At 69.9% G+C, this 55,727-nt stretch carries 56 protein-coding genes, 1 tRNA gene and 1 pseudogene (1 of these 58 running past the window's edge); 38 read left to right on the top strand and 20 right to left on the bottom strand.

From position 1 onward, the window contains the following. Positions 1 to 214: the 5' end (the start) of a Holliday junction branch migration protein RuvA gene (gene ruvA / locus MKK52_RS08235; protein ID WP_243953318.1), read on the bottom strand. The gene continues 404 nt to the left of window position 1, outside the view; 214 of the gene's 618 nt are visible here — the first part of the coding sequence; it begins with the start codon at positions 212 to 214; its stop codon lies off the left edge, out of view. Positions 215 to 345: 131 nt separating this feature from the next. Here ruvA and MKK52_RS08230 point away from each other — a divergent pair, with 131 nt between their 5' ends. From MKK52_RS08230 to MKK52_RS08170, 13 genes are all read left to right on the top strand, one after another. Next, the gene (locus tag MKK52_RS08230) at positions 346 to 963 is read left to right on the top strand and encodes a YceI family protein (RefSeq protein WP_243953317.1); all 618 of its coding nucleotides are present in this window, start codon (positions 346 to 348) and stop codon (positions 961 to 963) included. Next, complete coding sequence (locus MKK52_RS08225) at positions 963 to 1,319, top strand: hypothetical protein (protein ID WP_243953316.1); 357 nt, start codon at positions 963 to 965, stop codon at positions 1,317 to 1,319. The genes MKK52_RS08230 and MKK52_RS08225 overlap by 1 nt, the downstream gene beginning before the upstream one ends. Positions 1,320 to 1,495: 176 nt before the next feature. Further along, positions 1,496 to 1,810 (top strand): 50S ribosomal protein L21, encoded by a 315-nt coding sequence (gene rplU, locus MKK52_RS08220; RefSeq protein ID WP_243953315.1) that lies wholly within the window; start codon positions 1,496 to 1,498, stop codon positions 1,808 to 1,810. Between the two features lie 66 nt (positions 1,811 to 1,876). Beyond that, positions 1,877 to 2,143, top strand: coding sequence for a 50S ribosomal protein L27 (gene rpmA / locus MKK52_RS08215; protein WP_243953314.1), 267 nt, complete (start codon positions 1,877 to 1,879; stop codon positions 2,141 to 2,143). A gap of 182 nt (positions 2,144 to 2,325) precedes the next feature. After that, the gene (locus MKK52_RS08210; protein ID WP_243953313.1) at positions 2,326 to 2,889 is read left to right on the top strand and encodes a GNAT family N-acetyltransferase; all 564 of its coding nucleotides are present in this window, start codon (positions 2,326 to 2,328) and stop codon (positions 2,887 to 2,889) included. Positions 2,890 to 2,943: 54 nt separating this feature from the next. Further along, positions 2,944 to 3,972, top strand: coding sequence for a GTPase ObgE (gene obgE / locus MKK52_RS08205; protein WP_243953312.1), 1,029 nt, complete (start codon positions 2,944 to 2,946; stop codon positions 3,970 to 3,972). Positions 3,973 to 4,121: 149 nt separating this feature from the next. Beyond that, positions 4,122 to 5,237 carry a glutamate 5-kinase gene (proB, locus tag MKK52_RS08200; protein WP_243953311.1) on the top strand — a complete coding sequence of 372 codons (1,116 nt, stop codon included), beginning with the start codon at positions 4,122 to 4,124 and terminating at the stop codon, positions 5,235 to 5,237. 82 nt (positions 5,238 to 5,319) lie between these two features. Beyond that, positions 5,320 to 6,618, top strand: a complete 1,299-nt coding sequence (locus MKK52_RS08195) for a glutamate-5-semialdehyde dehydrogenase (RefSeq protein ID WP_243953310.1) — start codon at positions 5,320 to 5,322, stop codon at positions 6,616 to 6,618. A gap of 58 nt (positions 6,619 to 6,676) precedes the next feature. Continuing rightward, positions 6,677 to 7,246, top strand: a complete 570-nt coding sequence (locus MKK52_RS08190) for a nicotinate-nucleotide adenylyltransferase (protein ID WP_243953403.1) — start codon at positions 6,677 to 6,679, stop codon at positions 7,244 to 7,246. Positions 7,247 to 7,441: 195 nt separating this feature from the next. Beyond that, positions 7,442 to 7,783 (top strand): ribosome silencing factor, encoded by a 342-nt coding sequence (gene rsfS, locus MKK52_RS08185; RefSeq protein ID WP_243953309.1) that lies wholly within the window; start codon positions 7,442 to 7,444, stop codon positions 7,781 to 7,783. Between the two features lie 12 nt (positions 7,784 to 7,795). After that, entirely contained in the window at positions 7,796 to 8,290 is a 495-nt protein-coding gene (gene rlmH, locus MKK52_RS08180; protein ID WP_243953308.1) for a 23S rRNA (pseudouridine(1915)-N(3))-methyltransferase RlmH, read from the top strand. Beyond that, entirely contained in the window at positions 8,287 to 9,615 is a 1,329-nt protein-coding gene (locus MKK52_RS08175; protein ID WP_243953307.1) for a murein hydrolase activator EnvC family protein, read from the top strand. The genes rlmH and MKK52_RS08175 overlap by 4 nt, the downstream gene beginning before the upstream one ends. Next, positions 9,615 to 10,952 (top strand): S41 family peptidase, encoded by a 1,338-nt coding sequence (locus MKK52_RS08170; protein ID WP_243953306.1) that lies wholly within the window; start codon positions 9,615 to 9,617, stop codon positions 10,950 to 10,952. Before MKK52_RS08175 ends, MKK52_RS08170 begins: the two co-directional genes overlap by 1 nt. Positions 10,953 to 11,002: 50 nt before the next feature. On the opposite strand, the gene MKK52_RS08165 is transcribed toward MKK52_RS08170, so the two are convergent. Further along, positions 11,003 to 11,512: a ferritin-like domain-containing protein gene (locus tag MKK52_RS08165; RefSeq protein ID WP_243953305.1), complete on the bottom strand. Its 510-nt coding sequence runs from the start codon at positions 11,510 to 11,512 to the stop codon at positions 11,003 to 11,005. A 329-nt stretch (positions 11,513 to 11,841) separates the two neighbouring features. Between MKK52_RS08165 and MKK52_RS08160 the strand changes: the two genes are divergently transcribed. The 3 genes from MKK52_RS08160 to MKK52_RS08150 all read left to right on the top strand — a co-directional run bounded on the left by MKK52_RS08160 (position 11,842) and on the right by MKK52_RS08150 (position 14,320). Beyond that, the gene (locus MKK52_RS08160) at positions 11,842 to 13,065 is read left to right on the top strand and encodes a divergent polysaccharide deacetylase family protein (protein ID WP_243953304.1); all 1,224 of its coding nucleotides are present in this window, start codon (positions 11,842 to 11,844) and stop codon (positions 13,063 to 13,065) included. Positions 13,066 to 13,127: 62 nt separating this feature from the next. After that, a complete protein-coding gene (locus tag MKK52_RS08155; protein WP_243953303.1) occupies positions 13,128 to 13,667 on the top strand; it encodes an RNA pyrophosphohydrolase in 540 nt (179 codons plus the stop codon). A gap of 23 nt (positions 13,668 to 13,690) precedes the next feature. Beyond that, a complete protein-coding gene (locus tag MKK52_RS08150) occupies positions 13,691 to 14,320 on the top strand; it encodes a DUF2939 domain-containing protein (RefSeq protein ID WP_243953302.1) in 630 nt (209 codons plus the stop codon). An 8-nt stretch (positions 14,321 to 14,328) separates the two neighbouring features. Here the strand turns inward: MKK52_RS08150 and MKK52_RS08145 are convergent, their stop codons facing one another. Next, positions 14,329 to 14,712: a photosystem reaction center subunit H gene (locus MKK52_RS08145; protein WP_243953301.1), complete on the bottom strand. Its 384-nt coding sequence runs from the start codon at positions 14,710 to 14,712 to the stop codon at positions 14,329 to 14,331. A 15-nt stretch (positions 14,713 to 14,727) separates the two neighbouring features. Further along, positions 14,728 to 15,153 (bottom strand): response regulator, encoded by a 426-nt coding sequence (locus MKK52_RS08140; RefSeq protein WP_243953300.1) that lies wholly within the window; start codon positions 15,151 to 15,153, stop codon positions 14,728 to 14,730. A gap of 207 nt (positions 15,154 to 15,360) precedes the next feature. Between MKK52_RS08140 and MKK52_RS08135 the strand changes: the two genes are divergently transcribed. Continuing rightward, positions 15,361 to 16,029, top strand: coding sequence for a YoaK family protein (locus MKK52_RS08135; protein WP_243953299.1), 669 nt, complete (start codon positions 15,361 to 15,363; stop codon positions 16,027 to 16,029). Then, entirely contained in the window at positions 16,026 to 17,039 is a 1,014-nt protein-coding gene (locus MKK52_RS08130) for a WD40 repeat domain-containing protein (protein ID WP_243953298.1), read from the top strand. The genes MKK52_RS08135 and MKK52_RS08130 overlap by 4 nt, the downstream gene beginning before the upstream one ends. A 4-nt stretch (positions 17,040 to 17,043) precedes the next feature. Here MKK52_RS08130 and MKK52_RS08125 read toward each other — a convergent pair whose 3' ends face one another. Then, complete coding sequence (locus MKK52_RS08125) at positions 17,044 to 18,027, bottom strand: GlxA family transcriptional regulator (protein WP_243953297.1); 984 nt, start codon at positions 18,025 to 18,027, stop codon at positions 17,044 to 17,046. 52 nt (positions 18,028 to 18,079) lie between these two features. Between MKK52_RS08125 and MKK52_RS08120 the strand changes: the two genes are divergently transcribed. Both MKK52_RS08120 and hspQ read left to right on the top strand, forming a co-directional pair. Beyond that, complete coding sequence (locus MKK52_RS08120; protein WP_243953296.1) at positions 18,080 to 18,790, top strand: DJ-1/PfpI family protein; 711 nt, start codon at positions 18,080 to 18,082, stop codon at positions 18,788 to 18,790. A gap of 67 nt (positions 18,791 to 18,857) precedes the next feature. Next, positions 18,858 to 19,196 (top strand): heat shock protein HspQ, encoded by a 339-nt coding sequence (gene hspQ / locus MKK52_RS08115; protein ID WP_243953295.1) that lies wholly within the window; start codon positions 18,858 to 18,860, stop codon positions 19,194 to 19,196. Between the two features lie 76 nt (positions 19,197 to 19,272). Here the strand turns inward: hspQ and MKK52_RS08110 are convergent, their stop codons facing one another. Beyond that, positions 19,273 to 20,037, bottom strand: a complete 765-nt coding sequence (locus tag MKK52_RS08110) for an invasion associated locus B family protein (protein ID WP_243953294.1) — start codon at positions 20,035 to 20,037, stop codon at positions 19,273 to 19,275. Positions 20,038 to 20,389: 352 nt separating this feature from the next. Between MKK52_RS08110 and MKK52_RS08105 the strand changes: the two genes are divergently transcribed. Together MKK52_RS08105 and MKK52_RS08100 are read left to right on the top strand one after the other, a co-directional pair. Next, a complete protein-coding gene (locus MKK52_RS08105; protein WP_243953293.1) occupies positions 20,390 to 21,607 on the top strand; it encodes an AMP-binding protein in 1,218 nt (405 codons plus the stop codon). Positions 21,608 to 21,767: 160 nt separating this feature from the next. Continuing rightward, a complete protein-coding gene (locus tag MKK52_RS08100; RefSeq protein ID WP_243953292.1) occupies positions 21,768 to 22,112 on the top strand; it encodes a hypothetical protein in 345 nt (114 codons plus the stop codon). Between the two features lie 21 nt (positions 22,113 to 22,133). Here the strand turns inward: MKK52_RS08100 and MKK52_RS08095 are convergent, their stop codons facing one another. After that, on the bottom strand, positions 22,134 to 23,375 hold the full coding sequence (locus tag MKK52_RS08095; RefSeq protein WP_243953291.1) for an FAD-dependent monooxygenase: 1,242 nt from the start codon (positions 23,373 to 23,375) through the stop codon (positions 22,134 to 22,136). Between the two features lie 142 nt (positions 23,376 to 23,517). On the opposite strand from MKK52_RS08095, the gene recG reads away from it, so the two are divergent. Next, complete coding sequence (recG, locus tag MKK52_RS08090; RefSeq protein WP_243953290.1) at positions 23,518 to 25,650, top strand: ATP-dependent DNA helicase RecG; 2,133 nt, start codon at positions 23,518 to 23,520, stop codon at positions 25,648 to 25,650. Between the two features lie 251 nt (positions 25,651 to 25,901). Beyond that, positions 25,902 to 26,222, top strand: coding sequence for a hypothetical protein (locus MKK52_RS08085; protein ID WP_243953289.1), 321 nt, complete (start codon positions 25,902 to 25,904; stop codon positions 26,220 to 26,222). A 70-nt stretch (positions 26,223 to 26,292) separates the two neighbouring features. Here the strand turns inward: MKK52_RS08085 and MKK52_RS08080 are convergent, their stop codons facing one another. Next, positions 26,293 to 27,084: a DUF502 domain-containing protein gene (locus MKK52_RS08080; protein ID WP_243953288.1), complete on the bottom strand. Its 792-nt coding sequence runs from the start codon at positions 27,082 to 27,084 to the stop codon at positions 26,293 to 26,295. Positions 27,085 to 27,429: 345 nt separating this feature from the next. Here MKK52_RS08080 and MKK52_RS08075 point away from each other — a divergent pair, with 345 nt between their 5' ends. Beyond that, complete coding sequence (locus tag MKK52_RS08075; RefSeq protein ID WP_243953287.1) at positions 27,430 to 29,583, top strand: TonB-dependent receptor; 2,154 nt, start codon at positions 27,430 to 27,432, stop codon at positions 29,581 to 29,583. A 7-nt stretch (positions 29,584 to 29,590) separates the two neighbouring features. Here MKK52_RS08075 and MKK52_RS08070 read toward each other — a convergent pair whose 3' ends face one another. Beyond that, positions 29,591 to 30,745 carry a PepSY-associated TM helix domain-containing protein gene (locus MKK52_RS08070; RefSeq protein WP_243953286.1) on the bottom strand — a complete coding sequence of 385 codons (1,155 nt, stop codon included), beginning with the start codon at positions 30,743 to 30,745 and terminating at the stop codon, positions 29,591 to 29,593. A gap of 376 nt (positions 30,746 to 31,121) precedes the next feature. Between MKK52_RS08070 and MKK52_RS08065 the strand changes: the two are divergent. The 6 genes and pseudogenes from MKK52_RS08065 to MKK52_RS08040 all read left to right on the top strand — a co-directional run bounded on the left by MKK52_RS08065 (position 31,122) and on the right by MKK52_RS08040 (position 35,796). After that, a pseudogene (locus MKK52_RS08065) lies at positions 31,122 to 31,390 on the top strand (GCG_CRPN prefix-to-repeats domain-containing protein). Positions 31,391 to 31,693: 303 nt separating this feature from the next. Beyond that, positions 31,694 to 33,424 carry a putative bifunctional diguanylate cyclase/phosphodiesterase gene (locus tag MKK52_RS08060; protein ID WP_243953285.1) on the top strand — a complete coding sequence of 577 codons (1,731 nt, stop codon included), beginning with the start codon at positions 31,694 to 31,696 and terminating at the stop codon, positions 33,422 to 33,424. Further along, entirely contained in the window at positions 33,421 to 34,245 is an 825-nt protein-coding gene (locus tag MKK52_RS08055; RefSeq protein WP_243953284.1) for a BLUF domain-containing protein, read from the top strand. Before MKK52_RS08060 ends, MKK52_RS08055 begins: the two co-directional genes overlap by 4 nt. 146 nt (positions 34,246 to 34,391) lie before the next feature. Beyond that, positions 34,392 to 34,877, top strand: coding sequence for a hypothetical protein (locus MKK52_RS08050; protein ID WP_243953283.1), 486 nt, complete (start codon positions 34,392 to 34,394; stop codon positions 34,875 to 34,877). Between the two features lie 80 nt (positions 34,878 to 34,957). Then, positions 34,958 to 35,146: a hypothetical protein gene (locus MKK52_RS08045; RefSeq protein WP_243953282.1), complete on the top strand. Its 189-nt coding sequence runs from the start codon at positions 34,958 to 34,960 to the stop codon at positions 35,144 to 35,146. Between the two features lie 574 nt (positions 35,147 to 35,720). Next, positions 35,721 to 35,796, top strand: a tRNA-Ile gene (locus MKK52_RS08040). Positions 35,797 to 35,848: 52 nt separating this feature from the next. Here MKK52_RS08040 and MKK52_RS08035 read toward each other — a convergent pair. From MKK52_RS08035 to MKK52_RS08025, 3 genes are all read right to left on the bottom strand, one after another. Then, the gene (locus MKK52_RS08035; protein WP_243953281.1) at positions 35,849 to 38,233 is read right to left on the bottom strand and encodes a hybrid sensor histidine kinase/response regulator; all 2,385 of its coding nucleotides are present in this window, start codon (positions 38,231 to 38,233) and stop codon (positions 35,849 to 35,851) included. A gap of 275 nt (positions 38,234 to 38,508) precedes the next feature. Further along, complete coding sequence (locus tag MKK52_RS08030; protein WP_243953280.1) at positions 38,509 to 38,688, bottom strand: hypothetical protein; 180 nt, start codon at positions 38,686 to 38,688, stop codon at positions 38,509 to 38,511. Positions 38,689 to 38,762: 74 nt separating this feature from the next. After that, positions 38,763 to 39,731 (bottom strand): TIGR03885 family FMN-dependent LLM class oxidoreductase, encoded by a 969-nt coding sequence (locus MKK52_RS08025; protein WP_243953279.1) that lies wholly within the window; start codon positions 39,729 to 39,731, stop codon positions 38,763 to 38,765. Between the two features lie 186 nt (positions 39,732 to 39,917). Here MKK52_RS08025 and MKK52_RS08020 point away from each other — a divergent pair, with 186 nt between their 5' ends. Then, the gene (locus tag MKK52_RS08020) at positions 39,918 to 42,215 is read left to right on the top strand and encodes an FdhF/YdeP family oxidoreductase (protein WP_243953278.1); all 2,298 of its coding nucleotides are present in this window, start codon (positions 39,918 to 39,920) and stop codon (positions 42,213 to 42,215) included. Beyond that, positions 42,212 to 42,490: a hypothetical protein gene (locus MKK52_RS08015; RefSeq protein WP_243953277.1), complete on the top strand. Its 279-nt coding sequence runs from the start codon at positions 42,212 to 42,214 to the stop codon at positions 42,488 to 42,490. The genes MKK52_RS08020 and MKK52_RS08015 overlap by 4 nt, the downstream gene beginning before the upstream one ends. Here MKK52_RS08015 and MKK52_RS08010 read toward each other — a convergent pair. From MKK52_RS08010 to MKK52_RS07990, 5 genes are all read right to left on the bottom strand, one after another. After that, entirely contained in the window at positions 42,483 to 42,941 is a 459-nt protein-coding gene (locus tag MKK52_RS08010) for a response regulator (RefSeq protein WP_243953276.1), read from the bottom strand. The two genes, MKK52_RS08015 and MKK52_RS08010, sit on opposite strands and share 8 nt — an antisense overlap. Continuing rightward, positions 42,938 to 44,053, bottom strand: coding sequence for a sensor histidine kinase (locus MKK52_RS08005; protein ID WP_243953275.1), 1,116 nt, complete (start codon positions 44,051 to 44,053; stop codon positions 42,938 to 42,940). The genes MKK52_RS08010 and MKK52_RS08005 overlap by 4 nt, the downstream gene beginning before the upstream one ends. 131 nt (positions 44,054 to 44,184) lie before the next feature. Further along, a complete protein-coding gene (gene nhaA, locus MKK52_RS08000; protein ID WP_243953274.1) occupies positions 44,185 to 45,372 on the bottom strand; it encodes a Na+/H+ antiporter NhaA in 1,188 nt (395 codons plus the stop codon). Between the two features lie 57 nt (positions 45,373 to 45,429). Continuing rightward, positions 45,430 to 46,593 carry an acyl-CoA dehydrogenase family protein gene (locus tag MKK52_RS07995; RefSeq protein WP_243953273.1) on the bottom strand — a complete coding sequence of 388 codons (1,164 nt, stop codon included), beginning with the start codon at positions 46,591 to 46,593 and terminating at the stop codon, positions 45,430 to 45,432. A gap of 73 nt (positions 46,594 to 46,666) precedes the next feature. Continuing rightward, positions 46,667 to 48,238, bottom strand: coding sequence for an ABC transporter substrate-binding protein (locus MKK52_RS07990; RefSeq protein WP_409564632.1), 1,572 nt, complete (start codon positions 48,236 to 48,238; stop codon positions 46,667 to 46,669). 146 nt (positions 48,239 to 48,384) lie between these two features. Here MKK52_RS07990 and MKK52_RS07985 point away from each other — a divergent pair, with 146 nt between their 5' ends. Genes MKK52_RS07985 through MKK52_RS27105 form a run of 4 tightly spaced genes read left to right on the top strand, consistent with a single transcriptional unit; the run spans position 48,385 to position 50,726 of the window. Then, a complete protein-coding gene (locus MKK52_RS07985; protein WP_243953272.1) occupies positions 48,385 to 48,837 on the top strand; it encodes a Tfp pilus assembly protein FimT/FimU in 453 nt (150 codons plus the stop codon). Beyond that, positions 48,834 to 49,220 carry a type II secretion system protein gene (locus MKK52_RS07980; RefSeq protein WP_243953271.1) on the top strand — a complete coding sequence of 129 codons (387 nt, stop codon included), beginning with the start codon at positions 48,834 to 48,836 and terminating at the stop codon, positions 49,218 to 49,220. Before MKK52_RS07985 ends, MKK52_RS07980 begins: the two co-directional genes overlap by 4 nt. Then, positions 49,213 to 49,824: a general secretion pathway protein GspJ gene (locus MKK52_RS07975; RefSeq protein WP_243953270.1), complete on the top strand. Its 612-nt coding sequence runs from the start codon at positions 49,213 to 49,215 to the stop codon at positions 49,822 to 49,824. Before MKK52_RS07980 ends, MKK52_RS07975 begins: the two co-directional genes overlap by 8 nt. Further along, positions 49,821 to 50,726 (top strand): general secretion pathway protein GspK, encoded by a 906-nt coding sequence (locus MKK52_RS27105; protein ID WP_243953269.1) that lies wholly within the window; start codon positions 49,821 to 49,823, stop codon positions 50,724 to 50,726. The genes MKK52_RS07975 and MKK52_RS27105 overlap by 4 nt, the downstream gene beginning before the upstream one ends. Here MKK52_RS27105 and MKK52_RS07965 read toward each other — a convergent pair. Beyond that, positions 50,706 to 53,381, bottom strand: coding sequence for an RICIN domain-containing protein (locus MKK52_RS07965; RefSeq protein ID WP_243953268.1), 2,676 nt, complete (start codon positions 53,379 to 53,381; stop codon positions 50,706 to 50,708). The two genes, MKK52_RS27105 and MKK52_RS07965, sit on opposite strands and share 21 nt — an antisense overlap. Positions 53,382 to 53,416: 35 nt before the next feature. Then, entirely contained in the window at positions 53,417 to 54,031 is a 615-nt protein-coding gene (locus tag MKK52_RS07960; RefSeq protein ID WP_243953267.1) for an SCO family protein, read from the bottom strand. Positions 54,032 to 54,329: 298 nt separating this feature from the next. On the opposite strand from MKK52_RS07960, the gene MKK52_RS07955 reads away from it, so the two are divergent. Continuing rightward, a complete protein-coding gene (locus MKK52_RS07955) occupies positions 54,330 to 55,307 on the top strand; it encodes a sensor histidine kinase (RefSeq protein ID WP_243953266.1) in 978 nt (325 codons plus the stop codon). 28 nt (positions 55,308 to 55,335) lie between these two features. Here MKK52_RS07955 and MKK52_RS07950 read toward each other — a convergent pair. Next, on the bottom strand, positions 55,336 to 55,727 hold a 392-nt coding region (locus MKK52_RS07950; protein WP_279597699.1), incomplete at its 5' end, for a molybdopterin dinucleotide binding domain-containing protein.

The following is a 55,727-nucleotide window of genomic DNA, read 5'->3' as shown; positions in this document are numbered from 1 at the left end:
ACCATTCCCGCTCCGCATCCGAGCGGAAGCCGTAGAGGCGGATCATGTCCTCGCGGACGAAGGTCTCGATCGACAGGGCGGTCGCCTCCCCCGCCGTCGGCAGGCGCTGGAGCGTGCGCGCCGAGCAATGCACCACGTAGCCCACCCCCTGCACGTCGAGGATCACGAAATCCTCGCCGTAGGAATCGACCACGCCCTTCAGCTTGCCGATCATGCCCTGCCCATCCGTCCGATCCCGGGGGGATAGAGCACGGCGGCCGAAAGGGGAACGGACGCACCGAACCTTGAGTGGCGCGCGGCTTCGTGGAAAGAGGCCGTCCAGGCCAGACCGACCGACGAGCCCAGATGCGCGCCACCGCCCTCGCCCTCGCGGCTCTCCTCCTCCACGCGACCGGAGCCCTCGCGCAGGAGCAGGCCGCCGACCCGACCCAGGATCCGAATCAGGTCCGGGCGGGCGCCTACGTGCTCGATCCAGACCACGGGAAGATCACGTGGTCGGTGAACCACCTCGGCTATTCGACCTATTACGGCCAGTTCACCGGGGTGAGCGCCCGGCTCGACCTCGATCCGAAGGCGCCGGCCAAGAGTCGCCTGACCGCCACGGTGCCCCTGAGCGGCGTGCTGACCGGCAGCCAGCACCTCGACCAGCACCTCGCCGGGCCGGACTTCTTCGACGCGGCGAAATTCCCCGAGGCGACCTTCGTGGGCACGGGCGTCGAGCCGACGAGCCCCACCACGGCCCGCATCACCGGCAACCTCTCCCTCCGGGGCGTGACGAAGCCCGTTTCGGTGGACGCCACCTTCACCCAGGCCGGGACCAACCCGATCGACCGCCGCTACACGGTCGGCTTCGAGGGGCGCACGATCATCAAGCGCTCCGATTTCGGGGTGAGCGCGTTCCTGCCCATGGTCGGCGACGAGGTGACCCTGCGCATCGCGGGCGAGTTCAAGGCGGCGCCGTGATGTGGCGGGGCGTCCTCCTCGCGCTGCTCTCGTCCCTCGGCGCGGCGGGCGCCTCCGCCGCCGAGCAGCCGGTGGCGCTGAGCCCCCTCGACGCCTATGCCGAGGCGGCGGCGACTACGATCCTTGCCGAGCAGAATTGCCCGCGCACGCATCTCAAGGCGGGCCGGCTCACCACCCTGCGCCTCGCCGCCAAGGTCGTGCCGGCGCAGGAAGCCGCCCTCGAAGCCAAGCTCCGCAGCCGGGCCACCGAATTGCGGCAGCGCCTCGCGGCGGACGGGCAGGCGACGTGGTGCGACGCCGCCTACGACGCGTTCGGGCCGGCGGGGACCGTGGCCCGGGACGTGCTCACCCGCTGAGCCCGGATTGACAGCCGCCCGCTCCGCGCACTAGAGAGCCCGCAGCACGCGCGGCCTCCCGTAGGTTTTCGCGCGTCTTCGCGTTGTCCGGCTTGGCCCGGCCAATGACTCAAACAAGAAGCCGGTCCAGGGCCGCCGCAAGGCTCCCGGAGGCCGTTCGAGAGCACGAGAGAACGATGTTCGCAGTCATCAAGACGGGCGGTAAGCAGTACCGCGTCGCCGCTAACGACACCATCACCATCGCCACCCTTCCGGGCGAGGCCGGCGAGGCCGTGACCTTCGGTGAGGTCCTCCTGTTCGCCGACGGCGCCGGCGCCACCCAGGTCGGCGCGCCGACCCTGTCGGGCATCAACGTCACGGGCGAGATCGTCCGTCACGGCCGGGACAAGAAGGTCATCGCCTTCAAGAAGCGCCGCCGCCAGAACTCGCGCCGCAAGCGCGGCCACCGCCAGGACCACACCGTGGTCCGCATCACCGGCATTTCCGCGTGATCGAGCGCGGGCTTCGCTGAAGCCTGCGATCCGCGCGACCCCTAGAGACAATTCGGAGTTCGAGAGATGGCACACAAGAAGGCAGGCGGTTCCTCCCGCAACGGCCGCGATTCGGAAGGCCGGCGCCTCGGCGTCAAGAAGTTCGGTTCGGAATCCGTGATTCCGGGCAACATCATCGTGCGTCAGCGCGGCACCAAGTGGCACCCCGGCGCCAATGTCGGCATGGGCAAGGATCACACCCTGTTCGCGCTGAAACCCGGCACCGTCGAGTTCCAGACGCGACGTGGGCGTGCCTTCGTAGCGGTTGTGCCGCTGGCCGAGGCCGCGGAGTAACAGGCGGGCGCCCGAAAGGCGAAGCGAGCGTCCCGCGACGGTGTCCCACACCGGACCGGAGACGTGAGCCGCCCTTCACCGGGATGGGTCTGACGGAACGCCGGGGAGGATGGGACACCATCCTCCCCTTCGTCGTCTCTGGGCGCCGCCATCCCGAGGGAAGCGGCGCCGGTGAGGGCGCCATGTTCCCAGATCTGTTCCGCGACGACGTCTTCCGGATCGAGACGCGCCGCCTGTGGCTGCGCTGGCCGACCGCCCGCGACGCCGAGACCCTCCTGCGCTTCGCCGCCGACCCGGAGGTGGGCGCGACGATGGCGGGCACCCCCGGCTTGCCGGATGGGGCGGACGAGGATGCGTTCATCGTGGCGCTCCGCGCCGCCAACGCCGCCGGCACCGGCCTCACCCTCGCCCTTTGCGAGCGGGCACGGCCGGGGCGCACCCTCGGGCTCGTCGGCATCGGCCCCTCCCCCGGCGACGAGGCCGGTCGGTTCTTCGGCTGGCTCGGCCGTCCCTTCTGGGGCGACGGGCTGATGAGCGAGGCGGTGGGCGCCGTCGTCCAGGCGTGGTTCGCCTGGGCCGGCGGGACGCGGCTCGACGCGCAGGTGCGGGGCGACGCTCCCGCCGCCCGGCGCGTTCTGGAGAAGGCCGGTTTCGTGCCCGCCGAGGCCGGCCGGCTTCGCCTGGACCGGGGCCGCTGGCTGTCCGGGGCGGCGGACGAACGCCCTGCCCTGGCGGCGGCGGAATGAGGTAAAGAGGCAGGGCCGCCGCGGGCGGCCCGCCCGCGACAACGAGACGGTGCCGTGAAATTTCTCGACGAAGCCAAGGTCTACATCCGCTCCGGTGACGGCGGGGCAGGCTGCGTGTCGTTCCGGCGCGAGAAGTTCATCGAGTTCGGTGGCCCGAACGGCGGCGACGGCGGCCGGGGCGGCGACGTCTGGATCGAGTGCGTCCAGGGACTGAACACCCTGATCGACTACCGCTACCAGCAGCACTTCAAGGCTAAGAAGGGCGAGCACGGCATGGGCTCGAACTGCCACGGCGCGTCCGGGGCCGACGCCGTGCTGAAGGTGCCCGCCGGGACGCAGGTGCTCGCCGAGGACGGCGAGACGCTGATCGCCGACATGACCGAGATCGGCCAGCGGGTGCGCCTCGCCAAGGGCGGCAACGGCGGCTTCGGCAATGCCTATTTCACCACTTCCACCAACCGCGCGCCGAAGCACGCCAATCCCGGCCTGGAAGGCCAGGAGATGTGGATCTGGCTGCGCCTGAAGCTCATCGCCGATGCCGCGCTCGTGGGCCTGCCGAATGCCGGCAAGTCGACCTTCCTCGCGAGCGTCACAGCCGCCAAGCCGAAGATCGCCGACTACCCGTTCACGACGCTCCATCCCGGCCTCGGCGTGGTGCGCAACGACCAGCGCGAGTTCGTCCTGGCCGACATTCCCGGCCTGATCGAGGGCGCCCACGAGGGGATCGGCCTCGGCGACAAGTTCCTCGCGCACGTCGAGCGCTGCCGGGTGCTGCTGCACCTCGTGGACGGCACGAGCGAACATGCCGGCAAGGCCTACAAGCTGGTGCGCGGCGAGATCGAGGCCTACGGCCACGGCCTTGCGGACAAGCCGGAGATCGTCGCCCTGTCGAAGGCCGACGCCCTCGACCCGGAGACGCTCAAGAGCCAGGCCGCCAAGCTGAAGCGGGCGGCGGGCAAGGCGCCGCTGGTGCTGTCCTCCGCGAGCCGCAAGGGCGTGCCGGAGGCGCTGCGGGCGCTGCAGGACGCCATCGAGACGGGCCGCGCGGAGGAGGCTCCGGTCGCGGCGGAGTGGCAGCCGTGAGTGACATCAGGGACAGGCTGGGATAATTATCTTGGCTTAAGGTCGCGAGTTTTAAAGCGATGACCAAGTCTCTGATGCCGGCGCTGTAGGCGCTGTTCAAAAGCGCCGTCTTCGGCCACATCTCGGCCGCGCTTTCGTAGACGAGTCCCATGATCCCCGCCCTCGACACCTTCCGCCGCGTCGTCATCAAGGTCGGATCGGCCCTGCTGGTCGACCGTGCCCGTGGCCGCCTGCGCCATGCGTGGCTCGCGGCGTTGGCCGAGGACATCGCCGATCTCCATGCGCGCGGCGTCGACGTGCTGGTCGTGTCCTCGGGGAGCATCGCCCTCGGGCGCACGGTGCTCGGCCTGCCGCCGGGCGCACTGCGGCTTGAGGAAAGCCAGGGCGCGGCCTCGGTGGGGCAGATCGCGCTCGCCCGCCACTGGGCGGAAGCGCTCGGGCATCACGGCATCGTCGCCGGCCAGATCCTCGTGACGCCTCAGGACACGGAGGAGCGCCGCCGCTACCTCAACGCCCGCTCCACGGTGCAGAAGCTGCTCGAACTGCGGGCGGTGCCGGTGGTGAACGAGAACGACACCGTGGCCACCGCCGAGATCCGCTACGGCGACAACGACCGCCTCGCCGCCCGCGTCGCGACAATGATCGATGCCGACGTGCTGGTGCTGTTCTCCGACATCGACGGCCTCTATACGGCGCCGCCGAACACGGACCCGACGGCGCGGCACCTGCCGCTGGTGGAGCGCATCACCCCGGAGATCGAGGCCATGGCCGGTGGCCCGGCCTCGGAGCTGTCGCGGGGCGGCATGCGCACCAAGGTCGAGGCGGCCAAGATCGCGGTGGCCGGCGGCACGCATCTCGTCATCGCGGACGGACGGGCCAAGAACCCGCTGAAGGCGGTGCAGGACGGGGCGCGCTGCACGTGGTTCCTCTCGGGCTCGACCCCCAACGCCGCGCGCAAGACCTGGATCGCCGGCTCCCTCGAACCGCGCGGGAGCCTCACCATCGATGCAGGCGCCGCGAAGGCCCTGGCGGGGGGCGCGAGCCTGCTGCCGGTGGGCGTGCGCGCGGTGGAGGGCAATTTCTCGCGGGGCGACGCGGTGCTGATCCGCGATGCCGAGGGGCGGGCCATCGGGCGCGGCCTCGTCGGCTACGACAGCGGAGAAGCCGCGCTCATCATCGGCCATCCAAGCGCGCGGATCCCGGACTTGCTGAACTATCCCGGTCGCGCCTGGATGGTGCATCGGGACGATCTCGCCATGTTCTAGCGCACGGGGCGGGCCTTGTCGGGGCTCGCCGCGATGTGTCAAGACGACGGCCCCCTCAGCCCCGGAACCCGGAGGCCCCGCCGTGCCCGTCCTGAATCTCAGATCCGATTTCGCGGGCGCGGATTCGCTGCCGGAGCAGATGGCCGCCATCGGCCGCCGGGCGCGGCAGGCGGCGCGCAAGATGGCCCTGGCCTCGGCCCAGACCAAGGACATCGCCCTCCAGCGCATCGCCGAGCGCCTGCGCGCCGACCGGGACGCTATCCTTCGCGAGAACGAGCGCGACGTCACCGCCGCCCAGGAAGCCGGGCAGAGCGCCGCGCTGATCGACCGGCTGAAGCTCGACGGACGGCGGCTCGAATCCATCGCCGAGGCGGTGGAGAAGGTGGGCGCGCTGGCCGATCCGGTCGGGCGGCAGCTCGCGGCCATCGAGCGCCCGAACGGGCTGCTGATCGAGCGCGTCGCCGTGCCCCTCGGCGTCATCGGCGTGATCTTCGAGAGCCGTCCCAACGTCACCGCCGATGCCGGTGCCCTGTGCCTGAAGGCCGGCAACGCCGCGATCCTGCGCGCGGGCTCGGACAGCTTCCGCACCTCCCAGGCCATCGCCCGTGCCATGAGCCAGGGGCTCGAAGAGGCCGGTCTGCCGGCCGACGCGATCCAGATCGTCCCCACCCGCGACCGGGCGGCGGTGGGGCTGATGCTCGCCGGGCTCGACGGCTGCGTCGACGTAATCGTCCCGCGCGGCGGCCGCAGCCTCGTGGAGCGGGTTCAGGCTGAGGCCAAGGTGCCGGTCTTCGCCCATCTCGACGGCATCAACCACGTCTATGTCGACCGCGCCGCCGACCTCGACATGGCGCGCACGGTGCTGCTCAACAGCAAGATGCGCCGGGTCAGCGTCTGCGGCGCCGCCGAGACACTGCTCGTGGACCGGGCCTGCGCCGACACGCACCTGAAGCCCCTCGTCACGGCCCTGCTGGAGGCCGGCTGCGCCGTGCGCGGCGACGCGGCGACCCGTGCCGTCGATCCGCGCGTGACCGAGGCGAGCGAGGCCGATTGGAGCACCGAATACCTCGACGCGGTGATCGCCGCGCGGGTGGTCGACGGGCTCGACGAGGCCATCGCGCATATCGAGAGCTACGGCTCGCACCACACCGACGCGATCATCACCGAAAACGAGGAGGCCGCCCGCCGCTTCCTCGCGGAGGTCGACTCGGCAATCGTCACCCACAACGCCTCGACGCAGTTCGCCGATGGCGGCGAGTTCGGCTTCGGCGCGGAGATTGGCATCGCCACCGGGCGGATGCATGCGCGCGGGCCGGTGGGCGTCGAGCAACTCACCACCTTCAAGTACCGGGTCCACGGTCGCGGCCAGACGCGCCCGTGATCCACACTGCCAACGGCCATGCCTCGTGCGGCTGATTCTGCCGCCGAGCGCGCCCGGCATGCGGATCGGCCTCTATGGCGGGTCGTTCGATCCCGCCCATGAGGGGCATCTCCACGTCTCCAGCACCGCCCTGCGCCGCCTGCGCCTCGACCGGGTGTGGTGGCTGGTGAGCCCCGGCAACCCGCTGAAGGACCGCAGCCGCCTCGCCCCGCTGGCGGACCGTTGCGCCCAGGCCGCGCGGGTCGCCGCCCATCCGCGCATCGCGGTGACGGGGTTCGAGGCGGCGCTCGGGGTGCGCTTCACCGTGCAGACCCTGCGCTATCTCGTGCGGCGGCGGCCGGGGGTGCGGTTCGTCTGGATCATGGGGGCCGATTCGCTGGCGACGTTCCATCGCTGGAAGGGAGCGGCCGAGATCGCCCGGCTGATGCCCATCGCGGTGATCGACCGGCCTGGCTCGACGCTCACGCCCGTCTCGGCCAAGGCCGCCCGGCGGCTCGCCGGGGCGCGGATCCCCGAGGCGGCGGCGACGACGCTGGCCGGGCACAGGCCCCCCGCCTGGGTGTTCCTGCACGGGCCGCGCTCGAAGCTGTCCTCGACCGCGATCCGCGAGAAACGGCGCGGCCGGTAGCCGCCCGGTGCCCCGATCCGGTGCATCCGTCGCACAGACCTGTTGCAATCGCCGTGCGAAGCCGCCACTTTCAGGCGGTAAGGCCGGGAGACGGCCCCACGAGGAATCAGGACGCTGCCCGAGACCCTTCGCACAGAGACCGTGCGCACCGATGCCCCTTCCCGCCCAGGCGCCGAGGACGACGGCCTTGCCCGCGTGGGAGCCCTGAGGGACCTCGCGCTCGGCTGCCTCGACGAGATGAAGGCCGAGGAGACGGTCGAGATCGACCTCGCCGGCAAGACATCGCTGGCCGACACGATGATCATCACCTCGGGGCGCTCGCAGCGCCATGTCGGCTCCATCGCCGACAAGATTATCCAGGAGATGAAGAACCAGGGCTACGGCACCGCCCGCGTCGAGGGCCTGCCGGCCTGCGACTGGGTGCTGATCGATGCCGGCGACATCCTGGTTCACATCTTCCGGCCGGAGGTTCGGGGCTTCTACAACCTCGAAAAGATGTGGGGCGCAGACCGTCCCCTCGGTGTCGCCGCCGGCTGATCGACACCCCCGTTGCGTCTCGTCGTCGCCACGGTGGGCCGGCTGAAGGCCGGTCCCGAGCGGGATTTGGCGTCACGATATCGCGAGCGCGCCGGGCAACTCGGCCGCAGCCTCGGCTTCCCGGCCTGCGACCTCATCGAGATCCCGGAATCGCGTGCGCGACGTGGCGCCGACCGCGCCGCCGAGGAGGCGGCCGCGCTGTTGCCGCTCCTGCCGCCGGGCAGCGCCCTCCTCACCTACGACGAGCGCGGCCGGGCCGACCTGCCGAGCGAGGATCTGGCCCGGCGGATCGCCGCATGGCGCGATGCCGCCAAGCCCGCCCTAGCGGTGGTGATCGGCGGGCCGGACGGGCTCGACGCCTCATTTCGGACGCGGGCGGACCTGATCCTGTCCTTCGGGGCCGCCACCTTGCCCCACGGACTCGTGCGCGTGCTCGCCCTCGAACAGCTTTATCGCAGCCTCACCATCCTGGCGGGCCATCCCTATCACCGCGGCGAGCCGGGGTGAGCGTGGTGCATCGTTCACGGCTGGCGTGGCTCGCCTGCACGGCCCTCCTCGTTCTCGCGCCGGCCCCCGCCCTCCCCCAGGACGCGCCCGATCAGGACAAGATCCGGCAGGCGACCGAGGAGCGCGACCGCCGCGCCGAGAACCTAAAGCGCGTGCAGGATGCCCTCTCGGCGAGCGAGGGCCAGCGGACGCAGTTCGAGAAGGAAATCGCGTCCATCGGCACGGACCGCGCCAAGCTCGACGCGGCCCTGCTCGATGCCGGGCGTCAGGCGCAGGCGACCGAGGAGCGAATGACCCGCCTGGAGGAGCGCCTGAAGGCGATGACCGACAGCGAGGCGGCGATCCGCCGCTCCCTCCAGGCGCGGCGCGGCACGGTGGCCGAGATCCTGGCCGCCCTCCAGCGGATGGGGCGGCGCCCGCCCCCGGCGGTGCTGACGAGCCCGGAGGACGTGCTCGCGGCGATCCGCACCTCCATGCTCCTCGGCGCGGTGGTGCCGGAACTGCGCGGCGAACTCGACACGCTGGCTGCCGACCTCACCGAGATGGTGCGCCTGCGCGATGCCATCGCCCGCGACAAGGAAGGCCTCTCCGCCGACCTTGCCGGCTGGGCGCGGGAGCAGCAGCGCCTGAAGGCCCTAGTGACCGCCCGGCGGGCACGGCAGGCCGAGGTGGAGAGCGGGCTCGCCGCCGAGCGCAGGCGGTCGGCGGAACTCGGCGTCCAGGCCAAGAGCTTGAAGGACCTGCTGGAACGGGTCGAGGGCGAGGTGAGCGCCGCCAAGCGCACGGCCGAGGAGGCCAAGGCGGCGGCCGAGCGCGAGGTGCGCGTGACGCAGGAGCGCTTTGCCGCAGCGGGTTTCCGTGATCCGGCGCGGTTGGCCCCGAAGGTGAGGTTCGCCGAGGCGCGGGGCGAAGTGCCGCGCCCCGTCGCGGGGCGTCTGGTGCGGGCCTTCAACCAGCCGGACGGCAATGGCGGCTCGACGCGGGGCGTTTCCTTCGCTACGCGGCCCAGGGCCACCGTGGCCTCCCCGGCCGACGGTTGGGTCCAGTTCGCCGGTCCGTTCCGCTCTTATGGCCGACTCTTGATCATCAACGCTGGCGACGGCTACTATCTTTTGCTGGCAGGAATGGACCAGATCAGCGTCGAGGTCGGCCAGTTCGTGTTGGCCGGCGAACCATTGGGCTCTATGGGCGAGGGGACGCCCGGACCCGATGGGGATCCGACCCTGTACGTCGAGTTCAAGAAAGACGGCGGCTCCATCGATCCGGAGCCGTTCTGGGCGAAAAGCCCCAATGACAAGGTTCTTGGCGAGAAGGTTCGCGGCTGATGCGCAAGACATCCCTGATTATGCTCGGCGCCTTCCTGGGCGCGGGCACCTCGATGGTGGCCACGCAGACGGAGTTTCTCTCCGGTCCCCGTGCGGTCGCGGCCTCCGCCGAGACCTACCGCCAGCTGAGCCTGTTCGGCGACGTGTTCGAGAAGGTGCGGACGGACTACGTCGAGAAGCCCGACGAGTCGAAGATGATCGAGGCGGCCGTCAATGGCATGCTGACCTCCCTCGATCCGCATTCGAGCTACATGGACGCCAAGGCGTTCCGTGACATGCAGACCACGACCCGCGGCGAGTTCGGAGGCCTCGGCATCGAGGTCACGATGGAGGACGGCCTCATCAAGGTCGTGACGCCCATCGACGACACCCCCGCCTCGAAGGCCGGGCTGCTTGCCAACGACGTGATCACGCAGATCGACGACGATCAGGTCCAGGGCCTCTCCCTGAACCAGGCGGTCGACAAGATGCGCGGCCCGGTCAACTCCCAGGTGAAGCTGAAGATCTCCCGCAAGGAGTCGAAGGACCCGATCGAGGTCACGCTCACCCGCGACACCATCAAGATCAAGCCGGTGCGCTCGAAGGTCGAGGGCAACGACGTCGGCTACATCCGGCTGACGCAGTTCAACGAGCAGTCCTTCGACGGGATGCGCGCCGCCATCGACAAGCTGACGACCGATATCGGCAACGACAAGATCAAGGGCTTCGTCCTCGATCTGCGCAACAACCCCGGCGGCCTGCTCGATCAGGCGGTGATGATCTCCGACGCCTTCCTGGATCGCGGCGAGATCGTCTCCACCCGTGGCCGCAACCCGGACGAGACGCAGCGCTTCTCGGCCAAGTCCGGCGACCTGACCAAGGGCAAGCCGATCGTGGTGCTGGTGAACGGCGGCTCGGCCTCGGCCTCCGAGATCGTGGCCGGCGCCCTGCAGGACCACAAGCGGGCGACCATCATGGGCACCCGCTCGTTCGGCAAGGGCTCCGTGCAGTCGATCATCCCGCTGGGCGGCTCGGGCGCCCTGCGCCTGACCACGGCGCGCTACTACACGCCGTCGGGCCGCTCGATCCAGGCGAAGGGCATCGAGCCCGACGTCGAGGTGCTGCAGGACGTGCCGGACGAGCTGAAGGGCAAGGACGAGACCAAGGGCGAGGCCGGGCTGAAGGGCCACCTGAAGCAAAAGGATACCGACGAGCGGGGTGGATCGTCCGCCTACGTCCCGCCGGATCCGGCCAAGGACAAGCAGCTGATCTCGGCGGTGGACTTCCTGCACGGCATCCAGAAGGGCGCCGCCAACGGGACCCAGGCTCCGCAGCCGAAGCCCAGCCTGCCGAACTAAGACCCGTCACGGCCGGTGCCCGCTTAGCGCGGGCACCGGCTGTCGGTGGACTACCGGTCGGCTTTCTCGCCGCTGGCGGTCAACTGGACGTAGCGCTGCGTGGTCGGCACGATGAGGTCATGGACGCGCTGCGCCATGGCCTTTTCTTCGTCCAGGGACTGGGTGAGCCCGGCCCGATGCGCCGAGAGACCCGCCGCGTCACCGATCGCCAGGAGCGAGGTGTAGGCCGCGATCTCGAAATTCTCGAAGGCGTGGTTCGCGTAGGTGTTCTTCAGGATCTCGTCCTGCGCGGGCGTGTGGCCGAGGGCCATCATGTTGCCGACGAAACCGAGAAACCCCTCCTTGATGACCGAGGGCGACTCGTTGAGGCTGTGAAGCGCCTCCTCGAGTCGGCGGCGCTGCCCGTGGGTCTCGTCGATGTGCTTGCGCAGGGCGTCCGTCATCTCGGGGTAGCGTTCCAGCCGCTCGACCTGCCGCTCCATGATCTGAAGCGCCTGCGTCTCGACGGCGTGAGTATTTTTGAGGGCGGTGACGTAGATCTCTTTCGCGCTGGTGGACATTGTATGGCTCCGCTCCGGGGCTGGGATCGTCGATCGCGGCGTCGTTTTGTCGATGCTTTCACCGAGTGAAAGTTCCCGCCCGAGCTTATCGCCGCATCTGCTTTTGAATATTGCCAAGCATGGTCAAAACAACATAAGTCAACGCGTGCTGATCTATGATAATTGGGTCGCGGTTGTGAGCGGTACGATTGATCGGGCGTGGCGGGAAAGCGTCACGGGATTGAACAGTCGGGCGGCATTAGCGGAACGTTAACCACAACGACCGGCAGATATGGACGAGGATCGCCCGCTGCTCTCGGTTGCGGGATGGCTCCTGCGACGAGTTCCGTGTGACCGAGCCCGCAGACGATATCCTGACCCGGCCCCTCGGGGTCGCCGCAGCCGGCGCCAAGGCGCCGCCGACCGGTCGCGCCGCCGGGCTGATCGCCCGTGCCCGCCAGCCGCGCGTCGCGGCGGGTCTCGGCGCGGGCTGCCTCGTCGCCGCCCTCGGTCTCGTCTTCGCCTTCGGTGATCCGCAGGCCGGCGAGCCCAGCGCGGGGGCGATGATCGAGCTGCGCGATCCCCCTCCGGCGAAGCCCGCGCCCCAGGCGGTCGTCGCCATGCCAACCCCGGACGCAACCGCACCGTTGGCGCAGCGCAGCGCCGAGGAGGTCGAGACCGCCTCCGGCGTGACGGTGGTGCGCCCGCCCGGCTCGGCCCCGAGCGAGGCCGTGGTGATCCGCGTGCCACCCGCCAACGCGCCGCGCCTCGCGGCGGCGCCCGATCCGCGCCTGACGGAACAGGGCCGGCACGGCCTCATGCCCCGCATCGGCGAGGGCCGTCTGCGCGCCCTCGACGTCTATGCCCGCCCCGACGAGCCCGGTACCGGCCCCCGCATCGCGATCCTCGTGACGGGGCTCGGGATCGGCCAATCGGCCACGGCCGCCGCCACCGCCCGCCTGCCGCAGGCGGTGAGCCTCGCCTTCGCTCCCTACGGCAACGAGGTGGAGCGCGCCGCCGCCCGCGCCCGCGATGCCGGGCACGAGGTGTTCCTGCAATTGCCGATGGAGCCCTTCGACTATCCCGACAGCGATCCCGGCCCTCAGGCCCTGCTCACCGCCCTGAAGGGACCGGAGAACGCGGATCGCCTCGCCTGGGTCCTGGCGCGGTTTCCCGGCTATGTCGGCCTCGTCAACCTGATGGGCGGCAAGATGATGGGCGATTCCGCCTTCGAGCCGATCCTGCGGGAGATCGGCGCGCGGGGCCTCGGCTTCGTGGACGACGGCACGGTGCCGAAGTCCCCTCCCCTGGCCAACAAGTCGCGCACGCCCACGGCCCGCGCCGAGATCGTCCTCGACGCGACGCCCCGCCCCGACGCCATCGACGCCGAACTCGCCCGCGCCGAGGGGCTGGCCCGCAGCAACGGCTTCGTCCTCGTCTCGACGGGCGGTTCGCTGATGGCGGTGGACCGCATCGTGCGCTGGGCGCGCGACCTCGACGCGCGGGGCATCCGCCTCGTGCCCGCCAGCGTCGCCCTGCGTGGGACACCGAAACGCGTCTCCAAGGCCGATTGATCGTCGCGCGGGCGTGAATGCGCGTTGCCGCGCCTCGGGGCGCCGGCCTATGGTCGCCCGCGATGGCTCACAACAGCGACTCGAACGACCTGCCCTACCGGCCCTGCGTCGGGATCACCCTGATCGGCCCCAAGGGCGGCGTCCTCGTCGGCCGGCGCCGGCAGGATGCGGGCCCCGAGCATGTCGACGGTCCTCATAGCTGGCAGATGCCCCAGGGCGGCATCGATCCCGGCGAGGATCCCGAGGCGGCGGCCCGGCGCGAATTGTTCGAGGAGACCAACGTCCCGCCCAAGGCCGTGCGGCTGCTCGGCGAGGTGCCGGATTGGCTCGCCTACGACCTGCCGCCCGCGGTGTTGAAGCAGGCCTGGAAGGGCCGCTACCGGGGCCAGACGCAGAAATGGTTCGCCTACGGGTTCGTCGGCACCGAGGACGTCATCGACGTGCTCAATCCCGGCGGCGGGGCGCACAAGCCCGAGTTCGATGCGTGGCGCTGGGCGCGGTTCGATGAGTTGCCGGGGCTGATCGTCCCGTTCAAGCGTCCGGTCTACGAACGGGTCGTGGAGGCTTTCGCCGGCCTGTCCGCCTGGGCGGAGCGGGTATGATCCGGCTCGGTCCGGTCTGAGCCATGCGGCGCTGGCTCGCGATCCCCCTCGCGATCGCGGTCGCGTGGCTCCTGTTTACGCTGAGCCCCCTGTGGTCGCTCTACAACCTCGCGGATGCGGTGCGGCGGCACGATGCTGCCTATGTCGAGACGCACGTCAACTTCCGCACCCTACGGCTGTCGCTGGTCCGCCAGATCGTCGCCGCCGTGCGCGTGGCGACGGACGCCGACGAGGATCTCGACCCGAAGGACCGGCAACGCCTGAACGAAGCGGCCTACGGCCTTGCCCTCGCCCTGGCCGAAAGCCTCGTGACGCCGGATACGGTGATCGATCTGCTGGATGACGGCTGGCCGGAGAAGCTCGACCTGAAGAAGCCGGAGGGCGCGAGGACGACCGGCCTGTCGATCCGCAACGCGGGCCGGCTGATGTCCTATTACGCGGCGGCCGAGATGCGGGGCTTCCGGGCGGTGGTGATCCCGATCCCGCCGGAGGGGCCACGGGCGCAGCGGACCCGGATCCGCCTGCGCCTGCGGGGCTTCACGTGGCGGCTCGCCGACATCGAGATGGCCGACGCCCTGCGGGGCGAGATCGCCGCGAAGCTCGCCCGCGCCCTCGCCAAGGCGAGGATCAACGCAGGCGGCGGAGGGAAGTAGGGGCCGGGCTACTCGGACTTCGGTGCCTTCTCGGGGGCCTTCTCGGCGCCGCCCTTGGGCTTGCGGGCCTCCACCAGGGTCTCGGCCTTGTCCTCGTCGGTGTCGCCACCCTGCTCGATGGTCTTGGCGGGGTCCGACAGGAGCGAGCGGGCGATGCCGAGCAGCACCTCGCACTCGCCGGGATACTTGTAGGTCTCCAGCACGATGGCCGCGTCGCGCAGCGTGCGCAGGTCGCGCACCGTCTGGGCGTTGGCGTCCTTCTGCAGTTCCGCCTTGGCGGCGATCTGTTCCTCGATCTTCGCGCCCTGCACGTCACAGGCGGCGAAGGCAGCCCCCGGCGTCGTCAGCGTGCCGAGCGTCAGGCACAACAGGGCGGTGAGGCGGGGCCGCATGGGTCGTGTGTCCTCTCAGGCGTGGTGGGAATCCGCCGGGCGCAGGATCTCGTTCGTCAGGGCGACGAGCTGGCTCGGACGGTAGGGCTTCGGGACGAAGAGGGATTCCGGCACCGCTTCGCCGGTGGCGAGGCAGGCGCGGCCGCCGGAGGTGTAGACAACGGCCAAGTGCGGGCATTGCTCCCGCGCGTGGCGGGCCAGCACGATGCCGTTCGTGTTGCGGGCCAAGTCGATATCGGTGAAGAGCAGATCCACGCTCTCGCGGGAGAGGATGGCCTCGGCCTCCCAGGCGTCGGCGGCGGTGAGCACCCGGTAGCCCTCGTCCAGCAGCGCCTCGGCGGCAAGCTCGCAGACGGTGGGCTCGTCCTCCACGACCAGCACCGTGGTGGCGGCGGGGGCGAGGTGCGGGACGGCCGGTACGGCGAACGCGAACGGGATCATGACGCAACTCCAACTCACCTGGCCAGGGCATACGGCCCCGGTGTCAGATCGCAGGGGAAACGGAGCCCCGCGGCTCGGCGTTCGCCGGATTTGCATCGAATTGCAGAGGTTAGGTGAGCGTTGCGTTAACCGCGTCGGCGGGGTGGTAAACGGAGGCACCGGTTTGGTTAACGAAGGGTTGACGCGCTGCGTGTGGGAAGCCGGTTCGTGAACCGCAGGTGGCAGTTGGGTGCGGGTCTGGTGCTGACCGCGCTGGCCGGCTACGTCGATGCCCTCGGCTTCGTGCGGCTCGGTGGCCTCTACACGTCGTTCATGAGCGGCAACACGACTCAATTCGCGGTCTATGTCGGGGAGACCGACTGGAACCGGACGCTGTTGCCCCTCGGGCTCGTCGCCTGCTTCCTGGCGGGCGCCATCCTCGGCAGCGTGGTGGCGATCCTCGTGTCCGACCGCTGGGCGACGCCGGCCGTGCTGGCCTTCGAGACGATCCTCATCGCCGCCGCCCTCGCCATCGGCCTGTCCTTCCCGGAGCTGAGCAATGCGAGCCTCGCCCTCGCTGCCGCGATGGGCGCGCAGAACGCGGTGCTCGCCCGCGTGAAGGGGTTCCGCGCCGGCACCACCTTCGTGACCGGCGCCCTGTTCAGCTTCGGCCAAAAGATCGCCGAGGCGTTGACCCGCACCGGCTCGCCGTTCGGCTGGGCCGGCGACGGCGTCGTCTGGCTGTCGCTTCTCGTGGGTGCCCTGTGCGGCGCCCTGGCCTATCAGGCTGTCAACCTCTACGCCCTGGTCCCGCCGGCTCTCGTCGCGGGGCTCTTGGCCTTGATCACCACCCTGATCGTCGCCCGCGCCGGTCCGGCCGCAAAGGTTTCCTCATGAGCTCTTCCATTTCAACCGCCTCGCTCACGAGCCACGTCGCCGACCTGGAACCCGGCGCCCATGCGGTCGCCGCCCATTGGCTCGGCGACGTCCCCTGCCTCGCGCTGGCCGACGGCCATGTCGCCCTGATCCGCGACGGTGACGTGTCCCGCGTGGCGGCCCATCCCGAAGCGGGCGTGCTCGTGGCGGCGGGCGGCCCGGCGCGCCTCGTGACGGGGGGCGACGACGGCCGCGTGGTCGAGACCCGCGCCGACGGCACCACCCGCGAGGTCGCCACCGCCAAGAACAATGCCTGGATCGACGCCATCGCCCTGCACGGGGACGGCGCGGTGGCCTTCTCGGCCGGGCGCAACGTCGTGGCCCTCGACGCCAAGGGACGCGAGAAGACCTTCCAGGCCCCCTCCTCCGCGCGCGGCCTTGCCTTCGGCCCCAAGGGCTACCGCCTCGCGGTGTCCCACTACAACGGCGCGAGCCTCTGGTACCCGAACCTTGAGACCGCGCCCGAGGACCTGTCATGGAAGGGCTCGCATATCGACGTGTCTTGGTCGCCGGACGGGCGCTTCGTCGTCACCACCATGCAGGAGAACTCCCTGCACGGCTGGCGCCTCCAGCCCGACAAGGGCCACATGCGGATGTCGGGCTACCCCGGCAAGGTCCGCTCCCTGTCGTGGTCGTCGGATGGGAACTGGCTCGCTACCAGCGGCGCCGAGGCGGCCATCGTCTGGCCGTTCGATTCCAAGGAGGGCCCGACCGGCAAGCCCCCGCGCGAATGCGGCGTGCGCCCGGCCCGCGTCTCCCGCGTCGCCTTCCATCCGAAGGCGCCCGTGCTGGCGATGGGCTACGAGGACGGCTGCATCCTGCTGGTGCGCTTCACAGATGCGGCGGAACTGCTGGTCCGACCGGCGGTCGCGGGCAGCGGCGTCACCGCGCTGGCCTGGGACGGGCGCGGCGCCCGCCTGATCTTCGGCTGCGGCGACGGCAAGGCCGGTCTCCTCACCCTGCCGGCCTGATCCGTCAGGCCCCGAACCGCGCCCGATAATCCTGCGGCGTCGCGCGGACGTGGCGCAGGAAGGCCCGTCGCATCGTTTCCTCCGTGCCGAAGCCACACTCGCGGGCGATCCGTTTGACCGGCGCCCGCGTCTCCCCGAGCGCCCGCCGAGCCGCTTCGAGCCGCAGGCGCTCGACGCCCTTGGCCGGCGTCATCCCCGTCGCCTCGCGATAGCGCCGGTTGAGGCTGCGCTCGCTCATCCCCGCCTGCACTGCGAGCGCCGGCAGGGAGAGGTCGCGGGCGAGGTTCGCGCCGACCCATTCATGCAAGGCCGCAAACCGGTCCTCCCCGCCCTGGAGCGCCAGGGCGGCGCTGAACTGCGCCTGCCCGCCGGGGCGCTTAAGGAACATCACGAGGTGGCGGGCGATCGCCAGTGCCGCCTCCCGCCCGAGGTCTTCTTCCACCAGCGCCAGGGCGAGGTCGATGCCGGCGGTGACGCCCGCCGAGGTCCAGATCGCGCCGTCCCGCACGAAGATCGGGTCGGCCTCCACCCGGATCCGCGGATGCAGGGCCGCCAGCCTGTCGCAATGCGCCCAATGGGTCGCGGCCCGCCGGCCGTCGAGACGGCCCGTGGCCGCGAGGAGGAACGCTCCGGTGCAGACCGAGGCGACCCGTCGCGCGCGATCCGCCCGCGCCGCGACCCAGGCCACGAGGGCAGGGTCGCCAGACGCCGCCGTGACGCCGGGGCCGCCGGCCACGATGAACGTCTCGATGGGGGCTTCCGTCTTAGGCAACGGCAGGGTCGCGAGGCCGAGACCTGCGGACGCCGACACCGTTTCACCGCCCGGCGCGACCACACGCGGTGCGTAGGGCGGCAGGGCCAAGCCCAGCCGTTCGTTCGCCGTCGCGAAAACCTGCAACGGCCCGGCGACGTCGAGGATCTGGACCTGCTGGAAGGCCAGGATCTCGACGATGCGCGGGCTTGGCGGAAACTGTGGGGTCTTTGGCATTTCGGCCAGACGATGCCCCATTAGGATCGGCGGGTCCAGACAGGAGGCTTCCATGATCCCCCACGACCAGCCGCTCGCCATCGGCTCGCTCCTCTTCGAGGGAATCGACCAGATCGACCTCACCGGCCCGTTCGAGGTGTTCGGGCGGCTGCCCAACTCCACCGTGCGGCTCTACTCACCGGATGGGGCTCCGGTGCGCGACGTGCGGGGCCTGCGTCTCGTGCCGGACGGAGCCATCGCGGAGGCGCCGCAACTCGACGTGCTCCACGTCCCCGGCGGCGCCGGGCAGGAGGCGCTGATGCGCAACGAGGCCGTCCTCGGCTGGCTGCGGGATCAGGCGGCCGGGGCCAGGATGGTGTTCTCGGTCTGCACCGGAGCGCTGATCCTCGGCGCGGCGGGCCTGCTCCGGGGGCGGCGTGCGACGACCTATTGGAGCGCCGTCGATCTGCTCCCGCATTTCGGCGCGACGCCCGTCGATGAGCGCGTGGTGATCGATGGGGACTGGGTCTTCGCGGCGGGCGTCACCGCCGGCATCGACGGGGCCCTGCGCCTCGCGGCGATCCTGCGCGGCGAGGAGACCGCCCGCGCGATCCAGCTGATGATGCAATACGCGCCCGAGCCGCCGTTCGACAGCGGCTCGCCGCACACCGCCTTGCCGGAGACCGTGGCGGCGGTGCGGGCAGCCTCTGCCGTCCTCATCGCCCGCCGCGAGGCTACGGCCCGCGCCATCGCCCACGAATTCGGGATCGTGACAGGGGCGTGAAGCTCACCGCGTCCACGGTGACAGAACCGTCCATCGCGCTTATCTCACGCGGAGGACGGAACGACTGATGACGGACGTGACACTCAAGACCGCAAAATTCGGCATCGGTGCCATCGTGCGGCACAAGGTCTATCCTTTCCGCGGCATCGTGTTCGACGTCGATCCCGTGTTCGACAACACGGAGGAATGGTGGCTCGCGATCCCGGAGGAAGTCCGGCCGCGCAAGGACCAGCCCTTCTACCACCTGCTCGCCGAGAATGCGGAGACGGAGTACGTCGCCTACGTCTCCGAGCAGAACCTCCTGCCCGACACGTCGGGGGAGGCCCTGCGCCATGCCGGGATCAAGGAGATCTTCGAGCGCGACGCCGCCGGCACCTATCGGATGCGCGACCGGGCGACCAACTGAAAAAGGGCCGGGCATTCCTGCCCGACCCTTTCCGGTCGTATCGGGGCGCCTGGGGCGCCCCTTTTGTTATGCTGGCTTACTTGGCGGCGGGGGCCGGCGCGGCGCCCTGCTGCGTCTCAAGCTTCTTGCGCATCTCTTCGCTGCGCTTCTCCAGCTCGGACTGAAGCTTCTTCTGCTGCTCCTCAAGCACCTTCGGGTCCATGGCCGGGCCGTCGAAGGCCTTGCCGAAGCCGGCGAGCGGCACGGCGAAGGTCACTTCGCGCTGGGTCTGGTTCTGCACCGAGACGTTGAGGGTCGTGCCCTTCTTGAGGGCGGCGATCACCGCCGCATCGACGCCGCCAACCTCGGCGAAGCAGCCGTTCGGGAAGCACACGGCGAAGCGGCCGGCGGTGGCGCCCTGACCATCGACGCTGAAGCGGATGCCGGGCTGCAGAAGCAGGCCGAGGGGCAGCAGGAAGCGGACGACGCGGATTTCCTGCTTCTGCGCCGGGTTCTTCATGTCGTAGACGGCGGCGGCCAGCACGGGCTGGCCCTGGTCCGACACGAAGTCGCGGGTCGTGTAGCAGATGTCGGTGCCCGAACCCTGGTCCTTGCCGCACACCTTGGTCCAGTCGGCCTGGCTCGGCTCGGACTTCAGCGTGACGATCTGCGGGCCGGCCTGGGCGGCGGGGGTCTGCGCGGCCGGGGTCTGGCCGGGGGCGGGAGCGGTGGGAGCGGGGGCCTGGGCCGCCGGGGCGGCGGGCTTCTTCGGCTGAGCCGAGGCCGGAACCGTCGCCAGCGCGAGGCCCGCGAGGCCGAGGAAGGCGGCGCGCGCGAACGGCGCGGAGCGGGTGAAGGACATCGGCTCTTATTCCTTAGGGCGTTCGTTACCTGGACGTGGAACCTGCGCGGCGGCTTGCCGAAGCCTCCGGGGAGCGTGCCGCGATGACGATCGCCACTCGAAACCCGGTCGGAACGGTATGGCCGTCGGCCGCTGCGAACCGGATGGATCCACCCGGAGGGCCGGGCGGCTGCTTTCCCTCCGAATGAGGCGAAGGCATGACGCTGTCGTCTCTTGGGCATCCGCGTGCGGACGCGGGCCTCCCTAGGCCGCATGCCGTTCCGCCGCAAGAGGCGCGGCCCGGCGAGCGTCAACGCGGGATTAACCATGCAGGGGGAATGGTGCCCCCGAACGCTGTCCGTCAGGGGGCCGAGTGAGCGCGCACGCGGCGCATTTTCCGTCACAGCCGGCCGACGAGCCGCTGCGGCAGGGGCTGGCCATCGCCCTGATGGCGGCGGCGCGCCTCGCCCCGCAGCGGACACTTCTGCGCGATGCCGGCGACCGCCGCGCGTGGTGCGGCCGGCCCGCGATCACCTGGACCTACGAGGCCGCCGCCGAGATCGTCGGGCGGCTGGCGCGGGGGATCGCCGCATGGCGCCTCGCGCCGGGCAGCCGAATCGGGCTCTTCTTCGCGGGCGGCGCCGAATCTTCCCTCGCCCATCTCGCGGTCGAGGCCGCCGGCCATCTGCCCTGCCCGCTCTCGCCGGTCTGGGAGGGCGAGGCCCTGTCCGCCGCCATCGAATCGGCCGGGCTCGTCGCCGTGCTCACCGAGGGCCGGCGCGGGACGCGGCGCCCGGCGGAGGAACTCGCCTTCACGGCCCTGCGCCATTTCGGCCTGCGCTTCCTCGCCGCCTTCGGGCCGGGCCTGCCCGACGGCGTCATCAGTCTCGACGCCATGGCGCTGGAACGCGGCATCATCGACCCCGCGCCCGGCCTCGGCCTCCTCACCTTCGCCGGCGGCGATCCGCGCCGCCCCGTCCGGCGGGACGCCGCCCTGTTCGGCGCGGCGGTCGCCGCCCACCGGGAGCGCCTGCCCTCCCCGGAACGGGTGCTTACCCTCCTGCCGCCGCACGATTTGCGCGGGCTCGTCACCGGCCTCGGCATGGCCGTGGCCTCGGGCGCGAGCCTTGAAACGCTGATCCCGTTCGATTCGGCCGCCTTCCGGGTCGCCCTCATGCGCCCGGTCCCGACGCGCCTCGTCGTCCCCGCTGCCTTCGAGGCCGCCCTGGCCGAGACGACCCTGCCCTGGACGGTGCGGGCCATCGACATCGTCCACCGGGCGCCCACGCGGATGCCCGTGCCCAGCGCCCGCGACGTGGTGGGGCCACCTTGCCTCGACGTGCTCGTCCTCGACGAGGACGCGATCCTCACCCGCCCCCGCGGCCGGTGGGACATACCGACCCTCGATGAATCACGCGCGTCGGAGGTCCCCCACCCGCTCGTTCGCCGGCCACGGAACGGCCGGCTCCTCTGCCGCGCCGCCCCTTCGCACCGCGATACGGACGATTCGTCCGGCGACGCGATCTGGCAGGAAACCGCCTATTGCGCCCATCAGGCCAAGGGCGTTCTGGCCGTCATCCCCACCCCCTGAACCCCATCCCGGGATCGGTTCAGCCCCCGCTCAGATTGTACGATTCACCTTCGCCGCAGAGTGCGAAAGGTGGATCCAACAGCCTTTTCGTGGGTTTGGCTTAGGTTTCCGAGCGCGGCTATCTTTTCAGCCCGCAACCGATGGGGTATCGCTCAAGCTTATGGTTGCGCTGCAGCAAGTCCTCGTGGTGGATGACGGCGTTCGGGCCGTGGACCACTCGCTCTCCGGCGAGCTTGCCGGGCTGGGTTACGCCAGCGTCACCGCCTCGCTCGAGGCGGCGGACGATGTGCTGGCCGTCATCGCTCCTCCCGCCGCAGTCCTGGTCCAGGCGCCCGCCCGGCGCGATCCGACCTATGCGCGGCGGGCGGCCCGTCTCCGGGCACGGATGCGCGAACGCGGCATCCCCGTCATCCTGATCGGCGAGAACGGCGAGACCCGCAGCGGCGCGCCGGTCGACCTCGCGACGCGGCTGGGTGCCTGCGTGGCGGCCAAGCCCGACTTCTGAACCCAGCGGACGCGGCCGCCCTCAGGCCGACGCCGCCCGCCTGTCAGCCCGCATGAGTTCGGGCGCGCCGAATCGCGGCAAAACCCCTTCCCGCATCACCATCCGCCGCAGCGGCCCGAAATGGGCCATGGCCAGCAGGCCGAGCCCCCGCGCCAGATCCAGCGGCAGCAATTCCGTCAGCAGCGAGCGGTTCAGCGCATCGACAGCGGCCGTGCGCGCCGCGGCATCGATCCGGCGCCCGCCCGCATAGGCCGAGAGCACGGCCCGGCTCCCCGGATCGCGCCCATCCCGATGGGCCCGCGCCACCATGTCCCGCAGCGAGGCCGCATCGCGCAGGCCGAGGTTCAAGCCTTGCGCGCCGATGGGCGGGAAGACATGCGCCGCCTCGCCGATCAGCGCGAGCCGCGCCGCCACCGGAGTCGCGACGAGGAGCCCGCGCATCGGCACGAGGCCGCGCGGCCCGTCGATGCGCATCGTCCCGAGCATCCCCCGCGCCTGCCGCTCGACGGCCGCACCGAGGCCGGCATCGTCCATCGCGGCCAGCCGCTCGGCCTGCCCCTTCCCCGCCACCCAGACGAGGCTGGAACGGAAGCCCCCGCTCATCGGCACCAGGGTGAAGGGCCCGGACCGGGTGTGGAACTCCGTCGAGACGTCGCCATGCGGCTTGGTGTGGGCGAGGATCGTGGTGATCGCCGATTGCGGGTAGGTCCATTCGCGCACGGAGACGCCGCTCGCGGCGCGCAAGGGCGAGCGGCTGCCGTCCGCCCCGATGACGAGCCGCGCCTCGGCCGTGCCGCCATCGGCGAGGGTGATGCGGGAAGCCGCCTCGCCGGGCACGGCCCCCACGGCGTCGCTCTCGATCAGGGTGAGGTTCGGCTGGCTGCGGGCGCAGCGGCGCAGGGCCGCCACGAGGTGGGACGATTCCACGTTCCAGCCGAAGGCGTCGAGGCCGATCTCGGAGGAGTTGAACCGGGCGGGCGGCGGGCGGAACAGGCTGCCGGTGTCGTCCACGATCTGCAGGGTGCAGAGGGGGCTCGCCTTCGCGCCGACCTCGTCCCAGGCGCCGAGGGCCTTCAGGAAGCGGACGGACCCGTCGAGCAGGGCGACGGTGCGCCCATCCGCCACCGGGGCGTGGCGCCCGACGAGGGCCGTCGGCACGCCCGCCTGCGCGCAGGCCAGGGCGGCGGCGAGACCTGCCGCTCCGGCCCCGACCACGGCCACCTCGACCTGCGGCTTCGCTATTCCCGCTGACACGTCCCGCACCGCCTCCGGCCTCCGCTCGGGTCCTATCTGTCCTCCCCGCCGGTCCCTGCCAAGGGCGTGCGACGAGCGGGCGGTCCCCGTCATGAGTGGCATGGCGGCGAAGGCTCCGGTAAGCCCCTCCGGTCTAGCCTCGCCGAAAGCGATGTCCGAACCCAGCCTCCGCCCGAGCCTCCTCGATCCGCTCTTCGCCCCGGCCCGCACCCTGCCGGGCGTCGGGCCGAAGGTCGCGCCGTTGATCGAGAAGCTTCTCGGCTCGCCCGAGCGCGAGGCGCGGATCGTCGATCTGCTGTTCCACCTGCCGCAGGGCGGGGTGTCGCGACGGCTGGTCGGCTCCGTGGCCGAGGCGCCGGCCGGCGAGCCCGTCACCATCGGCGTGACGGTGGTGGGCCACCGCCCGCCCACGGTCGGCGCGGGCCGGCGCCCGCACCGGGTGGTGACGGAGGACGCGACAGGTGAGGTCACGCTCGTCTTCTTCGGGATGCCAAGGGCGCGGGTCGAGAAGATGCTGCCCCTCGGCTCGCACCGCTACGTCTCTGGCAAGATCGATGTCTGGGAGGGGATGCGCCAGATGGTGCATCCGTCCCGCATCATGGACGAGGCCGGGCTCGCGGACCTGCCCGCCGTCGAGCCGGTCTACGGCGCCACCGAGGGACTGACCTCGCGGGCGATCAACAAGCTCGCCGTCGCCGCCCTCGACAAGCTGGCCCCCCTGCCGGAATGGCAGGACCCGGCCTGGCTCGCCAAGAACCGCTACCCGCCCTTCGCCGACGCCCTGCGCGCCGAGCACCGCCCGGAGGACGTACCGCCCCGCCCGGCCGACCCGCTCCAGCCGGCGCCCGTGACCCCCGCCCGGCGGCGGCTCGCGTATGACGAACTCCTGGCCTCGCAACTGGCGCTCGCCCTCACCCGCGCCCGCCAGCGGCGGAAGGCGGGCCGGGTGAACGCGGGGGATGGACGCCTCGTCGCGCGGCTCACGGCCGATCTGCCCTTCGCCCTCACCGGGGCGCAGCGGCGGGCGGTGGACGAGATCCGCACCGACCTCACCGAGCCCCGCCGGATGCTGCGCCTGCTCCAGGGCGATGTCGGCTCGGGCAAGACGGCGGTGGCGCTCCTCGCCATGGCCTCGGCGGTGGAGGCCGGGCGGCAGGCCGCCCTGATGGCGCCGACCGAGATCCTGGCCCGGCAGCATTTCGAACGTCTCGTGCCCATGGCCGGCGCCCTGCGCCTGCGCCTGATGACCGGCCGCGACAAGGCTGCCGAGCGCCGGACGACCCTCGCCGACCTCGCGGCGGGGGAGATCGACATCCTCGTCGGCACCCATGCCCTGTTCCAGGAGGCCGTGACCTTCCGCGATCTCGGCCTCGCCGTGGTCGATGAGCAGCACCGCTTCGGCGTCCACCAACGGCTCGCCCTCGGCGCCAAGGGCGAGGCGGTGGACTTCCTCGTGATGACCGCCACGCCGATCCCGCGCACCCTGGCGCTGACCTTCTTCGGCGACATGGACGTCTCGGTCCTCGACGAGAAGCCCGCCGGGCGTCAGCCGATCCGCACGGTGACGATGTCGACCGACCGCCTGGACGAGGTGGTGGCCGGGCTCGGCCGGGCCATGGCGCAGGGCGAGCGCGTCTACTGGATCTGCCCCCTGGTGGAGGAATCCGAGTTCGTGGACCTCGCGGCGGCGGCCGAGCGGTTCGAGGACCTGAGGCAGCATTTCGGCGGGGTCGTCGGGCTGATCCACGGCAAGATGCCGGGGCCGGAGAAGGACGCCGCCATGGCCCGCTTCGCGGCGGGCGAGACGACGCTGCTGGTCTCGACCACCGTGGTCGAGGTCGGCGTCGATGTCCCCCAGGCGACGATCATGGTGGTGGAGCACGCCGAACGCTTCGGCCTCGCTCAGCTGCACCAGCTGCGGGGCCGCGTCGGGCGCGGCGCCAAGGCGTCGTCCTGCTTGCTGCTCTACCGCGGGCCGCTCGGGCAGGTCTCGCGGGCGCGGCTAGAGATGATGCGCGAGACCGAGGACGGCTTCCGCATCGCCGAGGCCGATTTGAAGCTGCGCGGCGAGGGCGAAGTGCTCGGTACCCGCCAATCGGGCATGGCCGCCTTCCGTCTCGCCCGGATCGAGAGCGACGGCGACCTTCTGGAGACCGCCCGCGACGATGCTAGGCTCGTGGTGGAGCGCGATCCGCGCCTCGAAAGCCCACGCGGTCAGGCCCTCCGGGTGCTGCTCTACTTGTTCGAACGGGAGGCCGCGATCCGGCTGATCGGGGCTGGTTGAACGGGTTCGTTCAGAAAACCGACAGGATCGAAATGTGCGGAAAATTACTGCACAATTGGTCGGATCGCGACGGACGCTCCGAGATAGATGAGCAATGACAAGGACTTATAAATTTCCTGTCAAGCTGGCGCGGTCGTTCAGGCAAGCTTCAGGTAGGCTAAGACCTTGCATCCGACACAATCGTCCCTTAACTCCAGATGAACGAAAGGCCCGGTACGCCGGGTCGTCACGGACGAATCTGGAGGACGGACATGTCGAACGGACTGTTCCAGCACCTGCCGGGCTCCAACGAGATGGCCGGCCACTTCGCGCTCCCCAATGAGCCGTGGTTGATGCCCATCTCGGATCGGGAGACCGTCGCGAACCGGACTGCGGACGAGCTTCAGGCCGCCGTGAAGCGGGCGTCTCGCCCGTTCTGGATCGCCGCCAATGGCCTCGTGGTGGCCCTCGGGCTCGCGCTCACCGTTCAGGCGAGCACGGGCTGGATGGCCCCCGCACAGCGCACCACCGTCTCGGTGGCGCAGGCGACCCCGCCGACCATCGCGCCCCAGCAGGCTTCCCTGCAGCGCTGATCGGCTCAAAGGGTCCACGACGTTTCGTGAAGGGCCGCCCCATCCGCCGGATGGGGCGGCCCTTCGCGTGTCAGGCATCCTCCGGCGCCGCGTGCCGCGTCTCGGCGGGGTGGGGGCCCGGGGCATGGGTGGAACGCAGGGTCGCCGCCATGGCGTTGAGCCGCGCCTGCGGATCCTCCGGCTGGATGACGCCCGCCGACATCACGAGCTTGGCCGCGTCATCGACGCTGATCGGCACTTCCACCACCTCCGAGCGCGGCAGGTAGAAGAAGAACCCCGTCGTCGGGTTCGGGGCGCAGGGCAGGAACACGCCCACGAGGTCGCCCCCTGACACGCCCCTACCTTGCAGGGCGTTCTCCACCTCCGGCGCGGCCGGCGCGGAGAGGAACACCACGGACCACGTGCCCTTCACCGGGAATTCCACCAGCCCCACGGTGCGGAACGAGGTGCCGTTCGCCGAGAACAGCGTCTCGAAGATCTGGCGCAGCCCCTTGTAGAGGCCTGAGATGACGGGGGTGCGGGCGAGCAGCACCTCCCCGAACTCGATGATCGACCGGCCGACGAGGTTGGCCGTGAGGAAGCCGAGGAGCGTCACCGCCAGGAAGGCGATGACCAGGCCGATGCCGGGAATCGAGAACGGCAGGTAATGGTCCGGCAGGTAGCTCGCCGGGATCAGCGGCTTCACGAAGGAATCGATGAGCGCGATGATCCACCACGTGATGTAGGCGGTGATGGCCAGGGGCCCCGCAACGATCACGCCGGTGAGGAAGTAGGTCCGCAACCGCCCTCGGGCGCTCACCCGCCGTTTCGGCGCGGCCGGATCGATGTCCGGGGACGGGATCGGGGGAAGACTCGACGCCACGACTGCCCTCTCGGCCGCAGGCTACCGGGGGACCCGGCCCAAGGGTGGCGGGGCCCCCCGCCGGGAGAGGTAGCGGTTGCGCCTGCCGCGCTCAAGGGCCGGCGCCGCATGGCTCGGTTTTCATCGCGCACGATCTTATTAGGCAGGTGTCGAACGATGAGCCTCGCCGTTGTCGTGTGTATGTTGTCTGGAATTGATCTAATTCACCTTTGTTGTGTTTGAGGAACACGGGTCGGCAATAGATGGAAACCCAGAACTAAACGCCGTTACTCGGTTGATCCGGGAAGCGTGGCCGCAGAAGACGCGACAGGGCGCGCGTGCCGCGCCGCTTCGAGTCGATGAGCCATGTCCCGCCCGTGTCAGCGCCGTTCCCCCTCTCGGGTCCGGCTTCCCCTCGGCCTCGCCCTGGCGGCGGCGAGCCTCGGCCCGGTACGGGCGCAACCGGCGCCGAGCGAGGTCGTCCTTGAGGAACTGAGCGTGGTCGGCCAGGGCGGTCCCGTCCCCGAGAGCGCCACCGGGCCGGTCAGCGGCTACCGCGCCACCCGCTCCGCCACCAGCACCAAGACCGACACGGCCTTGCGCGACTCGCCGCAGACCATCAACGTCGTGCCCCGACAGGTGATCGGCGATCAGCAGGATCTGCGGCTCACCGATGCGGTCACGAACGTCAGCAACGTCGTGCCGGGCAGCACCGTCCAGGGCCGCTCGCAGAACTACATCATTCGCGGCTTCAGCACGCAGGTCTTCGCCGTCGATGGCGTGCTCATCAATCCGGCCATCGCCTTCTATCCGGTTGAGCGAGACCTCGCGAATGCCGAGCGGGTGGAAGTCATCAAGGGGCCGGCCTCGGTGCTGTTCGGCCGGGGCGACCCTGGCGGCGTCGTCAACATCGTCACGCGGCGCCCGACGCTGGAGCCCTCCGGCGAACTCTCGGTGCTCGGCGGCGGCTTCGGCCTGCGCCGGGTGCAGGGCTCCGTGTCGAGCGCGCTGCTCGAATCCGACACCCTCGCCGGCCGGATCAGCTTCGCCGCGCAGGAAGATCCGACCTTCCGCAACATCGGCGACAACACCAATTCCAGGTACTTCATCGCCCCGGCGATCAGCTGGACGCCGACGCCCGACACGCGGGTCTACCTCAACTCCGAGTTCACGAAGCAGTACAGCCAGTACGACGAGGGGCTGATCGCCTTCCGGGGACGGGTGCCGCTGGACGACGTCGGCCGGTATTACGGCACGCCGTGGTCGCGCTATTATGGCGAGGTCAATTCCACGACGCTGCGCATCGAGCACGACGTCAACGAGAACCTGACCCTGCGCCAGATCGTGAACGGGCAATGGGGCGTGTTCCACGTCTTCGCCTCCCGCGCCACGGGGGTGAACGCCGCCGGGACGACGGTCGCCCGCCGGGAATCGACGGTCGATTCGACTTTCGCGGCGGTGGATACCCAGAGCGAGGCGGTGCTGAAGTTCGACACGTTCGGCTTCAGTCACACGGCGCTGCTGGGCTTCGAGTACACGAACGGGTTCCGCCACCCCTATTCGCTTCAGGGTGTCCTACCCTCGACCAGCTTCCTGAACCCGATCCTCGCCAACGCCTCGCCGGTGGGCCTCAGCCTCCAATCGGATTTGAAACAGAAGCTCGAACTGTTCGGCTTCTACCTGCAGGATCAGATCGCCCTCACGCCGCAATTGCAGCTCGTGATCGGCGCCCGGTTCGACCTCGGGTCGCAGTTCTATTTCAGCCGCACCACGGCCTCGCGGACCATCCCGCCGGATCAGGACTTATTCGGCGCCTCGCCCCGGATCGGCCTGATCTACCGGCCCTTCGAGCCGCTGACCTTCTACGCGAGCTACGCCACCTCGTTCGCGCCGCAGACGGCGAATGTCCTGAACGTCGCCAACCCCGCGCCGGAGACCGGCGAGCAGGTCGAGATCGGCACCCGCATCGACATCCTGCCGACCCTGACCCTCTCCGGCTCGGCCTTCCGCATCACCCGCGACAACGTCGCCGCCACCGATCCGGCGAACACCGGCTTCTCGGTCATCACCGGGCAGCAGCAATCACAGGGGTTCGAAGCGGACCTCGCGGGGGAGATCCTGCCGGGCTGGAACGTGATCGGCGGCGTCGGCTTCCTCGACGCGAAGATCACCCGCGACACCACCTTCGCCGTCGGCAACCGCCTCGTCGGCGTGCCGACCTTCAGCGGCAGCGTCTGGACCACCTACGAGTTCCGCGAGGGCTGGCTGCGCGGCCTCGGCCTCGGGGCGGGCGTCACCTATGTCGGCCAGCGGACGGGCGACCTCAACAACAGCTACTCCGTCGGCGCCTATGCCCGCGTGGACGCCGCCCTCTGGTACGATTTCGACGAGCGCTGGCGTCTCTCGGTCAACCTGCGCAACCTGACGGACGCGCGCTACATCGAGCAGCCGTTCAACCAGTTCAACAATGCACCGGGGGCGCCGTTCTCGGCCATCGCCGCGATCCGCGTGAAGCTGTAGCGCGCCCTCACTCGGCGGGCGCGGGCACCAGCGGCTTGCGCGCGGTCCGCCGCCCGGCGGCCCGGCGGCGCAGGAGGTAGAGGGCGATCCCCGTCGCCGCGAAACCCGGCATCGCCAGGGCCGCGAGGCAGAACAGCAGGGCGAAGCCCGCGCCGAAGAACCGGCCGCGATGCACCTCCAGCATGTTGCCGGCGATCCGCTTGCCCAGCGGCTGATCGGCCGCGCGCTCGGCCGACATGAGGGTGCCCGTGGCGGCCTCGTATCGCGCCTCGTTGCGGGCGGCGGGGCGGTCGTCGTCGCGGGAGAACCAGCGGATGCGGATCGGCTGGCGCCCTTCCTCCGGCAGCAGGATCTGCGCACGGGCGGCGTTCCGCCCCTCGCCATCGTGGAACGCAGTCCAGACTGCATCGAGGGCGGGCGGCCCCTCCGGCCCGGCCTTGGCGCGCTTGCCCATCGCAGCGGGCTTGGCCCCGCCGACGAGCAGGGCGTTCGCCCCGTCCTTGAACCAGCCGTAGGACCATGTGAGCCCGGACAGGGCGATGATCAGGTAGACCGGCAGCAGCCACGTCCCGGCCACCGCGTGCAGCGACCACCACCGCGCCCGCCCCGGCCGGGACAGGCTCGGGCGCAGCCAGATCCTGAGGCGGTGCACCTGCGGCCAGCGCAGCACGATCCCCGTCACGAGGAACACCAGCAGGGCGATGGCGCAGGCGCCGGTGATCTGCCGTCCCCACCCGTTGCCGTCGCCGGGCAGAAGCAGGAAGCGGTGCAGCGCGAGCACCGTGTCGAACAGGGCCTCGCCCCGCACCGGCCCGAGCACCGCGCCGTCATAGGGGTCGGCGAAGACCGAGTCCGGCCGCTGGCGCGTCGCCGGATCGCGGGCGAAACGGATGGTGACGCTGGCGGCCGGGTCGTCCTGTAGGGTCAGCCGCGCGACGCGCTGGCCGGGCCTCTGCGCTTCAATGCGCTGCGTGAGATCCGACAGGGCGAGCGGCGGCGCCTCCCGCGTCGCCACCGTCAGACGATCAGGGTTCGCCCAATCGGTGAGGGCCTCCTCGTAGCTGAGGAGCGCGCCGGTCGCGCCCACTACCGCCAGGATCAGCCCGGCCGTGAGGCCGAGCGCCCAGTGCAGGCGGAAGAGGATCGCGCGGGGGCTCGGCATCGAAAGGGCTCCGGGCTGTCCGCCGGGACGGCGGCATGCGGCACCGGGTAGGTGATGGAGCTGGCCCGATCAAGCGCCCTTCGCAAGCATTGCGGCCGTAGAAGGCCAGCACTCTGCTTGATTATAAAAGATCTAAGGTAGGTTTTTGCCTCGTTGAGAATGTCGAGAACGACAAATGCTGCACCGCCTGAGCGCGCGGGTCGGCGACGGGTCACCCAAGCTTTTCGATGGATCACAAGGCGCGGCTATAGTTTCCGCACAGAGATATCAGGCTACTCCGCCCTTGAAACAAATTGATACACAACCTTCAAGGCAGAGTTGCAACTCCCCTCCAGCATCCGGTGTTTCCAGGCACTCACGAAGGAGGAAGACTTCCATGCGAATGAAGTTGATTGGCGCGGCCCTTCTCGCGCTCGGCACCATCACCGCTACGGCGGGAACCGCGGAAGCCCGCGACGGGTGCGGACTCGGCTTCCACCGCACGATTACGGCTTTTGCCGTCCGAACGGCTTCTACCGCCCCTACGCGTTCCGTCCGGTCTACGGCTACGGCTGGCGTCGGCATTACGGCTGGCATCGTCACTGGGGCTGGCACCGCCATGTCGGCTGGCGCGGTGGCTGGCACCACGGCTGGCGCCGCTGGTAACGGCTGACGCGGCCTCACCGCCCCGTGCCCCGGTCGTGCCGTCTCTCGCGAGGCGGCGCGGCCGGGGCCGTTTCGTTTCCGGATCATTCACCGGCGCTGCGGCTGTACTTGCTTCGGACGGAGCCCGCATCCCGGAAAGCGTGGCGGCCGGCAAACATAGGCAATGGCGACCGTGTATCGCCGCCGATTCGTGCAATCGTTTCACAGACTTTGCCGGTTTGGTCACGAATTGGTGACGCTTGCCTGCATTTCTGGTGGAGAAGCGGTGCGCCCCGGTGCGCCGTCACGTCCGATCGGTTCCCGATGCCCGCCCCCCAGCCGCTCCGCGTCGTCGCCACGAATCCCTCCGTTGAGGCCGATCCCGTCCGCCGGCTCGCCACCTATTTCGACGGGCTCGACCAGGGGGTGATCGCCATCGACCGGCGGGGCCGCGTCGTGGTCGCCACCGCCCCCGCCCGCGCCATCCTCTCGGGCCTCGGCTTCACCGCGACCACTGGCTCCTCGGGCCGTGACCTGCTGCGCATCCTCGCGGCGATCACCGGCTCCGGCCTGCGCGACGGCTTCGCGATGCTGCGCCGTGCCCGCGCGGAGGAAGGCCCGCAGGCCTTCGAGACGGTGACGGCCGGGCGCACCATCGCCCTGCGCATCCATCCCGTGGACGGGGGCTGGACCGTCGCCTTGGAGGACATGACCGAGATCCGCGCGCGCGAGGCGAACTCGGCCGAGTTGGCGCGGATCGATCCGCTCACCGGCCTCGCCAACCGGCTGATGCTGCGCGAGCGCCTCAGCGCCTCCCTCGACCGCCTGAACCGCTACGGCGAGCCCTGCGCCGTGCTCCTCCTCGACCTCGACCGCTTCAAGCCGATCAACGACACCCTCGGCCACGCCGTGGGCGACGCGCTGCTGGAGAAGGTGGCCGACCGCCTGCGCTCGGCCGTGCGCAGCGCCGACACGGTGGCGCGGATCGGCGGCGACGAGTTCGTGGTGATCCAAGCCGGCGCCGCGCGGCAGGAGGACGTGACGATCCTCGCCCGGCGGCTCGTGGACTTGATCGGCCGCACCTACATCATCGACGGGCAGTTGCTGACCATCGGCGTCAGCGTCGGCGCGGCCCTCGCGCCCAAGGACGGCGCCGACGCGGAGCGGCTGCTCAAGCACGCCGACCTTGCCCTCTACCGCGCCAAGCTCGACGGGCGCGCCACGTTCCGGTTCTTCGAGCCGGAGATGGACGTGCGGATGCAGGCCCGCCGCCGGCTGGAACTCGATATCCGGCAGGCGCTCGCCCGGCGGGAGTTCGTGCTGCACTACCAGCCGCAATTGAACCTGAAGAACCAGAGCGTCACCGGCTGCGAGGCGCTCCTGCGCTGGAAGCATCCCGAGCGCGGCACGGTCTCCCCGGCGGATTTCATCCCGCTGGCGGAGGAGGTCGGGCTGATCGTGCCGATCGGCGAATGGGTGGTGCGGCAAGCCTGCCGGGACGCGGCCCTGTGGCCGGATACGGTCTCGGTGGCGGTGAACGTCTCGCCCGCCCAGTTCAAGAGCGAGCGGCTGGTGGACATGATCGTCTCCGCCCTCGCCACCTCGGGCCTGCCCCCGCGCCGCCTGGAGGTGGAGATCACCGAGGGCGTGCTGCTGCAGAACAACGATCACACGCTCGACACCCTGCACCGGCTGCGCAAGCTCGGCGTGCGCGTCTCGATGGACGATTTCGGCACCGGCTATTCCTCCCTGAGTTATTTGCGCAGCTTCCCCTTCGACAAGATCAAGATCGACCGCTCCTTCGTGAAGGACATCGCCACCGCGCCGGATGGCGACGCGATCATCCGCGCCATCGCCGGGCTCGGCCGCAGCCTCGGCATGACGACGGTGGCGGAAGGGGTCGAGACCGAGGAGCAGATGCGCCGCATCCAGGCCGAGGGCTGCACCGACGTGCAGGGCTACCTCATCAGCCGACCAGTGCCCCTCGACGACCTGATGCGCCTGCTGCCGCGCGATCCGCACGCCAACCCGTCCGCCCCGGGAGTTCACCCATGAGCGACCTCTACCGCCTCGTCTACGCCAGCAAGAACCTGCTCAACGGCTCGGAGCCGGAGGCCCGGGCGGCCGTGGAGACGATCCTCGACGCCTCCCGCCGCAACAATCCCCGCGTCGGGGTGACGGGGGCGCTGATGTTCAACGACGGCGCCTTCGCCCAGGTGCTGGAAGGTCCGCAGAAGGGCGTCGAGGACACGTTCGAGCGCATCCAGCGCGATCTGCGCCATGGCGACGTGACGGTGCTCGAATGCCGCCCGGTGACGGAGCGCAGCTTCTCGGAATGGTCGATGGCCTTCGTCGGCCGCTCGACCGGCGGACAGGCCGCCTGGAGCCGCCTCGCCACCGAGAGCGGCTTCGACCTGCGCCGCCTCGACGGCGACGAGGTCTTCTCCATGCTGCACGGCCTCGTCCTGGAGGAAGAGGGCATGGCCGCCCCACCGGCCGCCCCGCCCCCCGCCCCTCGCGCCCTCGACACCGCCCGCCTGCGCGAGGAGATCGCCCCCCTCCCCCGCCCGCAGGTCGTGTCGGCACCCGCGCCCGAGCCCGTTCCCGCGCGGATCGCGGGCGATGCCGCCGCCATCGCCATCCTGAAGGCGGCCCTGGCGGAGGAGCGCACCCGCACGACGGGCCTGCGCAGCGAACTTGACGCCCTGCGCGTCGCCCTGGCGGAAGCCGAAGGCCGGCTCGACCACCTGCGCGAGCAGCGCGACCTCTGGCGCTACCGCTCCCGGGTGCTGGCGACGGCCCTGTGCGAGGACGCCGACGGTGACGACGCCGCGCAGGAGGACGAGGCCCTGGCGCCGGCCCGCGCCGTGGCGTGAGCGCCGACTCGATAACGGATTGTAAAAATAACCAGATCTTTGAAGACTCCATCAACCCTCAAGACAGGCCGATTTCTGCCATTAACGCCCTCAAAACCGGGGGCCATCAGAAGTGGAGACAAGGAAAAGAACGGTAGGGAGCCACAGTGCTTTCGACGGAATCGACTCGTAAACTCGTGAAGCTGCTCCCCCTGCTCGCGAGCGATCAGGACGGCGAAGTTGCCGGTGCGGCCAGGGCCATCCGCCGGGCGCTCGCCGCAGACAACCTCGATCTGCACGATCTCGCGCGCATCCTCGCCGGCCGCGCCGACGGCGCCGCCCGACCGGACGATCCCGGCGAGGCGAAACCCCACGATCCCCGAAGGCCTACGGCGTCCGAAGGATCGCCGTCCGATCGGCGTTCGGAAATGCGGTTTCGAAAAGTCTTGCAGGCCGGCAAGATCGTTCTCCCCAACGGCGGCGTCCTCGATTGTAAGGTGAGGAACCGGTCCGAGAGTGGTGCGCTGCTTCAGCTTGCCAGCCTCAGCGGCGTACCGGATCAGTTCGTCCTGCAAATACCATCGACTGCGGAAATGTTTGCTGTCGAGATCGTGTGGCGTGGCGACCACGAGATCGGTGTTTTCCGCATTTAGGGCGGCCCATCTCACGTTGAGGCACTAAGGAGCAATCTGCCTTCTGCCGCGTTCTAACCTCGACTGAGACGTGGAGGGTGATGATGGCAAACGGCGTGCGCAACGGGTTCCGCATCGGCATCCGGCCGGACCCGCAGAACAGCAAGCGCTACCTCTGGATCCTGAGCGGCACGCAGACGCTGTTCCGGGAAGAGTCGCCGTCGTCCTACGATTCCGTCGAGCAGGCGATCGCCGATGCCGAGGCACGGGCCGACGAGCTCGACCAATAGGTCGCGCATCGCCGCAACGGCTTCGGTTTCAAACGAGCGGAGAACGGCATGTCCACCACGACGATCAAGCCAGTCACCAAACTCGCCGACGGCAAAGAGATCAGGCCGGAGACCGTGCTCGCCAACGGGCAGGTTCTCACCCGAGAGATCCAGTTGCAGAAGTAAGTAGCACTTCACAAAGGCATGGGTGCGCGAGCACCCCTTTGTTGATTGTCGAGATATCACAGCCGCTGTTGTAAAGCGGGTGGTCGGGTGGGCGCCGAGAAATAGCACAGAATCGTGGGGCGACTTCTTCTAAGGGTGTGGCACCTAATTTAAGACGGTAGCTCATAAGGATGAGCGCCCCCGCGCTTCGCCAGGGGGCGCTTTCTGCGTTTCATAGGTTTTAACTCATCCAGGTCCGTTTCGAATGTGCGGGGAAGCTGCGGGACCGGACGTGGCGTCCAAGCCTGCCGCGTGGGCGCAACCCCTTGCTCCGCCCTCTCCCGGCGGCTACTGAATCGGACGCTTCTGTCGTCGTGTCTGTTCGCTGCGAAGATGCGGAAGCCGAATCGCCGTTCCGCGCGAACGGCTTGGGCCTGTAGCTCAATGGTTAGAGCCGACCGCTCATAACGGTCTGGTTGTAGGTTCGAGTCCTACCGGGCCCACCATTCCCTTCCTCTCGACAAGCGGCGTGCCGGCCTCCTCCGTCTCGCTCCCCCGTCACGCCGCCGACATCGCCTGCGCGCGGGATCTGGCGAGGTGGCGTTCGATCAGCGTCTGCAGATGGGTCCGGTCGAAGGGCTTGCCGACATGGTCGTCCAGGCCGGCGGCGATCAGCGCGCGGACCTGCTCCGGCAGCACATGCGCCGTCATCGCGAGGATCGGCACGTCGCGCGCCTCGCTGTGCAAGCCACGGATCAGACGCGTCGCGGTGATGCCGTCCATCACCGGCATCTCGATGTCCATCAGGATGAGGTCGAAGGGCTCGGCCTCGACCAGGGCGACGGCCTCCTGTCCGTCGCAGGCGGTGGAGACCCGGTAGCCCATGGCCTCCAGCACCATCTGCGCGATCTCGCGGTTGATCGCGCCATCCTCCACGAGAAGGAGATGCGCCGGCCGCGCCTGCGATGTTCCGGAGGCAGGGAGCGGCGCGCTGGGCGATGGCGGGTCGAGCCTCCGCTGATCCGCCGGCGCTTCGGGCAGGACCAGATCGAACCAGAAGGTCGAGCCTTCGCCGTCGCGGCTTTCCAAGGCGATGGTGCCGCCCATCGCCTCGATGAGGCCCTTGGCGATGGCGAGGCCCAAGCCCGTGCCGCCGAAGCGCCGCGTCGTGCTGCTGTCGGCCTGGACGAAGCGGGCGAAGAGCCGGGACTGCGCGTCTGCGGGAATGCCGATGCCGGTGTCGCGGACGGTGACGCGGAGCGCGATTCCCTCCGACGTCGCCGTCTGCGTGATCGTGGTGGTGACGGAGCCGGCCTGCGTGAACTTCACCGCGTTGTTCACGAGGTTGAGCAGCACCTGCCGCAGGCGGGTCTTGTCGCCGATGACGGGATGATCGTCCGCCGCGTCGCCCTCCATCACCAGGGCGAGGCCCTTGCGCTCGGCGGCGCCCGCGACCAGCGCCACGGTTTCCTCCACAAGGCCGAACGGCGAGAAGGGGGTGGCTTCCAGGGTGACGCCATCCGCTTCGATGCGGGCATAGTCCAGGATGTCGTTGACCACCGTGGTCAGGACCTCGCATCCGACCCGCATCTGGTCGATGCAGCGCCGCTGCTCCGGGGTCAGGCTGGCATCGTTGCGCAGGAGGTCGCCGAAGCCGACGATGGCGTTGAGGGGCGTGCGCACCTCGTGGCTCATCGTGGCGAGGAAGTCGCTCTTGGCACGCTCGCCGGCCTCGGCGCGGAACTGCGCCGCCTCGGCCCGGTCGCAGGCCTCGGCCAGTTCCGTCGTCCGGGCGGCGACGCGCACCTCAAGGTCCGCATTGGCCTGTTCGAGGGCGCGGTCGCGCTCGCTGAGCCGCGCGAGCAGCTTCGTCAGTGCATCGGTCAGTTCGGTGATTTCGAGATAGCCTCGCGGCTTCGGAAGCTGGGCATCGGCGGGGGCATTGCCGATGACGCCGGCCGCCCGCGCGAGGGCGCGGAGGGGATCGGCAAGACGCTCGGCGGCCAACCAGCCCAGGAGCGCGAACAGCAGCGTGAAGGCGACACCGCCGAGCACCAGCCGGTTGATGATCGGATCGGAGATCGACCGCGCGAATTCGACCGGCTGCCGGACTAGGATGGTCCAGGGCAGCGTCGGCCTGCGGAGGGAGGGCTGGCCACGGCTGGCGCCGGTGAAGTAATCGCCGCCATCGGGCCAACGCCCCCGCGCGCTGGCGAGCTCGGCGCCGGCGGCGAGCGCCGAGAGGGCCGGCAGATCGGTGTCGATCCGGCCGCCGGTCTGGTCGCCGGGGCCGAGGACGACGGTCCCGTCCCCGGCGAGGATCATCACCTCGACGCTGGGCTCCCGCTTCAACGCCGTCGCGATGGCCGCCTGGCTCATCTCCCGCATCCAGCTGACGCTCAGATGGCCGCCGACGACGCCGACCTTCGCGCCCGACGCATCGCGGAACGGCATGGCGACGTCCACGAAGCGGTGCGGCTCGCCGTAGGGCAGCGCCGGCAGACGCGTCGCCAGCAGCTTCGCTTCGTGGATGTCGATGACGGTCGGCGCCTGGATGCCCTGGTGGAACCACGGGCGCGCCGCGACGCTCTCGCCCTCCAGCATGCCCCCACTGCTCGCGATGACGATGCCGTTGCTGTCGGCGAAGCCGATCCAGGCATAGGCGGGATAGCTCTCGCGCAGGGCATCGACCCAGGTGCGGCGGGCCTCGGGCGTGGTCGCGTTGGTGCGGGCCACAGAGGACAGCACGGTCATGTCGCCGAGGCGCTCGGTGATGTTCGCGTCGATGATCTGCCGCAGGTGCTCCGCGAGTTCCGCCGTGTGCGCCTCGGCGCGGATCTGCACCCGCTGGGAGACGAACTGGGACACGACGAGCGTGGCGGCGACGGTGAGCAGCAGCGCCCCACCGGCAAAGACGAGGGCAAGGAGCGTCCGCAACCGCATCAAGACGACCTCGGGTCAGCCGCCGGACCGTCTTGTGAGGCGGTCGACCGGCTTGGGATGATCGGAGATCGTGTGATCTTTCCGGCCAAGTCGGTCAATGAGTGGCACGCCAATCCTTTATCGGCGGTGTTTCCACGAAGGTCAGTCCGCAGACAATCTCAGTCTGCGATGTCCGTGCATCATGTCTCGACAAGACTCAGCGCAGGCTGGTCTTGTCGAGTTGGCGAATCACCGCCCGGGTGTGGAGGGGCCGCGCGATGGCGGCCCCGCCGCCGTCACTTCCCGCTGGGGGCCGCGCCGCTGCCCGTGGCGCCGTTACCGGTGCTGCCCGAGCCGGCGGCGGCGCCGGACGTCGCGGTGCTGCCGTTCGGCGTGCTCTGCGCGGCGGCCATGCCGACCGTGCCGGCGAGAACGGCGAGCGCGAGGACCGACGATTGAAGGGTACGGCTGATCATAGCGTGCTCAATTCTTTCTGCCGGGTCATTCCGGTATGATAGTACAACCGGGGGTCTGTGCAGTCGTTCCTTGATTATCCTCCATGGCCGAGGGCCGGCAGGACATGCCGGCCGAACGCCTCTACGAACGCGGTCTGATCACCCGCGACCTGATGGATGATGATTTCGGCCGGGCCCAACTCCATGAGTTCGGCGAGCCACGCGGCGTGGCGCCCGAAATCCTCCGAGACCCGCACGTAGCCCGGTACGTCCTCGGGCCGCACGAAGCGCGAGGCCGTATCGAAATCCTCCGGCCGGCGCAGGTCCCAATTCGCGTCGCCTTCGAGCATGTTGCTCGCCCATTGGTCGTGGGCCTGCGCGAGCGCCTTGGCGGGGTCGGGATCCCAGCACACCTTCGTCTGCATGAAGATCGGCTTGCCCGCGCCGCCGCCTTCGCGGAACGCCTCGAAGACCGGGCGCAGCTTGGCAGGGTCGATGCCCACGGTGACGAGCCCGTCGGCCCAGGCGGCGACTTGGCGGGCGGTCTCCGGCGTCACCGCGCCGGCGATCAGCAGGGGTGGGCGGGCGGGCCGGGAATACAGCTTGGCGTCGATGACGGTGACGCGCCCCCGGTGGGTGACGGTCTCGCCCTCGAACAACGCGCGGATCACGGCGGCGCATTCGGCCAGCCGGGCCGTGCGCTCGGCCTTGTCCGGCCAGGGCAGGCCGGTGACGTCCTCATTCAGGCGCTGGCCGGAGCCGAGGGCGAGCCAGAGGCGCTCCGGGAACATCTCGGACAGGGTCGCGGCCGATTGCGCCAGCACCGCCGGGTGGTGGCGGTAGCCCGGCGCGGTGATGATGCCGAATGGCAGGCGCGTCGTCGCGAGGGCGGCGCCGAGCCAGGACCACGCATGGCCCGCGTGCCCCTGCTTCACGCTCCAGGGGCGGAAATGCTCGGAGGACATGGCGCAGGTGAAACCGGCAGCCTCGGCCGCCTGGACGTCGCGCAGCAGCGCCGAGGGAGCATGCTGCTCATGCGAGGCGTGGTAACCGATCCGTGTCACGGTGGTGATCTCCTGATCATGCGAGTGTCCGCGAACGCGGTTCAGTTTAGAAAGACTTTGCGAAGCGGGAGCTTAGCCTGTGTTCTGTGCATGAGGGGCCTGCGCGCGCACGCCATTGTGACGCGAGCCGCGGCAAGATTATCTCGCGTATGCGAGATTGCTCGTGTCAGCCAACCAGGATGGTTCATGGCCCAGTCTGAAGGGTCTTCCAAGCGCTCATCGGCCGCTGGCGGGTGGGGTGCGCTGAAGAGCTGCGGCAAGCACCTGCTCGGCAGCCGTGCGCCGCTGACGGGAGCCCGCGCCCTTCTGAAGGCCAACCAGCCCGACGGGTTCGATTGTCCCGGCTGCGCCTGGGGCGACCCGGAGCACGGCTCGTCGTTCGAATTCTGCGAGAACGGCGTGAAGGCGGTCTCCTGGGAGGCCACCGACAAGCGCACGAAGCCGTCCTTCTTCGCCCGTCACACGCTCACCGAGCTGCGGGGCTGGAGCGACTACGCCCTGGAAGGCCAGGGCCGCCTGACTCACCCGATGCGCTACGACGCAGCGAGCGACCGCTACCTGCCGGTGAGCTGGGAGACGGCGTTCGCGGAGATCGGCGAGACCCTGCGCGGGCTCGACTCCCCCGATCAGGCCGAGTTCTACACGTCCGGCCGCGCCTCGAACGAGGCCGCCTACCTCTATCAGTTGTTCGCCCGCGCCTACGGGACCAACAACTTCCCCGATTGTTCGAACATGTGCCATGAGGCGAGCGGGGTCGCCTTGATCGACGCGATCGGCGTCGGCAAGGGCACCGTGCTCCTCGAGGATTTCGAGAAGGCGGACGCGATCTTCTGCGTCGGGCAGAATCCCGGCACCAACCATCCGCGCATGCTCGGCGACCTGCGCCGGGCGGCCGAGCGCGGCGCGAAGGTCGTGGTGCTGAACCCGGTGCGCGAGCGCGGGCTGGAGCGCTTCGCCGACCCGCAGAATACCGTCGAGATGCTGCGCGGCGCGAGCCAGCCCATCGCCAGCCACTACCTCCAGCCGCGCTCCGGCGGCGACATGGCCGCCTTCCGGGGCATCGCCAAGATCGTGTTCGCCCGCGATGCCGAGGCGCTGGCGGCGGGCCGTCCGTCGATCCTCGACCGCGCCTTCCTCGAACACCACACGGCCGGGCTCGACGCCTATCGCGCCGCCGTCGAGGCGACCTCCTGGGAGGCGATCCTCGACCAGTCCGGCCTGACCCGCGACGAGATCGACGCGATGGCGGAGGTCTATCTCGGGGCGCAGCGCGTCATCGCCACCTGGGCGATGGGCGTGACCCAGCACCGGCACTCGGTGGCGACCATCCGGGAGATCGCCAACCTCCTGTTCCTGCGCGGCCATATCGGCCGTCCGGGCGCGGGCCTCTGCCCGGTGCGCGGCCATTCCAACGTGCAGGGCGACCGGACGGTCGGCATCAACGAGCGCCCCGCCGAGGCCTTCCTCGCGTCGCTCGAACAGCATTTCGACCTGCCGATGCCGCGCCGGCACGGGCACAACGTGCTCGCCGCCATCCGCGCGATGCGCGACGGCACGTCGAAGGCCTTCATCGGGCTCGGCGGCAACTTCCTGCGGGCGACGCCGGATACGCCGGTGGTGGCGAAGGCGCTGGCCTCGTGCCGGCTGACCGTGCACATCGCCACGAAGCTCAACCACGCCCATCTCGTGCCCGGCGAAATCGGCTACCTGCTGCCCTGCCTCGGCCGCACGGAGATCGACCGCAACGCCGAGGGCAAGATCCAGATCGTGACCGTCGAGGATTCGATGAGCATGGTCCACGGCTCCGGCGGCATCAACAAGCCGGCCTCGAAGGAACTGCGCTCCGAGATCGGCATCATCGCCGGCATGGCGCAGGCCACCGTGGGCTCCGCCGCCATCGACTGGGCGGGCTTCGCCGCCGACTACGACCGGATCCGCGAGGCCATTGCGGTCACGATTCCGGGGTTCACCGGGTACAACACGCGGGTGCGCAAGCCGCGCGGCTTCATGCTGCGCAACCTCGCCGCCGAGCGGGTCTTCGACACCGGCACCGGACGCGCCAACTTCGCGGCCGCGCCCCTGCCCGCCGAGACGGAGCATCAGGCCGCGACCAAGACGCGCGACACGTTCGTGCTGCAAACCTTCCGCAGTCACGACCAGTACAACACCACGATCTATGGTCTTGATGACCGCTACCGGGGCGTGTACGGCGAGCGCCGGGTGATCTTCGCCCATCCCGACGATCTCGCGGAAATCCGCGACCGGTTCGGGGAGCGCGTCGACATCCTCGGGACGCATGACGACGGCATCACGCGGCGGGCGGAGGATTTCCGCCTCGTGCCCTTCGACATGCCGCGCGGTTTGCTGGCGGGCTACTACCCCGAGTTGAACGTCCTCGTGCCGCTCTCGACGTTCGGCGAGAAGAGTGACACCCCGACCTCCAAATCGGTCCTCGTGACCCTTCAGCCGCGCGCGGCGGCGTGAGCGAAGCCCTGGACGAGGCGGCGTTCGTCGCCGCCCTGGGCCGGGTGTCGGCCGCTTACCCCGAACTGCCTCCGCTCGAAGCGGGACTCCTCGCCGCCCTCGTCCTCGGCTTGCCGGGGGACAGCCGGGCCTTCGCCCGCACCTTCGCGGTGGAGCACGCCCTCGTCCTGCGCGCCCTTTCGGAGCTGGAGGAAGCCGGCCACGTCGCGGTCACGGATCGCGACGGGCGCACGCAGCGGACGCGCTATCACTCGGCCGCGCCGACCCCTACCTGATCGGATCGGCGCGGAAGCGGCCCTGCTCGGCTTCGGCAGGCTGGCACCGGCAGGTCGCCGGCACGGACGAGGCGCCCTTGTGGGCCGGAGCCTCGCAGGTGAGCAGGCGGGTGAGCAGATGCTCCAGCGGGTCCGCCTGATACGGCTTCTGCAGCACCGGCACGGCCTGATAGGCGGCCTCAAGGCCCTGCCGCCCGTAGCCCGTGGCGAACAGGAACGGAATGCAGCGCTCGAACAGCAGATCCGCGATCGGGTAGCTGCGCGTGTTGCCGAGGTTCACGTCCAGCACCGCGAAATCGAAGTCCTCGTTGCGCGCGAGGGTCAGTCCCTGTTCGAGGCGCATCGCGGTCACGACCTCGCAGCCGAGATCGAGGAGCATGTCTTCGGCGAACATGGCCACGAGGCTCTCGTCCTCGACCAGTAGCACCCGGCGTCCGGTCAGCATGGTCATGGGGCCAGGGACCCTTCGACCGTCTCTTGGCCGATCCAGCCCAGTTGCGTCAGCGGGATGCGCATGGCGCAGACGACGCCCTCCGGCGCGTAAGTGATGACGGCGCTGCCGTCGAACTCCAGCGGCAATTGCCGCTCGATCAGCCGGGAGCCGAACCCCTTCCGTGTCGGCTGCGCGACGGGCGGTCCATCCTGTTCCTGCCACGTCAGGTCGAGCTGCTGCTGCCCGCCGCCGAGGTCCGACAGCGCCCAGGTGACGGAGACCCTGCCCTCGCCGGTCGAGAGGGCGCCGTATTTGGCGGCGTTGGTCATCAGCTCGTGCAGCGCCATCGCCAAAGTCACCGCGACTTTCGGGTGTAGCCGCGCATCCGGGCCATCGAGCCGGAAGCGGTTGATGTCGACCTCGGCCAGGAGATGAGGGGCGAGCGACCGCTCGATCACGCTGATCAAGCTGGCGCTCTCCCAATTGTCCTCGACCAGCACGTTGTGGGCGGTGGAGAGGGCGGTCATGCGGGCATCGAACACAGCGCGCACAGCCAGATCGGTGCGGCCGCGGAAGGTCTGCGCGGCGATGGATTGCACCGTCGCGAGGGTGTTCTTCACCCGGTGGTTCAATTCGTTGATCAGCAGGCGCTGGCGCTCGGCGGCAGCCTTCTCCTCGCTGATGTTCCGCACCTCGATGATCGTGCCGATGATGTTGGCGGCATCGTCGCGGATCGGGCTCGCGGTGAAGCCGACCGGGTAGAAATGCCCGTCGCGGTGGACGAACACCTCCTCGCCGCGCTCCTGGTTGTTCTCCGGGAAGGCGCGGTCGATGGCGCATTCGTGCAGCGGGAACGGGCGCCCGTCGGGATAGGTGTGGTGGACGATGTCGTGCAGCGGACAATCCCGCGCCAGGACCTCGTCCAGGGTCCAGCCGGTCAGCTCTTCAGCGGCGCGATTCATGTAGATGCAATGCTGGCGGTCATCCATCAGGAAGATGGACACCGAGGCATTGTTGAGGACCGCGTTGAGCCGCCGCTCCGTCTCGAACAACTGGCCCGCATGGCGCAGCGTCGGCAGCGGCCGGATCGCAGCGGGCTCAGACTGTAGCGGTTGCCGGGAATTCGGCACGAGCACAACCCTTCACACGTCTCTTCTGAAAGCCTGAGTTGTGCAATGCCCGTCACTGGGGCCGGTTCCCCCGACCGGACGTGGAACGGCTGTCGGGGGAGCGGGATCGCTTCGGGCGCGGCGGACGAGGTCTAGCGCACGCTGGGCCGCGCCGGGGCGACGAGCAGCACGAGGGCGCCCGCGACGATGCAGGCGATGGAGCCCGCGAGCACGCCGACCTTGACCTCCGACTCGAGGGCGGGGGCGTCGGCGAAGGCCAGGAGGCCGATGAACAGGCTCATGGTGAAGCCGACCCCGCAGAGCAGCGCGACGCCGTAGACCTGCGCCCAGGTGGCGTGGGCCGGCCGCTGCGCCAGCCCCGTCTTCACGCAGGCGAGCACGAAGCCGAACACGCCGAGCTGCTTGCCGAGGAAGAGGCCGAGGGCCACGCCGAGGGTGACGGGCTCGAGGAGCATCTTCGGCTCGAACCCGACGAGGGACACGCCGGCATTGGCGAAGCCGAAGATCGGCAGCACGAGATAGGCCGACCAGGGCTGGATCGCGTGTTCCAGCCGGTGCAGCGGCGAGGTCGGGTCGTCGGGCGTGCCCCGGCTGAGGCGCAGCGGGATCGTGAGGGCGAGCAGCACTCCGGCGATGGTGGCGTGCACACCGGATTTCAGCACGAACAGCCAGAGCAGGACGCCGAGCGCGAGGTAGGGCGCGAGGCGCGAGACCCCGGCCTTGTTCAGACCGTAGAGGACCGCGAGGGTGACGGCCGCCCCGCCGAGCATCGGCAGGGACAGGTCGGCGGTGTAGAAGGCCGCGATGATGACCACGGCGCCGAGGTCGTCGATGATCGCGAGCGCCGTCAGGAACACCTTCAGCGACACCGGCACCCGCGACCCGATGAGGGCCAGCACCCCGAGGGCGAAGGCGATGTCCGTGGCGGCGGGAATCGCCCAGCCGCGCAGGGTCTCGGGCGAGTGCCAATTGACGGCGACGTAGACCAGGGCCGGGGCCATCATCCCGCCTAGGGCGGCGACGCCCGGCAGGATGCGGTCGGGCCATGTGCGCAGGCGCCCGTCGAGCATCTCGCGCTTGATCTCAAGCCCGACGAGCAGGAAGAACGCGGCCATCAGCGCGTCGTTGATCCAGTGCAGCACGCTGAGCGGCCCGAGATGGGCCTTGAGCGCCGCGAAATAGACCTCTGCGAGGGACGAGTTCGCCACCACGAGGGCCAGTGCGGCGCTCGCCATCAGCACGAGGCCGCCGCCGGCCTCGCTGATCAATAGGCGTCGGAGGGCGGAGGCCGGGCGACGGATCGTGCGGGGTGCGTGCATGCCCCCAGGGGGTGCCAAGGTTGGGGCACCGGTTCAAGCCCAATCGGGCCGGGCGGGTCAGAACGAGCGCGGAAGCCCGAGGATATGCTCGGCGACGTAGGACAGGATCAGGTTCGTGGAGATCGGTGCAACCTGATAGAGGCGCGTCTCGCGGAACTTGCGCTCCACGTCGTATTCGGCGGCGAAACCGAAGCCGCCGTGGAACTGGATGCAGGCATTGGCCGCCTCCCAGGACGCCTTGGCGGCGAGATACTTCGCCATGTTGGCCTGCGCCCCGCAGGGCTCGCCGGCATCGTAGAGGCGGCAGGCCTCGTAGCGCATGAGGTTGGCCGCCTCGACCTCGATGAAGCTCTCCGCGATGGGGAACTGCACGCCCTGGTTCTGGCCGATGGGGCGGCCGAACACCACGCGCTCCTTGGTGTAGACGGTGACCTTGTCGATGAACCAGTAGCCGTCGCCGATGCATTCGGCGGCGATCAGCGCCCGCTCGGCGTTGAGCCCGGTCATGATGTACTTGAAGCCCTGGCCCTCCTCGCCGATCAGGTTCTCGGCGGGGATTTCAAGCTCGTCGAAGAACAGCTCGTTGGTCTCATGGTTGACCATGTTGAGGATCGGCCGCACCGTCAGGCCCTTCTTCATGGCCTCGTGCAGGTCCACGATGAAGATCGACATCCCCTCGGATTTCTTCTTCACCTGATCGAGCGGCGTGGTGCGGGCGAGCAGGATCATCAAGTCCGAATGCTGGACCCGCGAAATCCATACCTTCTGCCCGTTAATGACGTAGCGGTCGCCCCGGCGCACGGCCGTGGTCTTGATCTTGGTGGTGTCGGTGCCGGCGCCGGGTTCGGTGACGCCCATCGATTGCAGCCGCAACTCCCCCGCCGCGATGCGCGGCAGGTAGTGTCGGCGCTGCTCCTCCGAGCCGTGCCGGACGAGGGTGTTCATGTTGTACATCTGGCCGTGGCAGGCGCCGGAATTGCCCCCCGAGCGGTTGATCTCCTCCATGATGACGGAGGCCTCCGTCAGCCCGAGGCCGGAGCCGCCGTATGCCTCCGGGATCAGCGCGGCCATCCAGCCGGCCTTGGTCAGGGCCTCGACGAACGCCTCCGGGTAGCCGCGCGCCTCGTCGATGCGGCGGTGATACTCCGCCGGAAAGTCGGCGCAGAGCGCCCGCACCGCATCGCGGATCTCGCCATGGCTGCCGTGGTCGATCGTCTGCATCGGTGCTCCTCCCGCCCCCGAGATAGGATCGGGAGGGCGCCCCGCCAGCAGGCCCGGCGGGACGCCGCAGGATTCAGCCCTTCTTGACGTTCCAGAACACCGGCACGCCTTCGAGCACGCCCGAGATGTTGGGCCGGTACGAGGTCTGCACGAAGTACTGGCCGAGGGGCAGGTAGGGCAGGTCCACGAAGGCCTGCTTCTGGATCTCGGCGGCCACCGTCTTCTGGCTCGCGACATCGGGCGAATCGAGCCACTGCGAGCGCAGGGCCTCGATCTTCTCGCTGGTCGGCCAGCCGATGGCCGCACCCGTGCCGTTGCCGCGCAGGAAGGAGCTGACGGCCGGGTTCGCCTGATCGAGCCCCGCCCAGAAGGTGCAGAATGCGTTCCAGCCGCCCTGCGCGATCGGGTCCTTCTTCGCCCGCCGCTGCACGACGGTGCCCCAATCCATCACTTGATAATCGACGTTGAACCCGGCGCGGGAGAGCATGTCGGCGGCGACGTCGGCCAGCGCCTTGAGGGTCGGGAAGTCGGACGCGCCCATGAGCACGATCTTCTCGCCCTTGTAGCCGGCGGCGGCGAGTTCCTTCTTGGCCGCCTCGAAGTCGCGCTTCGAGGTCAGGGCATCGAGGCCGACATCGTTCGCCATCGGCAACTTCGGGCAGAAATAGCCGACCGGCGCGTGCATCAGCTTCGGGTCGGTGCCCGTCACCGCCTGCATGAAGTCGGTCTGGTCCACCACCTTCAGCAGCACCTTGCGGATCGCCGGGTTGTCGAAGGGCGGCAGGAGCTGGTTCATCCGCAGCGTGCCGATGAGGCCGGTCGGGTCCTTGATGGTGGTGGTGAGGCCGCGCAGCGTCGGCACGAGGTCGGCCGGGGGCTGCTCCCACCAATCCATCTCGCCGGTCTGCATCGCGGAGGCGGCGGTGGCCTGATCGGGGATGATCGTCCACTCCACGCGATCCACGTAGGCGCGCTTGGGGCCGGAGGTCCATTGTGGCTCGCCGCCCTCGCGGGGGACGTAATCGGCGAACTTCTCGTAGACGACGCGGGCGCCGACGATGCGCTCGTCCGCCTTGAAGCGGAACGGCCCGCTGCCGACCATCTCCGTCACCTGCGTAAAGGCGTCGGTCTTGGCCAGCCGCTCCGGCATGATCGCGCAGATGTTGGACCCGACCTTACCCAGCGCATCCGGCAGGAGGACGAACGGCTTCTTCAGCCGGAACTGGATGGTTGTGTCATCGAGCGCGGTGAGTTCGTCGGTGTAGCTCAGGAGCGACTGCCCCATGGCGTCGCGCTTGCCCCACCGGCCGATGCTCGCCACGCAATCCCGCGCCAGGACCGGCGTGCCGTCGTGGAACTTCAGGCCCGGCCGCAGGGTGATCTTCCAGCGCTTGCCATCGTCCTCCGTGACATGGCCCGCCGCCATCTGCGGCTGGGCGCGGTAGCTGCTGTCGAGGCCGTAGAGCGTGTCGAAGACCGCCAGCCCGTGGTTGCGGGTGACGTAGGCGGTGGTCCAGATCGGGTCGAGGACCGTCAGGTCGGCCTGCGGGATGAACTTGAGCACCCGCGAGTTCGCACCCTGCGCGAGGGCCGGCGCGGCCAGCGCGGCCCCGGACACGGCCATGAAACGACGTCTGTTCAGCACGATCACACGCTCCGTTGTGGAAGGCACGCGAGCGTAGCATGGGCCGGGCCATTGGCACCGGCCAAGCCTCGAAACCGAATCTTCACCACGCTCCGGTTGTCTCACGCGCGGGCAACCTCGCGCCGGGGTTGGGAGAATTCGCGAACGTGTCGGCCCGAGCAACCCTGGAGGAGGCAGGCGAAGACGCGGGCTTCACCCTGGTGGAGATGCTCGTGACCCTGGTGATTCTCGGCCTCGCGGCGGCAGTCGCGACGCAGTTCGCCGGCAGCGGCGTCGGGCGCCGGGCCGACCGGATCGCCGCCACCCTCGGCGCGGAGATGGCCCTGCTGCGGGTGCAGGCTCTGCGCTCCGGCGAGACCGCGCATCTCGTGTTCGAGCCCGAATCGGGGCGGTTCCTCTCCCCGAGGCCAGGCGCGGCGCCCATCGCGACGGCACCCCTGCCGGTCCTCGTGCAGGTCGAGGAGGCCGCGACGGCGACGCCGGGCGAGATCCGTTTCCTGCCGGACGGCGGATCGAGCGGCGGGCGCATCGTCATCGGCGGGCGGGTGCTGACCGTCGGCATGCTGCTCGGCCGCGTCTCACGGGGGACGCTGCCGTGAGCGCATCCCGATCCGGCGGCGAGGACGGCTTCACCGTGGTCGAGGTGCTGGTGGCCTTCGCCATCGCCGCCATCGGCATGATCCTCGCCCTGCAGATCGCGGGAGAGACGGTGACGGGCCTGCGCCGCGCCGCCCTGTGGCAGAACGAGGCCGACGAGGCCGAATCGATCTGCCTCCACCGGATCGCGGCGGGCCCCCTGGTGGCCGGGATCGGCGAGGGGCGCTTCGCGGATGGGCGCCCCTGGACGCTCGTGGTGAGCGACGTGCGCGCCGCCCTGCCCGCGCGGCGCGGCCCGGCGGTGTGGCGCCTCGTCCTGACGCTCGGCGGCCCGGAGGGGCGGCCGGTCTACACCACCCTCGTGCCGGGCAAGCCCGATGCGTGAGGGCAAGCCCGGCTCGCAGGATGGCTTCGCGCTGGTCGAGGTGCTGGTCTCCCTGGCGCTCGCCGCCCTCGTCGGCGTGCTGCTGATCGAGACGATACGCGTCGCGGGGCGGACCTCCGCCGCCGTCGCCGCCGCCGAGGGATCGGGACAGGTCCGCGCGGTGCGCGATCACCTGACGCGCACCTTCGGGAGCCTCGCCAGCCGCCACATGGACGGCACCCAACCGGTCCTCGAGGGTGGGCCGGTCGGCCTCTCGGCGGCCATCGCTCCGGACCGCGCCGTCGAGCGCCCGGCGGAACTCGTCGCGACGCTGGCCGGAATCCCGCGCGGGGATGGCGGCTTCGATCTCGTGGAACGGCGCATCCCCCTCGAAACCCTTCAGGGCACGGCGGCGACGGCCCGCTCGGAGGTGCTGCTGGAACGGGTCGCCGGCCTCGGGCTGCGCTATTACGGTGCGCAGGCCAAGGGGATGCCCGCCACCTGGGCGGAGGCCTGGGCCCGGCGCGATCGTCAGCCCGACCTCATCGAGGTGCGGATCGCCTTCGCCCCGGCGGACGCCCGGCGCTGGCCGCCTCTCCTCATCGCCACGGGAGACATCCGGTGAACGGCGGCGACCGGCAGGGAGAGGACGGCTTCGTCCTCGTCTCGGTGGTCATGGTGCTCGCCGCCGTCAGCGCGGTCCTCGCCACGGCGATCCTGCAGACGCGGGCCAACGCCGCCCTCGCCCGCACCCGCGCCGACCTCGTGAACCTGCAGGGTATGGCGGACGGCATCACCCGGCTCCTCGCCCACGACCTCGCGGTGGGCCGGACCTACCGCCTCGCCGGGCTCGGCCTGCCGGAAGACGGCAGCCCCGTCGCCTGCGCCCTCCCCTCCGGCCGCGTGGCCGTCCTGTCCCTGGAGGATCAGGGCCGCCTGATCGATCTGAACCGCACGCCGCGCCCGGCAATGGAGGAGGCCTTCCGGCTTCTCGGCGTGCCCGATTCCGCCGCCCTCGCCCTCGGCGCGGAGATCGCCGACTACCGCGACGCGGACGACGTGCCGGAGCCCAATGGCGGCGCCGAACTGGCGCAGTACCGCGCCCGGGGCCTCGCCTACGGCCCGCGCAACGGGCCGTTTCTCAGCGTCGATGAGATCGGGCGGCTTCCGTCGATGACGCCCGAGATCGCGGCGCGTCTGCAACCGGCGCTCACGGTCTACAACGAGGCAGGGTCGTTCGACCTCGCCTCGCTGATGCGGCGGTTGCGGCCCTCGGGCCCGATGCCGCCGCAGGACGGGAAGCGATCACCCTCCCCGCGCCAGTATTTCCGCATGTCCGTCACCCTCGTGCAGGGGACGGCGCGGGCCGGGCGCGTCGGGGTCTATGCCCTCGGCGGCACCCGGACCGGGACCGACTTCCTCGTCTGGCAACCGGGCGTGGCCTTGTCCGCCACGCCCGGCGTTGATCACCCCGCCTGCGCCGCGATCCGCGCGGTGCTGACGACCTCAGAGCTTCGAGGCAGTTGAGTTGAAGATCTGGTCGGCCGCTCCGTTGCAGGTCCAGACCACCGTGCCCAGGCCCGCCTGACCGGTGCCACCGAGCACGCCGAGGCAGAGCTTGGAGTTCACCGAGACGAGGTTGCTGCCCCCGCCCTGCGTCTTGGGCGTCCAGGCTTGGTTGTTCACGTTGGCGCACGTGTACTGGTAGACCGCAGCGCCGGGGCCAGCGGGCTGGTTGTCGAGGGACTGGTCCAGGCACTTGCCGGAAGCGACATTCACGTAGGCCGTTCCACCGTTGCCGGTGGTCGCGCGCCATTGCTGTTCGGCGGCGCCGGTGCAGGTCTGCTGGGTCACCGGAGCGCGGTCGTCCTTGTTCCCTGCGGGCACCGACAGGCAGAGGCCCGACTGCGCCGACACGAGGGGACGGCCGCCGTTCCCGGTGTAGGTCTGGTCCGGCACGCCCAAGCAGGTCCAGCCGACCGTGCCCGTGCCCGCCTGGGTCGAGGCGCCGAAGATGCCGACGCAGAGCCCGTTATAGGCCGAGACCAGGGCACTGCCGACGCCCTGCGGCTTGGCCTGCCACACTTGGTTGCTGCCGCCATGGCAGCTGTATTGGTAGATCGCGGCGCCGGCGGAGACCGGCTGGGTGTCGAGGGTGAGATCCAGGCATTTGCCGGAAGCGATGTTGGTGTAGGTCGTGCCGCCGCTGACCGAGGTCTGGCGCCACAGCTGCTCGTTGGAGCCGTTGCAGGGCTGCTGGGTCACCGGGCCCCGGTCGCTGGTGTTGCCGGGGCTGATCGCGAGGCACATGCCGGTATGCGACGGCTTCAGGACGTCGACGGTGCCGGACACGGTGCCGAGGCCGCCGGACGTGCCGGAGCCGGACGTCCCGCCGCCGTTGGAGCCGCCGTTGCTCGAACCGCCGGTGCCGCCGCCACCCGTGCCGCCGCTGCCGGTGCTGCCCTGCGCGGAGGCGACGTAGGTCGTGGCCTGCGTGGGAGCGGCGACGGTGTTGCCGACCGCCACGATCACGCCCGGGGAAGGTACGCCGTTCTTGTCGATGGCGATGAGCTGGTAATAGCCCGGCGGGACGATGTTGCCCGAGGAGGGCGTCTGGACCGTCACCGTGTTGCCCGACTGGGAGAAGCTGGCGACGTAACGGCGCTGGGTCGAGTTGAAGGCGTGGGTCACGAGGCCGTTCCCGACCAGGACGACCTGGGACAGGCCGTTCTGCGAGGTCAGCTCGAACTGGGTGCTCTGGCTATAGGGCAATTGGAGCGTCGCGAGGCTGACGATCTGCGGGCGCGGGGCGAGCGCCGAGCCACCGTTCGTGCCGGTGAACAGGTAGGGCGGGTAGTAGATCTCGGAGTTCTGGTTCGCCACCGGGCCGGGGCTGCCGCCGCCGGAGGTCAGCACGGCGCCGTTCTGCATCAGGATCGCGCTGGAATGGTAGCCGCGATAGATCGTGGCCGAGGCGGCGTGGATCCATAGGTTGCTGACGGGGTTCCAGATTTCGGTCTGGGTGACGGCGCTGGGGCCGGCGTCATCGACATGCAGGCTGCCGCCGTTGATCATGACCAAGCCCGTCGGCAGCACCGTGGCGTTGGCGAAGGCGCGGCCGTACTGCATCGGCGCGACGTCCTTCACGACGGGGGTGGCGCCGTTGATGTCGATGGTGGTCGCGCGGTTCGAGGACAGGTACCCGTCGCCGTTCGTGTAGGCGTTGCCGCCGACCTGGAGGATCTTGCCGGTGTCGTACATCACCGCCGTCGAGCCGGGGCCGACGTTCGGCGCATCGTTGGCCGAGCCCACGTTCTTCTGCGGGCTGAGGAAGTTCATGGCCGTGATGGAGCCGTTGCCGGTCGTGTCGAGGTACCACATCTTGTCGGAAGCGATGCCGAAGACCTTTCCGTTCGGCGCGACCCAGGCGCGCGGGAACCAGTAGCGACTGTTGTCCGGGCCGGAGGCGTCGCGGCTGTTGGCACCGAACAGGCTGTTCCACTGTGTGCCGTCGAAGAGTTCCGGCGTCATGGCGTTCATTTGGCCGCTGTCGATCGCGCCCTGCGGATTCCCGTTGACCGCGGCGTAGGGGTATGTGCCGCCGAAGATGACCTGCTTGCCGTTCGGCAGGGTCAGCATGCTTGCATAGTAGCGGTCGTTGGCGAGCTTGGCCGAGACGGCACCGAGGGACGTGGCGCTCGGGTTGAGGATGACGCTACCCTTGTCGTTACCGTTGTCGAAGATGCCGCCGGAGGAGATCAGCGAGCCGTCGAGCCGGTACGCCTGCGCGGCGCAGAAGCTGTTGACGCCGACCACGCCCTGGAGCGTCACATGGGCATTCGACGCGCCGGCCTTGCTCGGATCCCAGATGTCGAAGGTGCGGCCGTCTTGGATGGCCGGATCGTTGACCGCCGTGCCGTAGGACACGACCTTGCCGTTCGGCAGCAGGCCGAGGGTGATGGCGTTGATCGGCCAGTTATAGACGCCGGAATACATCCCGATCGTCGCCGCGTTGGACGGGATCGACAGGCCCGTCAGGAGTGGATCCGGCACTTGGTTCACGACCACCTTGAACAGTGCGGCCTCGGCCGGGGTGAGCAGGCTGCCCGCCAGCATCGTGGCCGAGAGGAGCGCGATCCGGCGCGCCCGCGAAGCGGCGTGGGAGGGGGTCGAGACGGTCATGTCGGGGTCCGTGGTCCGTTGTCGGGGGTTGGGGGTCAGTGAGAGGAGGGCGTGGCCGGCTGGCCGACGCCCTGGGTGAAGGTGTTGAGGGTCGCGAGGTCCCGGTTCAGGCGGGGCGCGTCCAGGGGATCGCCGCCATAGGTCATGGCGAGGTTGCCCCTTCGGTCGAACAGGAGGACCGTCGGGGGCGGCTCCGGCAGGCGGTCGGCCGGGTAGCGCAGCTGCTCCGCGAGCGCCTTGGTCTCCGCGGCATCTGAGGCGAGGAAGCGCAGGCGCCGGTCGGGCCCGAGGAGCCCGTCCGCGAAGGCGCGGAGCCGAGCGTCGTCGTCGGCGGCGGGGTCGGTGCCGATCACGAGGAAGCGGACACGGTCCCGCAGCGACGCGGGCAGGTCGCGGGCGAGCCTGTCGAGGTCCATCGTCCGCGTGACGCAGAGGATGGTGCAACCCGCGCTCGCGAAGGACACGACGGTCAGCCGGTCCCGGAGGTCGCCGGGCGAGATGTCCCGGCCCTGCACGTCCCGGCGGGAGGTCGCTCCCCCGCGCCAAACCAGATTTCCGAGATCGCTCGGGCCGGTCTCGGCCGTCGCTCGACCGGTGAGGAGGCCTATACCCGCCAGGGTCAGGGCGGTTGCAAGGGCGATGATCTTCATTCGTGCCAACGGCAAGATGCGACGACTGGTTGTCGACGCTGCTATGGCACACGGTTTAAGACACGAGCATTGCCAGAATCTGCGCAACCAGCGGTTTCTTCGCCACAGCGTGAACGAAAATGGCTAATCGGCCGGCAGGCGGCAATCCGCCGTGTTTGACAGGCGCGCGCGGTGAGGCATGACCGTGATCCCCTTGCCGAAGCCCCGCCTCCCTCCATCTCGCGGAGGGTGCCACGGAGACAGAATCCCGCCCATGGGTCTCGATCCCTCCGACCTGACAGAGCAAACCCGGACAGCCATGACCGAGCGGGGTGGAACGGCGGACGAGGCGTGGACGCTGGCGAGCTTCAGCGACACGATCCATCGCGGCGGCGTCGCCCTGTGGGCGTGGTCGCCGGTGCGGCGCCTCGCGCGGCTCGACAGCCTTTGCCAGGAATTCTGGGGCACCACGCAGACGGTCATCGGCATCGATGAGCTGTTCGCGAAGGTGAACCTCGAAGACCGCCTCGGGATGGTCCGGGAATGGGAGGCCAGCGCCACCGACCCGCAGCCCTACAGCTTCGATTTCCGCATCGGCATGGGACCGGAGGCGCGGTGGATCTCCGCACGGGGCGTCGGCGGCGAGGCCGGGCGCGTCGGCGAATGGCTCCAGGCCATCTTCATGGACGTGACCGAGCACAAGCGCGCGGAGGAGGCCGAACGCCTCCTCACCGCCGAACTGGCGCACCGGGTCTCGAACATGTTCAGCGTGGCCCGCGCCCTGACCTCCATCGTCGCGCGGGAGGCGACCTCGACGCCCGCCTTCGCGGAAGACCTCGCCCGCCGCTTCGGCGTGCTCCACGAGGCGACGACCCTGGCGACGCGCTCGCAGAAGTCAGACCAGGGCCATGTGCACCTGAAGGACCTCGCGCAGCGGATCCTCTCGCCCTACCATCAGGGCCAGAACATCGACGTCGCCATCGACGAGGGTGTCGTCGTCGGGTCCGAATACACCAACGACTACGCGATGATCTTCCACGAACTCGCCACCAACTCGGCGAAGTACGGGGCGCTGTCCGGGTCCGGGGCGGTGCGGGTCGAGGGCAGCATGACCGGCGACACGATCCGGCTCACGTGGCGCGAGGGCGGGGCCGATCCCGGCGCGGTGAAGGGCGAGGGAACGGGCTTCGGCTCGCGGCTGCTGAAGCAGACCATCGAGCGCAGCCTGCGTGGCCGTTTCTCGCGCACGATCGACGGCGACGGGCTGCGCTTCGAGATGAGCGTGCCGGCGGGCTGACGGGCGGCTTCCCGCCCGTCACTCCCCCTCAGTTGGCGCGCGAGACCTCGACGAGGTTGTCCGAGAAGGACGGTGCGTGGCCCATGTCGGTGAAGGCGCCCGACGAGATGCTGTTCACCGTGCCCTCGTTGAGCTGGCGCCAGTAGCCGAGCGTCGCCACCACGATGCCGGACTTCACGTCGTCGGTGATCCGCGCCACGCCCTTGAAGGCGCCTCGGTCGTTGGCGACCTTCACCCGGTCTCCGTCCAGGATGCCCCGCGCCTGCGCATCCTCGGCGCTGATCATCACGAACTGCTCGCCCTGGCCCTTCTGCTTGTCCTCCATGTTCGCGTAGCAGGAGTTCAGGAAGTAGTGGCTCTTGGGCGAGACGATGTTGAGCGGGAAACGCTTAGCAAGTTCCGGGTCGTTCGTGTGCGACT

Origin of the sequence: Methylobacterium sp. J-067 (assembly GCF_022829465.1) — a bacterium.
Classification (GTDB): Bacteria; Pseudomonadota; Alphaproteobacteria; order Rhizobiales; family Beijerinckiaceae; genus Methylobacterium; species Methylobacterium litchii.
Note: the sequence above shows the minus strand (reverse complement) of the source record. Positions and strands in the feature narration are given on the sequence as shown.

Coding starts and splice junctions, on each gene's coding strand:
- proB (WP_243953311.1), top strand. CDS start 4,122: ATGATCCCCGCCCTCGACACCTTCCGCCGCGTCGTCATCAAGGTCGGA.
- recG (WP_243953290.1), top strand. CDS start 23,518: ATGTCCGAACCCAGCCTCCGCCCGAGCCTCCTCGATCCGCTCTTCGCC.
- MKK52_RS08140 (WP_243953300.1), bottom strand. CDS start 15,153: ATGATCCCGTTCGCGTTCGCCGTACCGGCCGTCCCGCACCTCGCCCCC.
- MKK52_RS08100 (WP_243953292.1), top strand. CDS start 21,768: ATGGTTGCGCTGCAGCAAGTCCTCGTGGTGGATGACGGCGTTCGGGCC.
- nhaA (WP_243953274.1), bottom strand. CDS start 45,372: ATGCACGCACCCCGCACGATCCGTCGCCCGGCCTCCGCCCTCCGACGC.
- MKK52_RS08030 (WP_243953280.1), bottom strand. CDS start 38,688: ATGATCAGCCGTACCCTTCAATCGTCGGTCCTCGCGCTCGCCGTTCTC.
- MKK52_RS08020 (WP_243953278.1), top strand. CDS start 39,918: ATGGCCCAGTCTGAAGGGTCTTCCAAGCGCTCATCGGCCGCTGGCGGG.
- MKK52_RS08045 (WP_243953282.1), top strand. CDS start 34,958: ATGATGGCAAACGGCGTGCGCAACGGGTTCCGCATCGGCATCCGGCCG.
- MKK52_RS07975 (WP_243953270.1), top strand. CDS start 49,213: ATGCGTGAGGGCAAGCCCGGCTCGCAGGATGGCTTCGCGCTGGTCGAG.
- MKK52_RS08145 (WP_243953301.1), bottom strand. CDS start 14,712: ATGCGGCCCCGCCTCACCGCCCTGTTGTGCCTGACGCTCGGCACGCTG.
- MKK52_RS08225 (WP_243953316.1), top strand. CDS start 963: ATGTGGCGGGGCGTCCTCCTCGCGCTGCTCTCGTCCCTCGGCGCGGCG.
- MKK52_RS08085 (WP_243953289.1), top strand. CDS start 25,902: ATGTCGAACGGACTGTTCCAGCACCTGCCGGGCTCCAACGAGATGGCC.
- MKK52_RS08120 (WP_243953296.1), top strand. CDS start 18,080: ATGATCCCCCACGACCAGCCGCTCGCCATCGGCTCGCTCCTCTTCGAG.
- MKK52_RS08170 (WP_243953306.1), top strand. CDS start 9,615: ATGCGCAAGACATCCCTGATTATGCTCGGCGCCTTCCTGGGCGCGGGC.
- MKK52_RS08125 (WP_243953297.1), bottom strand. CDS start 18,027: ATGCCAAAGACCCCACAGTTTCCGCCAAGCCCGCGCATCGTCGAGATC.
- MKK52_RS08130 (WP_243953298.1), top strand. CDS start 16,026: ATGAGCTCTTCCATTTCAACCGCCTCGCTCACGAGCCACGTCGCCGAC.
- MKK52_RS07965 (WP_243953268.1), bottom strand. CDS start 53,381: ATGACCGTCTCGACCCCCTCCCACGCCGCTTCGCGGGCGCGCCGGATC.
- MKK52_RS08075 (WP_243953287.1), top strand. CDS start 27,430: ATGTCCCGCCCGTGTCAGCGCCGTTCCCCCTCTCGGGTCCGGCTTCCC.
- MKK52_RS08150 (WP_243953302.1), top strand. CDS start 13,691: ATGCGGCGCTGGCTCGCGATCCCCCTCGCGATCGCGGTCGCGTGGCTC.
- MKK52_RS08210 (WP_243953313.1), top strand. CDS start 2,326: ATGTTCCCAGATCTGTTCCGCGACGACGTCTTCCGGATCGAGACGCGC.
- MKK52_RS07960 (WP_243953267.1), bottom strand. CDS start 54,031: ATGAAGATCATCGCCCTTGCAACCGCCCTGACCCTGGCGGGTATAGGC.
- MKK52_RS08035 (WP_243953281.1), bottom strand. CDS start 38,233: ATGCGGTTGCGGACGCTCCTTGCCCTCGTCTTTGCCGGTGGGGCGCTG.
- MKK52_RS08110 (WP_243953294.1), bottom strand. CDS start 20,037: ATGTCCTTCACCCGCTCCGCGCCGTTCGCGCGCGCCGCCTTCCTCGGC.
- MKK52_RS08165 (WP_243953305.1), bottom strand. CDS start 11,512: ATGTCCACCAGCGCGAAAGAGATCTACGTCACCGCCCTCAAAAATACT.
- rplU (WP_243953315.1), top strand. CDS start 1,496: ATGTTCGCAGTCATCAAGACGGGCGGTAAGCAGTACCGCGTCGCCGCT.
- MKK52_RS08055 (WP_243953284.1), top strand. CDS start 33,421: ATGAGCGACCTCTACCGCCTCGTCTACGCCAGCAAGAACCTGCTCAAC.
- hspQ (WP_243953295.1), top strand. CDS start 18,858: ATGACGGACGTGACACTCAAGACCGCAAAATTCGGCATCGGTGCCATC.
- MKK52_RS08060 (WP_243953285.1), top strand. CDS start 31,694: ATGCCCGCCCCCCAGCCGCTCCGCGTCGTCGCCACGAATCCCTCCGTT.
- MKK52_RS08190 (WP_243953403.1), top strand. CDS start 6,677: ATGCGGATCGGCCTCTATGGCGGGTCGTTCGATCCCGCCCATGAGGGG.
- MKK52_RS08230 (WP_243953317.1), top strand. CDS start 346: ATGCGCGCCACCGCCCTCGCCCTCGCGGCTCTCCTCCTCCACGCGACC.
- MKK52_RS08155 (WP_243953303.1), top strand. CDS start 13,128: ATGGCTCACAACAGCGACTCGAACGACCTGCCCTACCGGCCCTGCGTC.
- MKK52_RS08070 (WP_243953286.1), bottom strand. CDS start 30,745: ATGCCGAGCCCCCGCGCGATCCTCTTCCGCCTGCACTGGGCGCTCGGC.
- MKK52_RS07995 (WP_243953273.1), bottom strand. CDS start 46,593: ATGCAGACGATCGACCACGGCAGCCATGGCGAGATCCGCGATGCGGTG.
- MKK52_RS07955 (WP_243953266.1), top strand. CDS start 54,330: ATGACCGAGCGGGGTGGAACGGCGGACGAGGCGTGGACGCTGGCGAGC.
- rpmA (WP_243953314.1), top strand. CDS start 1,877: ATGGCACACAAGAAGGCAGGCGGTTCCTCCCGCAACGGCCGCGATTCG.
- MKK52_RS08010 (WP_243953276.1), bottom strand. CDS start 42,941: ATGACCATGCTGACCGGACGCCGGGTGCTACTGGTCGAGGACGAGAGC.